General features: G+C 67.4%; 52 protein-coding genes (2 of these 52 cut by a window edge). 26 read left to right on the top strand and 26 right to left on the bottom strand.

Annotated features, from left to right (window positions below; genetic code table 11):
• The 3 genes from dxs to MKW15_RS07795 form a co-directional block, all read right to left on the bottom strand.
• Nucleotides 1–195: the 5' portion of a 1-deoxy-D-xylulose-5-phosphate synthase gene (gene dxs / locus MKW15_RS07805; protein ID WP_240857012.1), read on the bottom strand. Its footprint begins 1845 nt before the window's first position; only the first 195 of its 2040 coding nucleotides appear in the window; its start codon is at nt 193–195; the stop codon falls past the left edge of the window.
• A 187-nt stretch (nt 196–382) separates the two neighbouring features.
• The gene (locus MKW15_RS07800; protein WP_240857011.1) at nt 383–1711 is read right to left on the bottom strand and encodes a class I SAM-dependent RNA methyltransferase; all 1329 of its coding nucleotides are present in this window, start codon (nt 1709–1711) and stop codon (nt 383–385) included.
• Nucleotides 1708–3726 carry an APC family permease gene (locus tag MKW15_RS07795; protein WP_240857010.1) on the bottom strand — a complete coding sequence of 673 codons (2019 nt, stop codon included), beginning with the start codon at nt 3724–3726 and terminating at the stop codon, nt 1708–1710. Before MKW15_RS07795 ends, MKW15_RS07800 begins: the two co-directional genes overlap by 4 nt.
• A 148-nt stretch (nt 3727–3874) precedes the next feature.
• Between MKW15_RS07795 and MKW15_RS07790 the strand changes: the two genes are divergently transcribed.
• Entirely contained in the window at nt 3875–4537 is a 663-nt protein-coding gene (locus tag MKW15_RS07790) for a potassium channel family protein (protein WP_240857009.1), read from the top strand.
• A gap of 61 nt (nt 4538–4598) precedes the next feature.
• Nucleotides 4599–5255 (top strand): potassium channel family protein, encoded by a 657-nt coding sequence (locus MKW15_RS07785; protein WP_240857008.1) that lies wholly within the window; start codon nt 4599–4601, stop codon nt 5253–5255.
• 16 nt (nt 5256–5271) lie between these two features.
• Here MKW15_RS07785 and MKW15_RS07780 read toward each other — a convergent pair whose 3' ends face one another.
• Both MKW15_RS07780 and MKW15_RS07775 read right to left on the bottom strand, forming a co-directional pair.
• Nucleotides 5272–5952, bottom strand: a complete 681-nt coding sequence (locus MKW15_RS07780; protein ID WP_240857007.1) for a DUF3159 domain-containing protein — start codon at nt 5950–5952, stop codon at nt 5272–5274.
• Entirely contained in the window at nt 5936–6310 is a 375-nt protein-coding gene (locus tag MKW15_RS07775) for an OB-fold nucleic acid binding domain-containing protein (protein ID WP_240857006.1), read from the bottom strand. The genes MKW15_RS07780 and MKW15_RS07775 overlap by 17 nt, the downstream gene beginning before the upstream one ends.
• Before the next feature lie 123 nt (nt 6311–6433).
• Between MKW15_RS07775 and MKW15_RS07770 the strand changes: the two genes are divergently transcribed.
• The gene (locus tag MKW15_RS07770; RefSeq protein ID WP_240857005.1) at nt 6434–7162 is read left to right on the top strand and encodes an alpha/beta fold hydrolase; all 729 of its coding nucleotides are present in this window, start codon (nt 6434–6436) and stop codon (nt 7160–7162) included.
• A 3-nt stretch (nt 7163–7165) separates the two neighbouring features.
• Here the strand turns inward: MKW15_RS07770 and MKW15_RS07765 are convergent, their stop codons facing one another.
• Nucleotides 7166–8044: a DUF3710 domain-containing protein gene (locus MKW15_RS07765; RefSeq protein WP_240857004.1), complete on the bottom strand. Its 879-nt coding sequence runs from the start codon at nt 8042–8044 to the stop codon at nt 7166–7168.
• A gap of 141 nt (nt 8045–8185) precedes the next feature.
• Complete coding sequence (gene dut / locus MKW15_RS07760) at nt 8186–8689, bottom strand: dUTP diphosphatase (RefSeq protein WP_240857003.1); 504 nt, start codon at nt 8687–8689, stop codon at nt 8186–8188.
• A 22-nt stretch (nt 8690–8711) separates the two neighbouring features.
• On the opposite strand from dut, the gene MKW15_RS07755 reads away from it, so the two are divergent.
• Nucleotides 8712–9245 (top strand): DUF3093 domain-containing protein, encoded by a 534-nt coding sequence (locus MKW15_RS07755; RefSeq protein WP_374246669.1) that lies wholly within the window; start codon nt 8712–8714, stop codon nt 9243–9245.
• A 71-nt stretch (nt 9246–9316) separates the two neighbouring features.
• Here the strand turns inward: MKW15_RS07755 and MKW15_RS07750 are convergent, their stop codons facing one another.
• Complete coding sequence (locus tag MKW15_RS07750; protein ID WP_240857002.1) at nt 9317–9616, bottom strand: DUF4193 domain-containing protein; 300 nt, start codon at nt 9614–9616, stop codon at nt 9317–9319.
• 444 nt (nt 9617–10060) lie between these two features.
• Between MKW15_RS07750 and cei the strand changes: the two genes are divergently transcribed.
• Nucleotides 10061–10771: an envelope integrity protein Cei gene (gene cei, locus MKW15_RS07745; protein WP_240857001.1), complete on the top strand. Its 711-nt coding sequence runs from the start codon at nt 10061–10063 to the stop codon at nt 10769–10771.
• A 43-nt stretch (nt 10772–10814) separates the two neighbouring features.
• On the opposite strand, the gene MKW15_RS07740 is transcribed toward cei, so the two are convergent.
• Nucleotides 10815–11720 (bottom strand): inositol monophosphatase family protein, encoded by a 906-nt coding sequence (locus tag MKW15_RS07740; RefSeq protein WP_240857000.1) that lies wholly within the window; start codon nt 11718–11720, stop codon nt 10815–10817.
• A gap of 144 nt (nt 11721–11864) precedes the next feature.
• Between MKW15_RS07740 and ppgK the strand changes: the two genes are divergently transcribed.
• The 5 genes from ppgK to MKW15_RS07720 all read left to right on the top strand — a co-directional run bounded on the left by ppgK (nt 11865) and on the right by MKW15_RS07720 (nt 16048).
• Nucleotides 11865–12668, top strand: coding sequence for a polyphosphate--glucose phosphotransferase (gene ppgK, locus MKW15_RS07735; protein ID WP_240856999.1), 804 nt, complete (start codon nt 11865–11867; stop codon nt 12666–12668).
• 190 nt (nt 12669–12858) lie between these two features.
• The gene (locus MKW15_RS07730) at nt 12859–14307 is read left to right on the top strand and encodes an RNA polymerase sigma factor (RefSeq protein ID WP_240856998.1); all 1449 of its coding nucleotides are present in this window, start codon (nt 12859–12861) and stop codon (nt 14305–14307) included.
• Between the two features lie 126 nt (nt 14308–14433).
• Nucleotides 14434–14538 carry a putative leader peptide gene (locus tag MKW15_RS24645; RefSeq protein WP_355277543.1) on the top strand — a complete coding sequence of 35 codons (105 nt, stop codon included), beginning with the start codon at nt 14434–14436 and terminating at the stop codon, nt 14536–14538.
• Between the two features lie 96 nt (nt 14539–14634).
• Nucleotides 14635–15585 (top strand): sulfite exporter TauE/SafE family protein, encoded by a 951-nt coding sequence (locus MKW15_RS07725; protein WP_240856997.1) that lies wholly within the window; start codon nt 14635–14637, stop codon nt 15583–15585.
• 256 nt (nt 15586–15841) lie between these two features.
• Entirely contained in the window at nt 15842–16048 is a 207-nt protein-coding gene (locus MKW15_RS07720; RefSeq protein ID WP_240856996.1) for a DUF7455 domain-containing protein, read from the top strand.
• An 82-nt stretch (nt 16049–16130) separates the two neighbouring features.
• Here the strand turns inward: MKW15_RS07720 and MKW15_RS07715 are convergent, their stop codons facing one another.
• Nucleotides 16131–17894, bottom strand: a complete 1764-nt coding sequence (locus tag MKW15_RS07715; protein WP_374246664.1) for a DEAD/DEAH box helicase — start codon at nt 17892–17894, stop codon at nt 16131–16133.
• Nucleotides 17895–18240: 346 nt separating this feature from the next.
• Here MKW15_RS07715 and MKW15_RS07710 point away from each other — a divergent pair, with 346 nt between their 5' ends.
• The gene (locus MKW15_RS07710) at nt 18241–19338 is read left to right on the top strand and encodes a YihY/virulence factor BrkB family protein (RefSeq protein ID WP_240857042.1); all 1098 of its coding nucleotides are present in this window, start codon (nt 18241–18243) and stop codon (nt 19336–19338) included.
• Between the two features lie 734 nt (nt 19339–20072).
• On the opposite strand, the gene MKW15_RS07705 is transcribed toward MKW15_RS07710, so the two are convergent.
• Nucleotides 20073–20348 carry a DUF3039 domain-containing protein gene (locus MKW15_RS07705; RefSeq protein WP_240856995.1) on the bottom strand — a complete coding sequence of 92 codons (276 nt, stop codon included), beginning with the start codon at nt 20346–20348 and terminating at the stop codon, nt 20073–20075.
• 121 nt (nt 20349–20469) lie between these two features.
• Between MKW15_RS07705 and MKW15_RS07700 the strand changes: the two genes are divergently transcribed.
• On the top strand, nt 20470–20952 hold the full coding sequence (locus tag MKW15_RS07700; protein ID WP_240856994.1) for a DUF3099 domain-containing protein: 483 nt from the start codon (nt 20470–20472) through the stop codon (nt 20950–20952).
• 166 nt (nt 20953–21118) lie between these two features.
• A complete protein-coding gene (locus MKW15_RS07695; protein ID WP_276614708.1) occupies nt 21119–22150 on the top strand; it encodes a sigma-70 family RNA polymerase sigma factor in 1032 nt (343 codons plus the stop codon).
• A 19-nt stretch (nt 22151–22169) separates the two neighbouring features.
• On the opposite strand, the gene MKW15_RS07690 is transcribed toward MKW15_RS07695, so the two are convergent.
• Nucleotides 22170–24995 (bottom strand): bifunctional acetate--CoA ligase family protein/GNAT family N-acetyltransferase, encoded by a 2826-nt coding sequence (locus tag MKW15_RS07690; protein ID WP_240856993.1) that lies wholly within the window; start codon nt 24993–24995, stop codon nt 22170–22172.
• Nucleotides 24988–26232 carry an acetoin utilization protein AcuC gene (locus MKW15_RS07685; RefSeq protein WP_240856992.1) on the bottom strand — a complete coding sequence of 415 codons (1245 nt, stop codon included), beginning with the start codon at nt 26230–26232 and terminating at the stop codon, nt 24988–24990. The genes MKW15_RS07690 and MKW15_RS07685 overlap by 8 nt, the downstream gene beginning before the upstream one ends.
• A gap of 152 nt (nt 26233–26384) precedes the next feature.
• Here MKW15_RS07685 and MKW15_RS07680 point away from each other — a divergent pair, with 152 nt between their 5' ends.
• Nucleotides 26385–27068, top strand: a complete 684-nt coding sequence (locus tag MKW15_RS07680; protein WP_240856991.1) for a metal-dependent transcriptional regulator — start codon at nt 26385–26387, stop codon at nt 27066–27068.
• Between the two features lie 12 nt (nt 27069–27080).
• On the opposite strand, the gene MKW15_RS07675 is transcribed toward MKW15_RS07680, so the two are convergent.
• Nucleotides 27081–28172: a DUF4192 domain-containing protein gene (locus tag MKW15_RS07675; RefSeq protein WP_240856990.1), complete on the bottom strand. Its 1092-nt coding sequence runs from the start codon at nt 28170–28172 to the stop codon at nt 27081–27083.
• Nucleotides 28173–28295: 123 nt separating this feature from the next.
• Nucleotides 28296–28982 (bottom strand): hypothetical protein, encoded by a 687-nt coding sequence (locus MKW15_RS07670; RefSeq protein WP_240856989.1) that lies wholly within the window; start codon nt 28980–28982, stop codon nt 28296–28298.
• A gap of 234 nt (nt 28983–29216) precedes the next feature.
• Here MKW15_RS07670 and MKW15_RS07665 point away from each other — a divergent pair, with 234 nt between their 5' ends.
• Both MKW15_RS07665 and MKW15_RS07660 read left to right on the top strand, forming a co-directional pair.
• Nucleotides 29217–30245: a PAC2 family protein gene (locus tag MKW15_RS07665; RefSeq protein WP_240856988.1), complete on the top strand. Its 1029-nt coding sequence runs from the start codon at nt 29217–29219 to the stop codon at nt 30243–30245.
• Complete coding sequence (locus MKW15_RS07660; protein ID WP_240856987.1) at nt 30242–32371, top strand: DEAD/DEAH box helicase; 2130 nt, start codon at nt 30242–30244, stop codon at nt 32369–32371. The genes MKW15_RS07665 and MKW15_RS07660 overlap by 4 nt, the downstream gene beginning before the upstream one ends.
• Here MKW15_RS07660 and MKW15_RS07655 read toward each other — a convergent pair.
• Complete coding sequence (locus tag MKW15_RS07655; protein ID WP_240856986.1) at nt 32333–33274, bottom strand: hydrogen peroxide-inducible genes activator; 942 nt, start codon at nt 33272–33274, stop codon at nt 32333–32335. The two genes, MKW15_RS07660 and MKW15_RS07655, sit on opposite strands and share 39 nt — an antisense overlap.
• Before the next feature lie 135 nt (nt 33275–33409).
• Here MKW15_RS07655 and MKW15_RS07650 point away from each other — a divergent pair, with 135 nt between their 5' ends.
• The 3 genes from MKW15_RS07650 (at nt 33410) to MKW15_RS07640 (ending at nt 35641) form a co-directional block, all read left to right on the top strand.
• Entirely contained in the window at nt 33410–33997 is a 588-nt protein-coding gene (locus MKW15_RS07650) for a peroxiredoxin (protein WP_240856985.1), read from the top strand.
• 11 nt (nt 33998–34008) lie between these two features.
• Nucleotides 34009–34542: an alkyl hydroperoxide reductase gene (locus MKW15_RS07645; protein ID WP_240856984.1), complete on the top strand. Its 534-nt coding sequence runs from the start codon at nt 34009–34011 to the stop codon at nt 34540–34542.
• A 217-nt stretch (nt 34543–34759) separates the two neighbouring features.
• Entirely contained in the window at nt 34760–35641 is an 882-nt protein-coding gene (locus MKW15_RS07640) for a DUF4190 domain-containing protein (protein WP_240856983.1), read from the top strand.
• Nucleotides 35642–35723: 82 nt separating this feature from the next.
• On the opposite strand, the gene MKW15_RS07635 is transcribed toward MKW15_RS07640, so the two are convergent.
• On the bottom strand, nt 35724–36953 hold the full coding sequence (locus MKW15_RS07635; RefSeq protein WP_240856982.1) for an aminotransferase family protein: 1230 nt from the start codon (nt 36951–36953) through the stop codon (nt 35724–35726).
• A gap of 92 nt (nt 36954–37045) precedes the next feature.
• Between MKW15_RS07635 and hrpA the strand changes: the two genes are divergently transcribed.
• Nucleotides 37046–40981: an ATP-dependent RNA helicase HrpA gene (gene hrpA / locus MKW15_RS07630; protein ID WP_240856981.1), complete on the top strand. Its 3936-nt coding sequence runs from the start codon at nt 37046–37048 to the stop codon at nt 40979–40981.
• Here the strand turns inward: hrpA and nrdR are convergent.
• Together nrdR and MKW15_RS07620 are read right to left on the bottom strand one after the other, a co-directional pair.
• Nucleotides 40955–41455 (bottom strand): transcriptional regulator NrdR, encoded by a 501-nt coding sequence (nrdR, locus tag MKW15_RS07625; protein WP_240856980.1) that lies wholly within the window; start codon nt 41453–41455, stop codon nt 40955–40957. The genes hrpA and nrdR overlap by 27 nt on opposite strands.
• A 100-nt stretch (nt 41456–41555) precedes the next feature.
• Nucleotides 41556–42107 carry a LysM peptidoglycan-binding domain-containing protein gene (locus MKW15_RS07620; RefSeq protein ID WP_240856979.1) on the bottom strand — a complete coding sequence of 184 codons (552 nt, stop codon included), beginning with the start codon at nt 42105–42107 and terminating at the stop codon, nt 41556–41558.
• Between the two features lie 278 nt (nt 42108–42385).
• On the opposite strand from MKW15_RS07620, the gene lexA reads away from it, so the two are divergent.
• Nucleotides 42386–43093 carry a transcriptional repressor LexA gene (gene lexA / locus MKW15_RS07615; RefSeq protein WP_240856978.1) on the top strand — a complete coding sequence of 236 codons (708 nt, stop codon included), beginning with the start codon at nt 42386–42388 and terminating at the stop codon, nt 43091–43093.
• Between the two features lie 571 nt (nt 43094–43664).
• Here the strand turns inward: lexA and MKW15_RS07610 are convergent.
• Nucleotides 43665–45380, bottom strand: a complete 1716-nt coding sequence (locus MKW15_RS07610; protein ID WP_240856977.1) for a phosphoenolpyruvate--protein phosphotransferase — start codon at nt 45378–45380, stop codon at nt 43665–43667.
• A 289-nt stretch (nt 45381–45669) separates the two neighbouring features.
• On the opposite strand from MKW15_RS07610, the gene MKW15_RS07605 reads away from it, so the two are divergent.
• From MKW15_RS07605 to MKW15_RS07590, 4 genes are all read left to right on the top strand, one after another.
• The gene (locus tag MKW15_RS07605) at nt 45670–46440 is read left to right on the top strand and encodes a DeoR/GlpR family DNA-binding transcription regulator (protein WP_240857040.1); all 771 of its coding nucleotides are present in this window, start codon (nt 45670–45672) and stop codon (nt 46438–46440) included.
• Complete coding sequence (locus tag MKW15_RS07600) at nt 46437–47402, top strand: 1-phosphofructokinase family hexose kinase (protein ID WP_240856976.1); 966 nt, start codon at nt 46437–46439, stop codon at nt 47400–47402. The genes MKW15_RS07605 and MKW15_RS07600 overlap by 4 nt, the downstream gene beginning before the upstream one ends.
• Nucleotides 47403–47465: 63 nt before the next feature.
• Nucleotides 47466–49523, top strand: coding sequence for a PTS fructose transporter subunit IIABC (locus tag MKW15_RS07595; protein ID WP_240856975.1), 2058 nt, complete (start codon nt 47466–47468; stop codon nt 49521–49523).
• An 80-nt stretch (nt 49524–49603) separates the two neighbouring features.
• Nucleotides 49604–49864 (top strand): HPr family phosphocarrier protein, encoded by a 261-nt coding sequence (locus tag MKW15_RS07590; protein ID WP_240856974.1) that lies wholly within the window; start codon nt 49604–49606, stop codon nt 49862–49864.
• Nucleotides 49865–49930: 66 nt separating this feature from the next.
• On the opposite strand, the gene hflX is transcribed toward MKW15_RS07590, so the two are convergent.
• From hflX to MKW15_RS07570, 4 genes are read right to left on the bottom strand one after another with little or no spacing between them, the layout of a single operon-like run.
• The gene (gene hflX, locus MKW15_RS07585; protein ID WP_240856973.1) at nt 49931–51394 is read right to left on the bottom strand and encodes a GTPase HflX; all 1464 of its coding nucleotides are present in this window, start codon (nt 51392–51394) and stop codon (nt 49931–49933) included.
• Between the two features lie 44 nt (nt 51395–51438).
• Nucleotides 51439–52344 carry a diaminopimelate epimerase gene (dapF, locus tag MKW15_RS07580; RefSeq protein WP_240856972.1) on the bottom strand — a complete coding sequence of 302 codons (906 nt, stop codon included), beginning with the start codon at nt 52342–52344 and terminating at the stop codon, nt 51439–51441.
• 29 nt (nt 52345–52373) lie between these two features.
• On the bottom strand, nt 52374–53288 hold the full coding sequence (miaA, locus tag MKW15_RS07575) for a tRNA (adenosine(37)-N6)-dimethylallyltransferase MiaA (protein ID WP_240857039.1): 915 nt from the start codon (nt 53286–53288) through the stop codon (nt 52374–52376).
• 11 nt (nt 53289–53299) lie between these two features.
• On the bottom strand, nt 53300–54043 hold the full coding sequence (locus MKW15_RS07570) for a class III extradiol ring-cleavage dioxygenase family protein (RefSeq protein WP_240856971.1): 744 nt from the start codon (nt 54041–54043) through the stop codon (nt 53300–53302).
• 168 nt (nt 54044–54211) lie between these two features.
• Here MKW15_RS07570 and MKW15_RS07565 point away from each other — a divergent pair, with 168 nt between their 5' ends.
• On the top strand, nt 54212–55642 hold the full coding sequence (locus MKW15_RS07565; RefSeq protein WP_240856970.1) for a DUF349 domain-containing protein: 1431 nt from the start codon (nt 54212–54214) through the stop codon (nt 55640–55642).
• A gap of 7 nt (nt 55643–55649) precedes the next feature.
• On the opposite strand, the gene MKW15_RS07560 is transcribed toward MKW15_RS07565, so the two are convergent.
• Nucleotides 55650–56246 (bottom strand): Rv2732c family membrane protein, encoded by a 597-nt coding sequence (locus MKW15_RS07560; RefSeq protein ID WP_240856969.1) that lies wholly within the window; start codon nt 56244–56246, stop codon nt 55650–55652.
• A 64-nt stretch (nt 56247–56310) separates the two neighbouring features.
• Nucleotides 56311–57371, bottom strand: the 3' portion of a protein-coding gene (miaB, locus tag MKW15_RS07555; protein WP_374246651.1) for a tRNA (N6-isopentenyl adenosine(37)-C2)-methylthiotransferase MiaB. It continues 508 nt past the right edge of the window; the window shows 1061 of its 1569 coding nt (coding positions 509–1569); its start codon lies off the right edge, out of view — the gene reads right to left on this strand; the stop codon is at nt 56311–56313.

The following is a 57371-nucleotide window of genomic DNA, read 5'->3' as shown; positions in this document are numbered from 1 at the left end:
ATCGTGGGGCGAGTCGAACACCCGATGCACCGCGATGGTCAGCTCGACCACACCCAGATTCGGACCCAGATGGCCGCCGGTCGCCGACACCTTGGCGATCAGGAACTGCCGGATCTCCGCGGCCAGTGTCTCGAGTTCGGCGGGCGAGCACGCCTGCAGATCGGCCGGTGAATCGATCCGGTCGAGCACGCTCATCGTTTCCTCCATCCGGACCCGGCCATGGTGTCTGGGGCTGCTGTCGGCGACTGTTGTCTGTGACTGTCGTCGGGGGCTGTGTGCGGGGAGGGCGGCAGGCCCGACCCCTGTCTGGAACAGTCTACGGACTTCGCCACCCACACCCGAGCCCCGCGGTTCGGTGAACCCGACGAAAACCCACGCGACGTCACGCGGTTGAACGGTTGCGAACGAGGCAGGCAATCGCCTCGACATGGTGCGTCAGGACAAACGCGTCGAAACCCCGCAGCCCCACCACGGAGTAGCCGTGTCCGGCAAAGAGGCCAAGATCACGCGCGAACCTGGCGGCGTCGCAGCCGACGTGCACCACCACGTCGGGTTCGGCGGCGGCGATCGCGCCGATCACGCGTTCACCGGCACCGGTCCGTGGCGGATCCAGGACCACCAGGTCGGGGTGAGGCAGCGAACCGATCTGTGCCGCAACCTCACCGGCGTGGATGACGACCCGGTCATCGCCGTCGAAGGTCTTCTCCGCCGCCGCCAGTGCCCGGGTGTCGGAATCGACCACATGCACTGCCCCGACTCCCAGATCACCGACCCCCAGATCGCGGTCGAGTAGTGCAGCGGCGAACACCCCGGCACCGCCGTACAGATCCCAGGCCACCCTCGGGGGTGTCGATGCGTGCGCGCGGGCGAACTCGACGATGGTGTTCGCATAGGTTTCCGGAGCATTCCGATGCGCCTGCCAGAAACCGGTGACCGGAATCTGCCACGACCGAGCGCCCACCCGGTGTTCGGCGACATCGGTGCCCTCCAGTAGTCGTTCGGCGCGGGGCGCGCGAAGACGGTGCCGGCGCTGCTGCACCTGCTTCCGTGAGCGGCCGGAACGGCCCGGCCGGGGTGTGGCGACGGGCGCCAGTTCGGTGACGTGGCGTCGGCCCGCATCGTCGAGCACGATCACCAGTTCGGCATGCGGGGTGAATCCACCGTCGATTCCCGCCGGTATCCGGGGGTCTGGCTGGGCGCAGCTCACCCTGGTGATCACCTCGTCGGCGCGGAAGCCGAGTTGTCCGGCGAACCCAGCGTCGTCGACGGCCAGTCGGGTTCGAATCCGCCAGCCGGTGGGGTCATCGGCCAGTGCCCTGACGCCCGAGTCCAGGTCGGTGTCGGCCACCACCGTGTCGGGCAGGTGGCCGACGCGGCGCAGTACGTCCACCAGGACGTCGCGCTTGAGGCCACGAGCGTGGACCGGGTCGATGAACGCCAGATCGCAGCACCCAGCGCCCGCGGCGGCCGCCGCACACACACTTGGCACTCGGTGCGGCGAGGCGTCGAGGATCTCGACCGTCTCGGCCCGCCAGAACGATGGATGCGAGTCATCGGTGATGCGGGCCCGCACCCGCTCGCCCGGCACGGCACCTCGAACGAAGACCACCCGGCCGTCCGTTCGGCCCACGGCCGCCCCGCCGTTGGCGAGCGCGTCCACGGTGATCTCGAGAGTCGTCGAACCGGGGTCCTGCGGGTCCGTCGGACTCACCGACGTTCCGGGTCGCCACCGAGCGCACGCCGGGTCTCCCCCGGTGCCCAGTAGCTCGGGTCGGCCTTGCGGCGGTCCGACGAGGTCAACTGCCACGGCACCGAGGTCACCATCACGCCCGGTTCGAACAGCAGGCGCCCCTTGAGACGCAGCGCCGACTGGTTGTGCAGAATCTGCTCCCACCAATGCCCGACAACGTACTCGGGGATGAACACGGTGATGACATCGCGCGGATTCTCCCGCCGCACGCGACGCACGTAATCGATGACCGGCCGGGTGATCTCACGGTACGGCGACGCGATCACCTTGAGCGGGACCGTGATGTCGCTGGCCTCCCATTGCGACACCAGCTTGCGGGTGTCGCGGTCGTCGACGTTGACGGTGATCGCCTCGAGCACGTCGGGACGGGTGGCACGTGCATAGAGAAGTGCGCGCTTGGTGGCCAGGTGCAGGGTGGAGACCAACACCACCGAGTGCGTGCGACTGGGCAACACCGTTTCCTCGTCGTTCTCCTGCGCGCGTTCGAGTTCGGTCTGTACCGAGGCGTAGTGGTGATGGATCAGCTTCATCAGGATGAAGATCGCGACCATCGCCAGGATCGCGATCCAGGCGCCCGCGGTGAACTTGGTGATGAGGACGACGATGAGAACGGTCGCCGTCATGACGAGGCCGACGCTGTTGATCACGCGCGACTGCATCATGCGTCGGCGTGCCCGAGGGTCGGTCTCGGTGCGCAACAGCCGGGTCCAGTGCCGCACCATGCCGGTCTGGCTGAGGGTGAACGACACGAACACGCCCACGATATAGAGCTGGATCAGGGCCGTCACCTGAGCGCCGAAGGCGACCACGAAGACGATCGCGGCGAGCGCGAGGAACACGATTCCGTTGCTGAATGCGAGCCGGTCACCCCGGGTGTGCAACTGGCGGGGCAGGTAACGATCCTGCGCGAGCACCGATCCCAGCACCGGGAATCCGTTGAACGCCGTGTTGGCCGCCAGCATCAGGATCAGGGCGGTGACGGTGGCGACGAAATAGAAGCCGGGTGTGAAGGTGTCGAAGACCGCGTGCGCCAGCTGCGCGATCATCGCCTTCTGCTGGTAGCCCTCGGGTGCCCCGATCAAGTCTTGCTCGGGGTCCATCACGTATTTCGCGCCGATCTTCTGCGCCAGCATCACGATCCCGAGCAGCAGGATGATCGCGAAGGTTCCCAGCATCAGGAGTGTGGTGGCCGCGTTGCGCGACTTGGGTTTCCGGAAGGCCGGCACACCGTTGCTGATCGCCTCGACACCGGTCAGGGCCGCACAGCCCGACGAGAAGGCCCGGGCGATCAGGAAGACGAAGGCGATTCCGACGAGGTGGTTGTCCTCGGCCTTGATCTCGAAGCCTGCGGTCTCGGACTGGACATTCTCGCCGAGGATGTAGATCTCGAAGAATCCCCAGATCAACATCGCGAGAACGCCGATGATGAAGGCGTAGGTGGGAGTTGCGAGGAACGCGCCGGACTCCTTGATGCCACGCAGGTTCACCGCCGCGAGGAGCACGATCGCGGCGACGCAGAACCACACCTTGTGTTCTTCCACGAACGGGATCGCCGACCCGATGTTCTCCGCCGCCGACGAGATGGACACCGCGACCGTCAGCACGTAGTCGACCAGCAGTGCGCTGCCTACCGTCAGACCCGCATTGGGACCGAGATTGACCGTCGCGACCTCGTAGTCGCCGCCACCGGACGGGTAGGCGTGCACGTTCTGGCGATAGCTGGCCACCACCACCACCATGACGACGGCGACCGCGACGGCCACCCACGGTGTGTAGGCGAGCGCGCTGACACCGGCCACCGACAGGACCAGGAAGATCTCCTGCGGCGCGTACGCCACCGACGACATGGCATCGGACGCGAATACGGGCAGCGCAATCCGCTTCGGCAGGAGCGTGTGACCCAACGTGTCACTGCGGAATGGCCGCCCCAGAAGCAGGCGCTTGGTCGCGACGGACACCTTCGACACGGTGGACACCAGGCAACATTAGAGCCTGTGATATCCATTGGCCACCAAGGGCCGGGTCGGCACCCGAAGGATGGTGTGTGCGGGTAGGTTCAAGGTCGGCCCGGGCCTGGATGCAGCTCGGCCGGACGATGAACGTGTGGTCGACGGAAGGAACGTCGTGCGGGTTGTGATCATGGGTTGCGGACGGGTCGGTTCGGCGCTCGCAATGGCGATGCAGAAACGTGGTCACGAGGTCGCGATCATCGACCGCGATGCGTCGGCCTTCTCGCGTCTGAGCCCCGATTTCACAGGTGTGACCATCGCCGGCGTCGGCTTCGACCGTGACGTCCTCGAACGCGCGGGCATCGAGAACGCCGACGCGTTCGCGGCGGTGTCCTCGGGCGACAACTCGAACATCATCTCGGCCCGCGTCGCGCGGGAGACCTTCGCCGTGGAGCGTGTCGTCGCCCGCATCTACGACGCGAAACGTGCCGAGGTGTACGAGCGTCTGGGCATCCCGACCGTTGCGACCGTGCCGTGGACCACCGAGCGGTTCGTCTCGGCCCTCGGTGAGACGTCCACGACCACGGAGTGGCGCGACCCCTCCGGATCTCTGGCGGTGGCCCAACTCGACATCCACGAGTCGTGGATCGGAACCACTGTCGGCAAGTTCCAGGAACTGACCGGCGCACGTGTGGCATTCCTCAACCGGGTCGGACACCCGGTCCTGCCGGACGTGAAAACCGTGCTGCAGCAAGACGATGTGGTGTTCGCAGCCTGCCTGCTCGACAACCTCGACAATGCCCGGGCGACCGCATCCGGCCCGGCCACACACGACTAGGGCAGGCTCCGCAGATGCTCCGCACTTCCAGTCCCACCACCTCTGACCGAGGAGTTCAGCCATGAGAGTCGCCATCGCCGGTGCCGGTGCGGTCGGTCGGTCCATCGCCCGAGAGCTGCTCACCAATGCCCACGAGGTGACGCTTTTCGAACGTCAGATGGGTCATATCGACGAGAAGGCGGTCCCCGGAGCCACCTGGGTCCTGGCCGACGCCTGCGAGCTGTCGAATCTCGAACAGGCCGATCTGCACACCTTCGACGTCATGATCGCCGCGACCGGCGACGACAAGGCCAACCTGGTGGTCAGCCTCCTCGCCAAGACCGAGTTCGCGGTCAATCGGGTCGTCGCACGGGTGAATGATCCGCGCAACGAATGGCTCTTCGACGAGGACTGGGGCGTGGACGTCGCGGTCTCCACCCCCCGGCTGCTCGCCTCGCTGGTCGAGGAGGCCGTCTCGGTCGGTGATCTGGTGCGGCTGATGACCTTTCGACAGGGTCAGGCCAACCTGGTCGAACTGACGCTCCCGGCCAACACGCCACTGGCCGGTAAACCCGTGCGCAAGCTCACCCTGCCGCGCGATGCGGCGCTGGTCGCGATCCTGCGCGGCGGCCGGGTGATCGTCCCGCAGTCCGACGACCCGATCGAAGGCGGCGACGAGTTGATCTTCATCGCGCCCGACGACGTGGAACCGGCGCTGCGCGACGCCATGCAGGTCTGACCCGCTGCTGCAGCGATCAGTTGCGGGACTGTTCGGGCCCGAGCCGGTCGGTGGAAGACTGCTCGATTTTCTGCTCGGACTCGCCGTGTTCGGACTGGGTGGCCCGTCGCACCAGGTACACGGTCGCGAGTACCGCGATTGCCGTGAGTGGCCAACCCATGGCGATGCGGGCAACCGCGAGCCACCCGGTCTGGTCGTGGTCGTAGAGCTGCGACTGCAGCACGTAGCGCGCCACGAACACGAGTGCCCAGACCGCGGTTGCCAGGTCGTAGGCCCGCAATGTGGCGCGGCTGCGCCGCCACCCGGTGCCCTGTCCGTTCACGAGATGCCAGGCCACTCCCACGAGCGGCCACCGCACGACGATGGAGATGACGAACACCACCGCGTACACGAGCGTCGTCCAGATGCCGAACAAGAAGTAGCCCTTGGCATCTCCGACCCGATGGGCGATGAACACACAGATGGCCACGCCGAGCAGACCCGATACCGCGGGGGTGAGCGCCTCCCGGCGCACCAACCTCAGCACGAAGATGGCGACGGCGGTCGTCAGTGCCGCGATGATCGCAGCGCGTAACCCGAAGAACGAGTTCACCGGCACAAAGACGACGACCGGCACGGTCGAATAGATCAGTCCGGACACACCGCCGAGTTGTTCGAGAACCGACGGGCTTTCGGAGGACTCAGTCCTCTGTGCCATGCAACTCGTAATACGGGTTGTAGATCACCTTGTTGCCCTCGTGCAGTCCCAGACGTCCGCGAACAGTCAGCTTCCGGCCGGGCTCGATACCGGGAATGCGATTGCGTCCCAGCCATTTCAGGGTGACGACATCGCTGCCGTCGAAGAATTCCGCCTTGACGCCCGCCTTCGCGGTACGTGAGCAGGTCTCCACCGATCGCAACTCACCGTGCATCGTCACCTCGTCGCCGCGACAACACTCCGAGGCCCGCTGGGCACCCGTTGCGCGCGACTCCTCGGCGATCTTCTCCGCGTCGGCGTCACCGAGATCCTCGGTCAGCCGGCGCGTCAGTCGCTTCAGGTAACCGGCTGTGGGCATCACAACCTCCAGGCTTTCTCTTCGCTTGTGGAGTCTGGCTGTTTCGGGCTGGCGAACGACTCCATTTCTCGCCAGCGTAGACCTGTCCGTCTACTGGTGACAACGCCGGAGCATGATCATTCCATGCCACTGAATGACCGGCTTGTTTCGCCCTCGCCGAGAGTCCTGGTTGCCATCCCCGGCACCGGATCCGACGGCGACCACATCGGCCGCGCATTCGGCCCCGCGGCCACCTGGCTCGGCGTCGAACTCATCGCGCTGGAACCGGAAAACGACCTGGTGGCAGGCTATCTACGCAGGCTCGATCAGCTGAGCGCCACGGCAGGCAGGCTGCTGGTGGGCGGGGTGTCGATCGGGGCCGCGATCGCGCTCGAGTGGGCTCTGAAAGCGAGCGCCGAGAAGTGTGCCGGGGTGCTTGGTGCGCTGCCCGCGTGGTGTGGGGTGCCGTCGTCGGCACCGGCCGCCCACAGCGCGCTGGCCACTGCCGAATCACTGCGTACCGCGGGCCTGGACGCCACGGTCGCCACCATGGCGGCCTCGAGCCCGACCTGGCTCGCCGAAGAACTGTCCCGATCGTGGCGCGCGCTGTCCGGCGGGCTGGAAGCCCAGTTGCGTGCGGCCGCCGCCTACACGGCGCCCGAGGCGGAGGCGTTGACCACACTCGAGGTCCCGCTGGCGATCACCGCCGCGACCGACGACCCGGTCCATCCCATCGACGTCGCTCGCCGGTGGTGTTCCGCCGCGCCGCGGGCGAGGCTGGTCGAGGTGACCCTCACCGAATGGGGTGAGCATCCCGCAATCCTCGGCAACGGCTGCGCCCGCGCGTACGCGCAGATGCTCACTGCCGATTAGGGATCAGCGCCGGCCGCGCCGCCGGAACCGCTGCATGGCCGAACCCGACGACGGGGCCGGCGGCGGCTCGTCGTCGGCCGGCCCCGCGGCCGTACCCGCGGAGTCATCGTCCTCGGCGACATCCTCGCCGGCGTCGGTCCAGACGGTGGCCGCAGCGAGCTGATCGATCGCGCCACCGGGAACCGGTGCATCCGCATCTGTCGCATCCGACGCGGGGGCAGCCGAACCAGCAGCCGGGCCGGACGGGGCGATGAGCGGGCCAGGCCCTTCTTCTGCGGCAGCCATCTCCTCCATCATCTGCTGCTGCGCTGCCGCAACCTGCTCGGCGAGTACCGGCGGCAGCGTGATGGGCAGTGGATCACGAGGAGGGTATGGCTCGGTACCCCGTCGGACGACGGTTTCGGCGAGCACCGCGCGCGCGAGCTGGGCCATCTCCGACGCCGACGTCGTCGGGCCACTCGCGACGCAGCGCACCATCCAGCGGGGGCCGTCGACGCCGATGAAGCGGTGGGTCGCGCCGTCGAGTTCCCCCACCACTTCGCGGCCCCAATGGCCGTCGGAGATGCTTGCCTGGGCGCCGTCGTCACGCAACGATTCGGCAAGTTCCCGGACCACCTCGCGCCAGAGTCCCGGCGATTTGGGAGCGGCATAGGCCGACACCGTGATTCGGCCGTGCGGGGTCACCAGGTAGACCGACTGCGGTTCATGATCCGCCGACATCTCCACGGTGACCTGGCCGCCTTCGACAACCGGCACGAGCACCGAGCCGAGGTCGAGATGTGAGTTCTCGAGCTCGTGGGGATCGGTCGCGAGATTCTCGATGTCGTAGGGACCGCGTGCCTCGCCGATCCGTGGTGCATCGGTCTGTGATTCATCGGCCATGGATGCTCCTCGTGCCCGCCCCCATGGTGTGCGTCCCGCCCGTCGGCGTTGAATCCCTCAGCGCCCAAAACCTCAGCGGCCCCGTGACCCCCGTCGTGTCGACCATGAACGCACAGTATCCGAACGCGCACCGGATCGGACTCAGGTGCGCGACTCCGGTGTGGCAGGCGGTGGATCCTGCAAGACTGCGTGGCCACCGCTCGAGCCGTATCCGCCGGCACCCCGGCTGGTGTCGTCGAGTTCGGTCACCTCCATGAACTCCGGCAACTCGACCCGCTGCACGACGAGCTGCGCGATCCGATCGCCACGAGAGATCGAGATCGACTGTTCGGGATCGAGATTGATCAGACACACCTTGATCTCGCCGCGATAGCCGGCGTCGATGGTGCCCGGCGAGTTGACGATCGACAGCCCGGCGCGCGCGGCCAGGCCCGAGCGAGGGTGGATCAATCCGACGGTGCCCACCGGAAGCGCGACCGCGATCCCGGTGCCGACGAGTTGTCGTCGGCCCGCAGGCAATTCGAGGTCGATGGTGGAATAGAGGTCCACGCCCGCGTCGCCCGGATGGGCACGCACCGGTAGTGGCAACTCAGGGTCGAGGCGTCGGATCGGAATAGGTGCGAGAGGGGTGGGTTCTGCGCTCACGCAGGCAGACTACGCTGGTCGCGTGATCGAACCCCACTCACCCGACAACGCGACCGGCCCGTCGGAGGGCGGGCTGATGCCGTATGACGAACGTCTCCACGTCCCTTGGTGGTGGTGGCTGGCGGCCCTGGTCGTCGTCGGTGTCGTAGGTCACGAGATCGAGTTGGCGGCGCATGAATCCGCCTGGGGTTTGCTGGCCTACCCGGTGGTGGCGCTGTTGTGCGCGGCCGTGCTGTGGTCGATGGGGCGGGTGCGGATCAGTGTCACCGCCGACGGTGAACTGCACGCCAACCGAGCCCGGCTGCCCCGATCGGTGATCGCTCGCGGCGCGAGCATTCCGGCGACCGCGAAGAGCGCCGCACTCGGGCGGCAGCTCGATCCGGCCGCATATCTGGTGCACCGGTTCTGGGTGAAGACGATGGTGCTTGTCGTGCTCGACGACCCCGACGACCCCACGCCGTATTGGCTGGTGTCGACTCGACATCCCGCCCGGTTGCTCGCCGCGCTGGACATTCCGGACGCCGCGGCCGAGAAGTCGGACGACCGGCAACAATAGGCCGCTGCTGGACCCACTGTGCCGGCGGACTCACCGCGTCGATGCGGTGAGTCGATCTGTTCACCTGCCGGTCAGGCGCAGTCCACGCAGATCATCGTGGTGCCGTTCTCCCGCGCCAGCCGGCTGCGGTGGTAGACGAGAAAGCAGCTAGTACAAGTGAATTCGTCTGCCTGCTTGGGGATCACCCGCACGGACAGTTCCTCACCCGACAGATCTGCACCGGGCAGTTCGAAGGACTCAGCGGTGTCACTCTCGTCGACATCGACGGCAGCGGCTTGCGCCTCGCTGCGCCGAGCCTTCAGTTCCTCGAGCGAGTCCTCGTTCAGGTCCTCGGTCTCCGTGCGTCGTGGCGCGTCGTAATCAGTAGCCATTGTGTGCCTTACGTGGTTGAGAGTCTCAAAGGGCGCTCTCGGCTGCCCGGCTTGTGGCCGAGAAGCCCGTGGATGCGCGCAGCCCCGCCGGGATTGTCTTGCCGGCGGCGTCACTACAACGTCATGACCGGTGCAATTCGTTACCCGTAACCGTTCAGACCGCTGTGAGTTTCATCACATTTGGTCCTTTACTCCCCCTGGGCCGTGGAGAGCAGGCGCCCGAAGAATAGTGGACCGGATTGCTTGGGTCAACAATTACCGCAAACGAGTTTCGCGGCGTGTTTCTTCCCGGCATCGGCAACCGAGGAGGTGGCACACCGTGCCCGTTACGGACTCCACCGCCGTCCACCCTCTACAGTGAGCGAGACCCAGACCGATGGACCGACTCCAACGTCGGCTCCATCACCGGCCTGGGCCCCCGATCGGGAGAGGAGCCCGTCCGCCGTGGTGTCGCAGATTACGACCGGCTACCCGACCGACGAGAACGGTCGGGCCTACCGGCGCCGACGCTACGTGCCGGCGATCGTCACCGTCGTGGTCCTGCTTGTGGTGGGCCTGATCGTCTGGGCCACCGCCTTGGCCGACAGCGACAACCAGAGCGCCCCGACGGACTGCAATCAGCCGACTCCGGCTTCCTCGACGGCCCCGGCCCCGGATGCCGGCAATCCCGCGCCGGCCACCACCACACCCCCGCATCTGAACGCCGTGAGCCGCACCGACATGCTCGAGGTGGCACCGGCACCACTGTCGACCTTCCAGGTGCGCGTATTGAATGCGTCCGCCGAGCGCGGCGCTGCACGTACCGTGTCCGACGACCTGGCCGGTCAAGGATTCAGTCCGGCAACCGACACAGCGTACGGCGACGACGCCCTCTACCCGAACCGCGACCTCAACTGTGTCGCGCAGATCCGGTTCGGTCCGGCCGGACGCGCTGGTGCAGCGTCGGTCTGGCTGGCCTTCCCCTGCGCGCAACTCGTGGACGACGGCCGACGCGGAAGTACGGTCGACGTCGCCCTCGGCGAGTACTACAAGAACACCGAACTCTCGCAGGACACCCAAGCGGCCCTCGAGGTCCTGCGCTCGGCCGACCCGAAGAAGCCCGAGACCGGTGTCGACCCGGCACTGCTCTCTGCGGTCCATTCCGCCGGCTGCTGACCCGAGGTTTTTCGCCCCGCCCGCCACCGCTCCTGTGACCGGCTCACACAACGCGCGCCCGCGCGCCGACGTCGTCGAGGATCTCGGACAGTTCGGTGGCGATCCCGGGCGCCATGGCCACCGTCAGATGCCCTTCCGACGACCGCGATTCCGGCGGTGGAGTCGACACCACCGCACCCGCCTCGGCGGCGATCAGCGATCCGGCGGCCCAATCCCACGGGCTCAAACCGTGCTCGTAGTGGGCGTCGACGGCCCCGCTGGCCACCATGCAGAGATCGAGCGCCGCGGCGCCGATCCTCCTGATGTCACGAACCCTGGGCAGCAGACGCGCGACGATGTCGCCCTGCGCCTGCCTGCGGTGTGCGTCGTAGCCGAAGCCGGTGGCGACGAGCGCGAGTTCGGCCCGGTCGATCGTGTTGCAGGACAGCCGTAACCGACTGCCGTCGGCACCGTGGACATGCGCGCCCCGACCCAGGGCGGCGGTGTAGGTGAGCCCGCGGGCCACGTCGACGACCGCTCCCGCGACCGACTGCCCGTCGATCTGCGCTGCCACCGACACCGCGTACGCAGGAATTCCGTACATGAAGTTGACCGTGCCGTCGATCGGATCCACGACCCACCGGACACCGGAGGGCACGGCGACGGTTCCGCCCGCCTCCTCACCGAGGATCTCGTCGTCCGGGCGTGCCTTGTGCAGCAACGCACGCACCAGTTGCTCGGTCTCGGTGTCGGCCACGGTGACCGGATCGGTTTCGGTCGACTTCGTCGACACGACCGAACTGTCGGCGCCGGAATCGGTCTGGCCGAACAATTCTGGCCTGCGTAGACGGACATGGTCGGCGGCAGCTTGTGCCACCGACCGCGCAATCGTCTCGAGGTCGTGCGCCTCGTCTGGTGGGTATGCGTCCGTGCACCGCGGATCGGTAGGTCCATTCGCCACAGGCTCCATTGAACAGCACGCGAATCGGTCGGCGGTCCGCGGAACCGCACCGGCGGAAACCGCAGGCGGCGCAGCATCGTCGGCAACCAAGCGATCCGCGCCCCGGCTGGATAGCCTGAACTTGTATTCGTCGCCGCCGGAGAGGACGTCGTAATGGCCGAGTCAGCACCGACCGAGTCACCCGAACCTGATATAGCCACCACCTCAACCAATCTCGGGTTCGGAGTGGATGTCGGCGGTTCGGGCATCAAAGGCGGCGTGGTGGATCTCGACACCGGCGAACTCGTCGGCGAACGGTTCAAGGTGCTGACCCCCAAACCCTCGACGCCGAACGCGGTCGCCGGCGGTGTCGCCGAGGTCGTCGAACACTTCGACTGGGACGGACCGGTCGGCATCACCCTGCCGGGCGTGATCACCGAAGGTGTCATGCGCACTGCGGCCAACATCGACAAGGGCTGGATCGGGACCGACGTCTACGCCCTGTTCAGTGAGTACCTCGGCGGCCGGCAGGTGTCGGTACTGAACGACGCCGACGCCGCCGGCATGGCCGAGGACGCATACGGCGCGGGCAAGGGCGTCGACGGTGTGGTGATGCTGCTGACCTTCGGCACCGGCATCGGCTCGGCGATCCTCATCAACGGCACGCTGGTGCCCAACACCGAGCTCGGGCACATGTACGTCGGCAAGAAGGAAGCCGAACATCAGGCGTCGTCGCGGATCAAGGAGGAGAAGGGATGGTCGTATGAGAAATGGACCGAGCATGTCTCCACAGTCCTCGAGGCCTACGAGGCGCTGTTCTGGCCCAAGGTGTTCATCGCCGGCGGCGGTATCAGCCGCAAGTCCGCCAAGTGGATCCCATTGCTCACCAACTCGACCCCGGTGGTGCCGGCCACCCTGCTGAACACCGCAGGCATCGTCGGTGCGGCCATGGCCGTGTCGCAGGGACTCAAGACCTGACCGGGGAACGTAGCGCGACACCGGTTGCGCACGACCTCGGCGATGCCGTGTGACCTGGCCTTTGACACATCCTTGAACCCGATGTCGTTACAATGGTCGTCACCGGTCATGTTGCACCGAGTACCAAGCCCTCACCCGCGGTGGCCCGTGCTGCCGCGACGCGTCAAAAGTCAGTTTCGAAAGGTTGTACGTGGCAGCCACCAAGACCGTTCACTCGGACGCCGAGGTCGACGAGACAACGGATTCGTCCACCGACGGCTCGAGCGAGCAGACACCCGCCAAGCGCCCGGCCAAGAAGGCGGCCAAGAAGGCAGCCCGCAAGGCCCCCGCCAAGAAGGCCGCGCGTAAGGCTCCCGCCAAGAAAGCGGCCAAGAAGGCTGCGGCCGAGCCCGACGCCGGCGGCGACACCGATGCCGAACCCGATGACAGTCCGGATTCCATCGACGACATCGACGGCCCCGACGCCGAACTCGATGAGGACGTCGAGATCGACGACCTCGTCGTCGATGACGAGGACGACGCCACCGACGACGACTCGGACGACGACGAGGAGGAGGGCGACGCCGAAGAGCCGGCGGCCGCCACCTCGAAGCCCACTCCCGCCACCGACAAGGCCAATGCCGCCAAGGACGTGCCGGAGAAGTCGGCAGGTGACTTCGTCTGGGACGAGGAAGAGTCCGAGGCACTGCGTCAGGCCCGCAAGGACGCCGAGCTCACCGCCTCGGCCGACTCCGTGCGCGCCTACCTCAAGCAGATCGGCAAGGTCGCACTCCTCAACGCCGAGGAGGAGGTCGAACTCGCCAAACGCATCGAGGCCGGCCTGTTCGCCACCGAGCGCCTGCGTCGGATCATGGCGTCCGGCGAGAAGATCAGCACCGCCCAGAAGCGCGATCTCAACTGGATCTCGCGAGACGGCAACCGCGCCAAGAACCACCTCCTCGAAGCGAACCTCCGTCTGGTCGTGTCCCTCGCCAAGCGCTACACCGGCCGCGGCATGGCCTTCCTGGATCTCATCCAGGAAGGCAACCTGGGTCTGATCCGCGCCGTCGAGAAGTTCGACTACACCAAGGGCTACAAGTTCTCGACATACGCCACCTGGTGGATTCGGCAGGCGATCACCCGCGCGATGGCCGACCAGGCGCGCACCATCCGCATCCCGGTGCACATGGTCGAGGTCATCAACAAGCTCGGCCGTATCCAGCGCGAACTTCTTCAGGACCTGGGCCGCGAGCCCACTCCGGAGGAACTCGCGAAGGAGATGGACATCACGCCCGAGAAGGTCCTCGAGATCCAGCAGTACGCGCGTGAGCCCATCTCCCTCGACCAGACCATCGGCGACGAGGGCGATAGCCAGCTCGGTGACTTCATCGAGGATTCGGAAGCCGTCGTCGCAGTCGACGCGGTCAGTTTCACCTTGCTGCAGGATCAGCTGCAGTCCGTGCTCGAGACGCTGTCGGAGCGCGAGGCAGGAGTGGTCCGGCTGCGGTTCGGCCTGACCGACGGTCAGCCGCGCACGCTGGATGAGATCGGGCAGGTGTACGGCGTCACGCGCGAACGTATCCGGCAGATCGAGTCCAAGACGATGTCGAAGCTGCGCCATCCGTCGCGTTCGCAGGTGCTGCGCGACTACCTCGACTAGTCGAGCTCCCTCTCACGCCACGTCTGGCAACCCATCTTCGGGTGGTCTTGTCAACCTTGCGTTCACGGCGATTCCGACGGGCGTCTGAATGCGGGGATTGGTGTCGCGCGTTCGTACGATGTCGGAATGTCGGATTCTCTGAGGCAGGCGGTCGTGCTGCCGTCTACCCCGATGCTGGTCACCAGAAGGGCGGTCGACCTGCTCCGGGTTGCCTCGATGCTGTGTAGGTAGCGGCCCGCGCATCAATGCGCAACGAAGCCCCCGATTCGTTTCCCCGCGCCCACCTCGTGATCTCCACGGCGCGCCTGCATCGAAAGCACCCTGCACATGCCAACCATCGTTCTCATTGCCCTGGTCGGATTCGCCGCCCAACTCGTCGACGGCAGCCTCGGCATGGCCTACGGCGTCACGACCACCACACTGCTCTTGGCGATCGGGACCAACCCGGCCGCCGCGTCCGCCACCGTGCACCTCGCGGAGATCGGCACCACCCTGGTCTCGGGTGTCTCGCACTGGAAGTTCGGCAACGTCGACTGGCGCGTGGTCCGCCGGATCGCGATCCCGGGTGCCATCGGCGCTTTCCTCGGCGCGACGATCCTGTCGAAGCTGTCCACCGAGGCGGCCGCTCCCGTGATGGCCGCGATCCTGCTGGCCCTTGGTCTCTACATCCTGCTTCGCTTCACCTTCCAGGGCATTCCGCGCCACAACCTCGGCAAGCCGCTGCGCAAGCGTTTCCTGGGTCCACTCGGCTTTGTCGCCGGCTTCGTCGACGCCACCGGCGGCGGTGGCTGGGGACCGGTCGGCACGCCCGCGATCCTGGCGAGTGGACGTCTGGAGCCCCGGAAGGTCATTGGTTCGATCGACACCAGCGAATTCATCATCGCGCTCGCTGCGAGCCTCGGATTCCTGTTCAGCCTGGGCTCGCAGGGCATCAACTTCGCGTGGGTCGGGGCAATCCTCATCGGTGGTGTTCTGGCCGCCCCGATCGCGGCCTGGCTGGTCCGGCACGTGCCTCCGCGTCTGCTCGGTTCGTCGGTGGGCGGTCTCATCGTGCTCACCAACACCCGCAGCCTGCTCAAGAGCGATCTCATCGACGCATCGGCATCGGTGCGTACGGCGTTCTACCTGGTCATCGCCGTTGCGTGGGCGGCAGCGTTCGCCTACTCGCTGCGCGAGTACCTGCGTGACCGCGAGAACGAATCCTCGGATGCGGTGTCGGAGTTGCGGGAGCAGCGCGAGTCCGAGGAGTCGGTGGGCGCCGCGTCCCCAACCGCATGACGGGCGTTGCGATCCACCTGCGCGCAACGATCACTCCCGAAAATGTGACCCCGGTCGCACCCTGCGTAACGTCGTCTTTTACCGGTGTTGCCGACGATGTTCGCGGTGTTAACGGTGAGTGACGACACACCGACCCGCCCTGCGGAACAATACGAAACCCCCAAGCGTCTGACAGAGTGAGGTTGACGCATCGCCCGGATGTGTCGGCTCACGAAGGGAAGGCGACCGACAGGCGCCGGACCGGGACGGAGGAATCATGAATGACATTGCCACCACAACCCCGATCTCCATGTCGCTCACTGCCGCCGACCGCTGCGATCGCTGCGGCGCCGCGGCAAAGGTACGCGCCGTCCTCCCCAAGGGGGGCGAGCTTCTCTTCTGCCGTCATCACTTCAACGAGCACGAGGCCCGACTCGTCGAGCTGAGCGCGACCGTCGTGGAGTCCGCGGGCGAACTCGTCTGACCCAGCAAACCTCAGACCTGATTCAGGCCCGGCCGGTTCTTCCGGCCGGGCCTGAATCGTGTCGGGTGTCGACGGACTGTGCTCAGCGCCACTCACGCAGCGCGTTGATCCGTTCCCGAAGCTGATCCGCGCTCGCCATCGCTGTCGGCGGACCGCCGAGTTTGGTGCGGAGTTCGTTGTGCACCATGCCGTGCGGCTTCCCCGTCCTGTGGTGGTGCATGGCGACCAGACTGTTCAGTTCTTTTCGGAGCGCATGCAGGTTCTCCCCCGTGCTCCGCGGCGCGCTTGCGGCCGCCCCGACATCCGGCACCGCGGCCGACCGTGCCGTCACCTGTTCGTCCTGCCTGCGCCGCAGTAGTGCGCGGACCTGGTCCGCATCGAGCAGGCCGGGCAATCCGAGGTAGTCCGACTCCTCGTCGGAACCCGCGAAGGTGGCGGTCCCGAACGACGAACCGTCGAAGATCACCTGGTCGAGTTCGGCGTCGGCATGCAGCGACTGAAAGCCCTTCTCCTCCTCGCCGGGCTCGTCCTTCTGCTTGTTCGCATCGGTCAGCAACGCGTCATCGAGGCCGTCGCTGTCGCGGTGCGGTTTGCCGAGCACGTGGTCGCGTTCGGCTTCCATCTGGCTCGCGAGGTCGAGGAGCACCGGCACCGACGGCAGAAACACGCTGGCCGTCTCCCCCGGCCGACGAGACCGGACGAATCGGCCGATCGCCTGCGCGAAATACAGCGGTGTCGACGCACTCGTCGCATAGACCCCGACCGCCAGCCGCGGCACGTCCACACCCTCCGACACCATGCGGACCGCGACCATCCACTCGTCGTCCGACGCGGCGAACTCCGCGATGCGCGACGACGACTTCGGGTCGTCGGACAGCACCACGGTCGGCTTCTTGCCGGTGATGGACGCCAGCAGTTCGGCGTAGTCACGCGCCGAGGTCTGATCGGTGGCGATCACCAGTCCGCCCGCGTCGGGCACACCACCGGCGCGCAGCTGCCCCAGCCTGGTGTGTGCAGCGGTCAGGACCGCCGGAATCCAGTCGCCGTGTGCATCGAGGGCCGTGCGCCACGCGCGCGCCGTGTGCTCGGCGGACAGCGGCTCGCCGAGGCGGGCGGTGAACTCCTCACCCGCACTCGTTCGCCAGCTGGCCTGACCGGAATACGCCAGGAAGACCACCGGACGCACCACGCCGTCGGCGAGCGCGTCGGCGTAGCCGTAGGTGTGATCGGCGCGTGAGCGCTGCACGCCCCCGGGTTCCGGCTCGTAGGTGACGAACGGGATCGGCGAGTCGTCGGACCGGAAGGGTGTCCCGGTCAGCGCCAGCCTGCGGGTCGCGTCGGAGAAGGCCTCCCGGATCGCCTCACCCCACGACTTCGCGTCGCCGCCGTGGTGAATCTCGTCGAGGATCACCAGCGTCCGCCGGTTCTCGGTCCGAACGCGGTGTCGCGCGGGGTGAGCCGCGATCTGCGCGTAGGTCACCACGACACCGTGATAGTCGCTACTCGTCTGTCCGGCGGAGTTGCTGAACCGTGAATCCAGGGCGATGCCGACTCGCGCCGCCGCCTCACTCCACTGGTGCTTGAGGTGCTCGGTGGGTGCGACCACGGTGACCTGATCGACCGTGCGGTCGTCGAGCAGTTCGCGAGCGATGCGCAGGCCGAAGGTGGTCTTGCCCGCGCCCGGGGTCGCGACCGCGAGGAAGTCGCGCGGACGCTTCGTCAGATACTTGGTCAGCGCGCGACGCTGCCAGGCGCGCAGCGGCATCGACGAAGCGGGCACCGCGGACGGTGCCGCGGCGTCCCCGGCCAGTGTGGGGTTCGCGACAGACGGATCGGCAGAGGTCACCGGTGTGCTGCTCCTGACTGCAAGTGAAACGTCACCGTGCCGACCAGCAACGATGACTGGTCATCCCTGGTGGGAGGCACAAAACGACCCCTCAGTGTGGGTGTCACACATGCCAAGGGGACGGGCCAATGCTACCGCTGCGCGGCGTGCCGTCGCGCACCGCGACACGTTCCACGGAGGCGATACCGGTCACCCGGGCGGTCATGATCCGACGCACCGCAGGTCAGCGGAATACCCATTTGCCGCCGCGATCAGGAATGCTGAGGGAATAGCCGGCAGAAATCGAAACCCCGCCCCCCTCGCCGACGACGAACCGTCGCCGGGCGAGTCGGCTTTGCCGGAGTCGATACCGTCGGAGCCGGCCGGCGATCCCACGGCCCCCACAGAACCCATCCGGGCGCCCCGGCGGCCGGGACACGATCACCCCTTCGACGACAACCCCGACTCCGGGCAGCGGCGGCCCGTGTTCCGCAACCTGCATGTGCTGGCGTGGCGCACGACCGTGAACGCCTGGGACCACGGCATCGTCGGATGGTCGGCCCAGGCAGCCTTCTGGCAGGCGCTGTCCTTGCCGCCGTTGCTCCTCGGCTTGCTGGGCAGCGTCGGCTACGTCGCCGGGTGGTTCGGTCCCGACACCGTCGACGTCGTCTACGACCGGATCATCGCTTTCGCCAACCGCACGTTCTCCGACAGCGTCGTCAGCGACCTGATCACCCCGACCGTCGACAACGTCCTCAACCGCGGGCGCGTCGGTGTGGTGTCCCTCGGCTTCATCCTGTCACTGTGGGCGGGGTCGTCGGCCGTGTCGTGTTTCATCGCGTCGATCGTGCACGCCCACGACCAGCACGAAGTCCGAAACCCCGTGTGGCAGCGAATCTTCGCGCTACTGCTCTACGTCGGCTTCCTCTGCGTGGCGGTGTTGCTGCTCCCGCTCGTCGCCCTCGGACCGAACTATCTACACGACATCGTGCCCGACTCGTGGGACCCGATCATCACCACGCTCATCGACTACGGGTACTTCCCGTTCGTCGCCGCTCTGCTGCTGCTGGTGCTGACGACGCTCTACCATCTGGCGTTGCCCCATCCGCTGCCGTGGCACCGGCTCGTCGGCGGAGCGGTCCTCGCCGGCATGGTGTTCTGGATCGCCAGCTTCATCCTGCGCATCTACCTGACTGCGGTCACGCGCGCCGGTTACTCCTACGGCGCACTCGCCACACCCATCGCGTTCCTGCTGTTCACGTTCTTCCTCGGGTTCGCGATCGTGCTAGGCGCAGAGTTCAACGCCGCGGTACAGGCCCTGTGGCCGGCGAAGGCGTCCACCACGACGCAGGTTCGCGAGTGGGTCAATTCGCAGACCTCCGACATCACCGGACAGCTCCGCAATCTGCCGGATCGGTTGTCCTCGGGCCCGATCCGGCGATCACGGCCGCCGTCTGATCGGTGAACGCCAATCCGAACTAGTCGAGTCAGCGACTCACCGTCGGCGTTGCCGACGATCATGGAGGCGGGAAGAGCGCGGCCTCGTCGCAGAAACCGCATTGGTCGCCAGGAACCGCTGATGTGGCCAGAAACCGCTGGTGCGCCTCGGGTTTCTGACCAGACACGCGGTTTCTGAAACCACGACACGCCGACGACGCGCCTCGGGTCGGCGAAGCGGCCGTCACGGACCACCCATCACAGAGACCTCACTTGTGGTCAGGGACCGTCGGCAGTTCCGAAGGTCTCTGACCAGAAACGAGGTCCCTGTCGACGCGCGGTCTTCCCGGCCCCGACGCCACGTAACCCCAGGTCAGAGAGTGGGTCGCCGAACTCTCCGGATCAGCGTTTCCCCGTCGTTGTTGCCGACGATCGTGGAGGCGGGAAGGGTTGGAGGTTGGGCCGGTGGCCAGAATCGGGCCCCTGACGGTGGTCCTCCGGGTATATCCCGGAAGCGGACGCTGACGGGCCCGATCTCAGTCACCGATTGCCGGTCGCCGCGTTCCGCCGACGGCGACGCCAGGAACATGCGCCCACAAAAAGTCGGGGAAGAAACTTCGTCCCCGACCCTTGGTGTCTTCCCCCAGAAATTTGTAGGGGACGACTGTGAACCTCGGGGAAGAAACTTCTTCCCCGAGATTTTGCGGGCACGACAGTATCGTGTTTCCCCAGGTCACGACGCTGGTCACTGAACTCTTCGGATCAGCTCTTACGCATGCGTGCGTAGATCTTCTTGCACTTGGGACACACCGGTGACCCCGGTTTGGCCGACCGGGTGACGGGGAAGGTCTCCCCGCAAAGCGCGACGACGTAGGTGCCCATCACCGCACTCTCGGCGATCTTTTCCTTCTTCACGTAGTGGAAGAACTTCGGCCGGTCGTCGTCGCCGGAATCTGTGGCGTCGGCGTCGGGACGCTCGTCGGTCTTGGCGTCGGACCACTCATCGAGGTCCGGTCGTTCGATGGTTTCGGTTCCCATCCGTCCATTGTGCGCTGTGGCGGTTGTGCACGACGACCCGATGGTGCATTCACGTGCCGAAAGTGGGATGGTGGAAGGGGGGTTCGGCACGTTTCGGTGGCCGGTGGCGCGAAGGGAATTCATGGGTGAGTCGACGGCGCAGGGCGGTCGTGCACCATTTGATGACGGGCGCGGCAGCGGCGTGACCTCCGAGACGTTCCTGATCACCGACGCCGCGGAGTCCTACGAGGCCCAGCACCGGGCCCGGGTCCGGAAGTACCTGACGTTGATGGCATTTCGAGTGCCCGCTCTGGTGATCGCCGGCATCGTCTACAGCGCCACCGGGAACGGTCTGCTGGCGCTCGGCATCGTTGCCCTGTCCATTCCGCTGCCCTGGGTCGCCGTCCTCGTCGCCAACGACCGGCCACCCCGCAAACGCGGCGCCGTGCCGCACTATCTGCACGGTGCCGACCACTCGGTGATCGGACCGGCCGAACTGCATTCATCCGCCGTCGACTCAGATTCGGCGGACACCACGACGACCGCGGCACCGAAACCCGGCCCGGACTCGCGGACCATCGACTCGCGGACCATCGACTCCCACACCGTCGACCCCGACTCCTGATCCCACCCGAGCGCACATCTCAGCAACTTCTCAGACCTGGCGGCGCGACAACACCAGTTTGCCCAGGTCAGATACGCAACGGCCGCCAACGACGCTCGAGTAGCCGGGAACTTTCCCGATGCTCGACGCGTTGCACTCTGTGAACGCACTCAATTCAGGAGGCCGCATGTCACGCTCGACAGTTGCACGTTCAACCACGACCACTGGATTCACCAGCGCTGTCGGCGCAGACCCCGCCGCCACGCGCACCCGCCCGGCTATGACCGAGCAGGATCTCGACGCTCAGTCGCCCGCCGCCGACCTCGTCCGCGTCTACCTCAACGGCATCGGGCGCACTGCGCTGCTCAACGCCGAGCAAGAGGTCGAACTCGCGAAGCAGATCGAGGTGGGCCTGTACGCAAAGCATGTCCTCGCGAATCGCAAGCGGCTGTCGGCGACCAAGAAGCGTGATCTCGCTCAGATCATCCGCGAGGGTGAGGCTGCCCGCGCTCATCTGCTGGAAGCCAACCTCCGCCTGGTGGTATCGCTCGCCAAGCGCTACACCGGCCGTGGCATGCCCCTGCTCGATCTCATCCAGGAAGGCAACCTGGGACTGATCCGCGCAATGGAGAAGTTCGACTACGCAAAGGGATTCAAGTTCTCCACGTATGCGACCTGGTGGATTCGCCAGGCCATCACCCGCGGCATGGCCGACCAGTCACGCACCATCCGGCTCCCCGTCCACCTCGTCGAGCAGGTCAACAAGCTGGCCCGCATCAAGCGTGAGCTCCATCAGCAACTGGGCCGTGAGGCAACCGACGAGGAACTCGCCAACGAGTCCGGTATCCCGGCGGAGAAGATCGCCGATCTCCTCGACCACAGCCGCGACCCGGTGAGCCTCGACATGCCGGTCGGCAGCGACGAAGAAGCCCCACTGGGCGACTTCATCGAGGACGCGGAGGCCACCTCGGCCGAGAGCGCCGTCATCGCCGGGCTCATGCACACCGACGTCCGCGCCGTGCTGGCCACCCTCGACGAGCGTGAGCAGCAGGTCATACGGATGCGCTACGGCCTCGACGACGGTCAGCCGCGCACCCTCGACCAGATCGGCCGCATGTTCGGGCTGTCCCGCGAGCGGGTCCGTCAGATCGAGCGTGAGGTCATGGGCAAGCTCCGCCAGGGCGACCGCGCCGAGCGGTTGCGCGCCTACGCGAGCTGAGATCTGCGCCCAATCTCCCCTAACCCAATCTTCTCGGTCCGGTGTCCGCACGTGTGGGCACCGGACCGATCCGTATCTGCGCGGTGAGCACCGCCGCCCCCTCCGGCGAGGCGAGGATCGGATCGCACAGCACCTCGCGCACCTCGGGAATGTCGTCGACGAGCGTGGAGATCCGCAACAGCGTGTCGATCAACGCGGCTTTGTCCACGGCCGCCTCTCCGCCGTAGCCCGACAGCAACGGTGCCGAACGCGGCTCGTCGATCAGTTCGGCGGCATCGAGTTCTGACAACGGGACGGCACGGTAGCCGTGGTCGCCGAGCAGCTCGAAGGTGCGGCCCGACAGCCCGAACGACACCAGCGATCCGAACGACGGGTCGTCCCGAACCCGGATGACCGTGCCGACCCCCTTGGGTGCCATCTTCTGTACGTGCAGCACGTCGTCGCCGGTGAGACCGCTCAATTCGGCGAACGCCGTCACGACGGCGGTGGCGTCGGGCAGATCCAGACGCGCGCCCTCCCGGTCCAGACGGCCGCGCCACGCCGCCGAGGTTGCCTTCACGGCCACCGGGAAGCCGAGCTCGCGAGCCGCGGCCGACGCCTCGTGCAGGGTGCTCACCTCCCGGAACGGGACAACGGAGATCCCGTACCACCCGAGCACCTGTGCGCTGGCCAGATGATCGAGAACCATGCCCTGGTCGGTGTCGACTGCGACGTCGGCCAATGCCTCGCGCACGAACATCCGGGCGGCCTCGGGGTCGGTGCCGTCGGGACGCGCGACCACCGCTTCCGGACGTTGCCGCCATCGGGCGTACTGCCAGGCCCGCGCGAGGGCCGACGCGGCACGCTCGGGACTGGCGTACGACGGGATCGACCCACGATCGGGTAGCCCGTTGGCGCCGGGCTTCTTGAGTCCCGGCGGGATGCCGTCGACCGCGAGAAAGGTTGTCACGATCGGCTTCTTGCCGTCGGCGTCGGGAGTGTTCGCCGCCGCCATGAGGGCACGGGCATGCCAGTCGGCGTCGACCGCCACCGGCGGGACGAACACGACGAGGATCGCATCGACGCCCGGGTCGGCCATCGCCTCGGCAACCGCCGACTCGAACTGCTCCTCGGACGCGCCGGCCCCGAGATCGATCGCATCGAGAACCTCGAGCCCACCGCCGCGGGCGGTGTCGGCAGCGAGGCTGCCCAGCACCGACGAGTTGCCGATGATGCGCACCCGCGGACCGCGGGGCAACGGCTGAAACGCGAATGTCGTGGCACAGTCGAACAATTCGGGGATCGTGTCGACCTGGATCACACCGGCCTGTTCGAGGACCATCCGCGCGATCTGATCGTCGAGGCTCGCACCCCCCGACCGCGCGGCGCGCACCGGGGTCATCGCCCCTTTGCCCGACTTCACCGCGACGATCGGCTTGGACCGCGACACCCGACGAGCGATCCGGGAGAACTTGCGCGGATTACCGAAACTCTCCAGATACAGCAGCACGACGTCGGTGGCCGTGTCGGTGTCCCAGTACTGCAGCAGGTCGTTGCCGGAGACGTCGGCGCGATTGCCCGCCGAGACAAAGGTCGACAGCCCGATCTGCCTGCGGGCCGCGGTGTCGAGGATCGCGATGCCGAGGGCGCCGGACTGGCAGAAGAACCCGACGCGACCGGCAGCGGGAATGCGTGGGGCGAGAGTCGCATTCAGCGCGACAGCCGGATCGTTGTTGGCCACCCCGAGCGCGTTCGGACCCACCAGACGCATGCCGTGTTCGCGCACCTGTTCCACCAGTCGGTGTTCGCTGAGCAGGCCCTCCTCCCCGCTGTCGCCGAATCCCGACGACACCACCACGAGCGTGCGAACCCCCTTCACAAGGCAGTCGTCGAGCACGTCGGGCACCCGTTCGGCGGGTACCGCCACCACCGCCAGGTCCACCGGATCGGGGATGTCGCGCACCGTCTCGTAGGCCCGGATGCCACGCACCGACGGCGGCCGCTCCCGGGTGCGCCGACCGGGGACCGAGCGACCCGGCGCGGATCGGCCTGGGGCGGTGGCGTCGTCCTCGTGCGCGGTCGGGTCGTCGGGACCGTGTCCGGGCCCGTTGACCGGGAACACCGGGCCGGTGAAACCACCCGCAATGATGTTGGACAGCAGCGCGTTTCCGACTTTCTTGGGGTCGGTCGACGCACCGATCACCGCAACCGAACCCGGACGCAGCAGGTTGGCCACACTGCGTGCCTCCGACGCGCGTTCCCGCGCGTTTCGCACCGACAGCAAAGCCTCGGTGGGGTCGATGAGGAACTCGACGTGCACCGTCGATCCGTCGAAACTGCGCGACAGTTGGTAACCCGCATCGCGGAACACCGCGACCATGTTCGGGTTCTCGCTGAGCACCTCGGCCTCGAAGCGCGTGAAGCCGTTCTCGGCAGCCGCACCCGCGAGATGCTCCAACAAGATCGGGCCGAGACCGCGACCCTGATGCTCGTCGGCGACGACGAAGGCGACCTCCGCCGATTCCGGCTTGCCGTCGAGGGCGAGCCCTTCGTAGAGGCCCACCGCGATGATCTCGCCGCCGAGAACGGCGACCAGCGCGACTCGTTTCTGGTGATCCACCGTCGTCATCCGTGCGACCTCGCGGGGCGGAAGCGTCGGCGTTGGCCCGAAATACCGCATGTAGCGGGTCCGTTCGGACAGTTTGGAGTGGAATTCGACGATGCGGTCGGCGTCGTCGGGGACGATGGGGCGCAGGTGCACGACCCCACCGTCGGACGCCAGCACGTCGGCGATCCAATGCCGCGGATAGTCCCAAGGCCCACGCGGCTCCGGACGATCGGCAACGGTCGTGGGCTGCTCAGTCACGAGGATCCTCCGGGTCGAGTCCGTGGAGCGGATAGACCGCACGGCGGGTGGCGAGGATGGCACGGTCGGCCTGGCGTTGGGCGGACTCGCTGATTCCGTCGAGGGGTGCCTGTCCGGTGTCCCCGTCCCAGGCCGCGAAGGCCACATCACCGCCGTCGCCCATCACCCCCACCGGTGGCTGCGAGTAGTCGCTGTACACCTTGCTCGCCACCTGTTCGGCTGTGGCACGCCACGATTCGTCAATCTCCCGGGTCACGTCGACATCGCGGTCGAGTGCCACCCCGAGCAGGTGGGTCCAGCTGCGTGGAACCACGTTGACCACGCCGTAGCCGCCGCCACCGACCGCCACCCACCGGCCTTCGCAGTACCGGTCCGCGAGTTCACGCATCGCGATCATCGCGGCACGCTGTCCGTCGACCGTCAGCGACAGGTCGGTCAGCGGGTCGGCCCGATGGCTGTCGACGCCGCACTGCGAGATCAGGATCTGCGGCCGGAACTCGGCGATGAGCGACGGCACCACCGCGTGGAACGCGCGCAGCCACAGCCGATCCTGCGTGTCCGGCATGAGTGCGAGGTTGACCGCCGACCCGGCCGCCGCGTCGTTGCCGACCTCGGTGGGCCAGCCCGTACCGGGCCACAGCGTCGCCGGATGCTGATGCACCGAAACCGTCATGACCCGGGGATCGTCGACGAAGGCTGCCTGGACCCCATCACCGTGGTGGGCGTCGATGTCGATGTAGGCGATCCGGTCGAAACCGTTCTCCAGCAACCAGTGGATGGCCACCGCGCAGTCGTTGTAGATGCAGAACCCGGCTGCCCGCGAACGCATCGCATGGTGCATGCCGCCGCCGATGTTGACCGCCCGGTTCACCGAGCCGGACGCCACCGCCTGCGCCGCTGCCAAGGTGCCGCCGACGAGGAGTCGGGCCGCCTCGTGCATGCCGTCGAACACCGGGTTGTCCGCGTCACCCAGGCCGAACAGGCGCTCGAGCAGAGGTCCCGACAGCGACGCCGTTCCCGACCCGACAGCGCGCACCGCATCGATGTAGTCGGAGGTGTGCACCACCTTCAGCACGTCGTCGTCGATGGACAGCGGCGGAGCGGGCTCGACGCCGTCGAGAACACCGAGGCTGCCCGCGAGGGTCATGGTGAGCGCGAGCCGCACCGGATTCATCGGGTGGGTATCTGCCCATCGGTAGGACAAGAAGTCCTCACTCCAGATGACGGTCGCACTCATTGCGCACTCGCTCGATCGGCCACGCCTCAAGGCTAGTGCCATGTCTCGACGCTGCGGTACCAGTCCGGCGGACACGCCTTGCCGAGGTCGGCCGAAGGTGTTCGCGCCGCAGGTCAAGGTACTCTGGAGGGGGACGAAAGGGACTGCGCACAGTGAACGATCTGGTTGACACCACCGAGATGTACTTGCGGACGATCTACGACCTCGAAGAGGAAGGCATCGTGCCACTGCGGGCACGTATCGCCGAGCGTTTGGAACAGAGCGGACCGACCGTGTCCCAGACCGTTGCGCGCATGGAACGCGACGGCCTGCTCCGCGTGGCAGGCGACCGCCACCTCGAACTCACCGACAAGGGCCGCGGACTCGCGATCGCCGTCATGCGCAAGCACCGGCTGGCCGAACGACTGCTGGTCGACGTCATCGGCATGCCGTGGGACGAGGTTCACGAAGAGGCGTGCCGCTGGGAACACGTCATGAGTGAGAACGTCGAGCGCCGTTTGCTCTCCGTACTCAAGAATCCGACGACCTCGCCGTACGGCAACCCGATTCCGGGTCTCGAAGCGCTCGGCGCCGAGCCCGTCGGCAGCGAGGCGCCTGCGACTCGACTGTCCGACCTCCCGCAGGGCGACAAGGTCGCGGTGATCGTGCGACGCCTGTCCGAGCATGCGCAGTCCGACACAGCACTCATCGGCCAGCTGCGTGAGGCCGGAGTGGTGCCGAACGCCCGCGTCACCGTCACCTGCTCGGGGAGCACCGTCACCATCGACACGCCCGGGCACGAAGGCCTGAACCTGTCGAACGAGATGGCGCACTCGGTCTTCGTCGACAAGGTGTGAGGCGACGGGCATTCAACCCACGGCACGCAGAGTCGGATTCGGGATGACCACACCCAACTCCGCTGCGGCACGGTAAGAGTCGTCGATCATCTCCCACAGTGTGTTGGGCCGCATGCCGTTCCGGAGCGCACGATCGAGGAGACCGGCCAACGACCACGAGGGATCGGCGGCCAGCGCCGCGTCGAGGGCAACACCGGCATAGGCACCCTCACCCCCGATGTAGTGCAGATGGGCGAGCATCGTGGCCGCGCTCGCCCGGCCCTGCTTCTGCAGACGCCGGGTCAGTTCGCGCCAGAGCAGCTCGGCACCGTCGCGCAGGTCGGTCACGGCGAGCGCCAACGCCGCATCACGCACCGGCAGTGTGAGGATGGCACGTTCGAGCTCGTTCAGCGTCGAGCAGTCGAGTTTCGGCGGACCGGCCTGCACCCGGTCGACGATCAGAGCGAGCAGTCTCCGATGTTCGGCAGTGTCCTGCGCGCCGACACCGTCGAGCGGCTCGTTCGGTGCGTCGAGGTGGTTGCAGACGGGCTCGGCACACCGAGGCGACGGGACAAGCATCTGCTGCATCTCCGAGCGGCTCGAGAGCAGGCGCCTGCCCGTCGACACGGCCGTGGCTATCGCGGTCGGGCAGGTGCGCGGATCGGCGAGGACGCCGGCACCGGCCTTCGGCACCGCGATCGGGGCCGGCCGGTTCGCTCGTGGCCGCCACGCCACCGACCACGCTGCACCACAGTCGAATTCGTTGAGGACGAAACCGATCGACACTCCTCCCGATGCCGAGAACTCCCGATTGGCGAGGGCCAGTACGCGCCGATGGCACGGATCGTCGAGCGCGAACCTGTCGTCGACGATGGCCACCAACAGATCGCGCGCACCGTACCGCGCGCAGATCGAGCCCAACTCCGCGAACACCCGGAGCAGCGCCGGCTGCGGCGTCCCGTCGTCGTCGACGGCCAGATCGTGGCGCATCGTCGCCCGGACCGTGCGCCCGGGGCCTACGCACAAGATGATGATCGACCGTTCGGGGATGAACCCGAGCAGAGCCGGGATCGCGGTCAGGAGCGATGCCGCGTCGAGGCGCGAGCGTGATTTCGATGAGGACATGCCGTCATCATCACTGCGGCCTACGCCCTCATCGGCCGTTCGCCGCGGTCCGGGATCGGCTGTCCACAAACGAGATTCGGTCCACAGCGCCAATCAACCAAGCGCCAATCAACCAACTGCCGATCAACCAAAGGCCGCGTCGACCGCCTTGGTGAACAGCGCGTCGAGTCCGCTGCCGGCGTCGGGCGGCAACGGTCCGGCCGATGGCCAGCGATACTCGGCGTACACGCGTACATCATCGCGCTGACCGATCAGCGTGACCGTGCTGGTCACCAGGATGTTGGGAATCGCGCCGGTCACCATTGTCCTGCGCACCGCGAGGGTCTCGACTCCGTCCGGCGCCGAAGGAGCGGGCAGCACCTCGGCGGTGACGCGGGTCGACGCGGTCGCGGTTCCGGTCGTCCAGCGCCGACACTCATCGAGCTGGGTGCCCAGTTGCGCGAGATCGGCCGGCGAGTAGACGATCGCGGCGGTGTAGGTGGACCGCTCCTGCGCACCGGGCGCGAGCAGCACCACGGCACCGCTCGAGATGACCGCACCGGGTCGGCACGAGGCAGGAACCACCGACGCCGATCCCGGATGACCGGTGATGTCGGCCAGCACGTCGGGAAGTGCCGGGTCCGGAACGCGACTGGCACCGCCCGCCGGGAAATCGCCCGGATTGACCGCACGGTCAGACAGGTCGGGCATCCCCGCCACCGGCTCACCGCTCACCGCACATGCGCCGAGGAGGAGGCACGCACCCAGCGCTGCGATGGCCGGTAACCGCACTCGCCATCGGAGTGCCGATGCGCCGCGCCGTTTGTTCACAACGCTCTACTGTGCCAAACCACGCGCCCGGCGACGCTCATCGACACTCCGCAGTGTCCGACGCAATGTCGGCGAATTGTCGCCGGCCGGGAATCCGGGACCACACCCACGGGTTGTTGATTCTAAAAGCACATAATGACCAGCACAATTGGCCCTGGCCGAGGCCGGTGGGCGACAATGGGAAGACCACGCGGGGAAGACCACGCGCGGCGAGGTGACGAGAGGAGGGTGACCATGGACGAGCGACAAGAACGCAAGGACCAACACGGCGACGGTGCTCCCGGCCCGGACGACACGGCCAACGCGCTGTACGAGCTGGCGTTTCCGGCCCCTCAACTGGGCACCGGCGACACCGGACCGGTGCTGATCCACGCCCTTGAGGGGTTCGCCGATGCCGGACATGCCGTCGCGCTGGCCGCGACACACCTGCGCGACAGCCTCGAATCCGAACTCGTCGCCACCTTCACCTCCGACGAACTGATGGACTACCGGTCGCGACGGCCGACGATCAGTTTCAGCGGCGAGACCTTCACCGACGTGCAGATGCCCGAGCTGACCATCCACGCCATCCGCGACACCAACGGCAAGGGCTTTCTGCTGCTGTCCGGCTCGGAGCCCGACCTGCGGTGGGAACAGTTCGTCGACGCGGTCCGCCGCCTGTCCGATCATTTCGGAGTCACCGACGTGGTCGGTCTCAACGCGATCCCGATGGCCGTTCCGCACACCCGTCCGCCGTCGATCACCGCGCACGGCAGCGACCCCGACGCGCTGGGCGACCTGCCGCGTTGGGGTTCGGCGATGAAGCTCCCGGCGAGCGCCTCGATGCTGCTGGAACTGCGCATGGGTCAGCACGACTACCGGGCGGCCGGGCTGTCCGTCCATGTCCCCCATTACTTGGCGCAGACGAACTATCCGGCGGCCTCGGCCCGACTGTTGACCGCGGTCACCGAGCTCACCGGCCTCCAGCTGCCGATCGCGGCCCTGCAGAGCGCTGCGGAGAAGGTGCGCGACCAGATCGACAACGAGGTCTCCGGGAACTCCGAGATCGAGTCGGTGGTCGCCGCGCTGGAAACCCAGTACGACTCGTTCACCCAGGCACAGGAGGAACGCGCGTCGCTCCTCGCCGCGGAGGAGTCGCTGCCCAGTGGTGACGAACTCGGCGCCGAACTCGAGCGGTTCCTGGCCGAGCAGGCCGGCACCGATCATGGCAACCTCGACACCGACTCGGATGACGGAAACGAGGGACCGCGATCTCCGATGTGATCGGGGCCCCGGCAACCCCAGCGTTTCTGGAGCCGGTCGCCGACGAGGATGCGGCACTGGAACGATTCATCGGTTGGTGGGCCGAGGGTGGGCTCGACCTCTATGAGCATCAGGAAGAGTCGCTGTTCGAGTTGGCCGCCGGCAGCAACGTCATCCTGGCCACGCCGACCGGATCCGGGAAGTCCCTGGTCGCCGTCGGCGCGATCTACTTCGCGCGGTGCGCAGGTCGGCGCGCCTTCTACACGGCACCGATCAAGGCGCTGGTGAGCGAGAAATTCTTCGACCTGTGCAGCATGTTCGGCGCCGACTCCGTGGGCCTGATGACCGGCGATGCCTCGGTCAACTCCGATGCGCCGATCATCTGCGCGACCGCCGAGATCGTGGCAAATCTTGCGCTGTCCGACGGCGAAGACAGCGACATCGGCACTCTGGTCGCCGACGAATTCCATTACTACGGCGAGTCGGATCGTGGCTGGGCGTGGCAGGTTCCGCTGATCGAGTTGCCGCACACGCAGTTCCTGCTGATGTCGGCGACACTCGGTGACATCTCCTTCTTCGTCGACGACCTCACCCGCCGGACCGGTCGAGAGACCGCCGCCATCACCGGAACCCACCGGCCGGTCCCGCTCGAGTACGCGTATTCGATGACTCCGATCCACGAGACTATCGAGGACCTCGTCTCCCGTGGACGCGCGCCCGTCTACGTCGTGCATTTCACGCAGGCGGCGGCGGTCGAGCGTGCGCAGGCATTGCTGTCGGTCCGCCTGTGCGACAAGGAACAACGTGCGGCCATCGCTGCCGCGATCGGCGATTTCCGGTTCCACACAGGATTCGGCAACACCCTCTCCAAGCTGCTCCGCGCGGGCATCGGCGTCCATCACGCCGGTATGCTGCCGCGCTACCGCAGACTCGTGGAAAGGCTTGCCCAGCAAGGGTTGCTGCAGGTCATCGCCGGGACCGACACCCTGGGCGTCGGGATCAACGTGCCCATCCGCACAGTGCTGTTCGCCGGTCTCAGCAAGTTCGACGGCAATCGTGTGCGTCGGCTGCGCGCCCGCGAGTTCCACCAGATCGCGGGCCGTGCCGGCCGCGCCGGCTTCGACTCGGTCGGATACGTCGTCGCCCAGGCGCCCGAGCACGACGTGGAGAATGCGCGCGCCGTCGCCAAGGCAGGTGACGACCCCAAGAAGCTGCGCAAACTCGTCCGCAAGAAGCCGCCCGAGGGATTCGTGTCCTGGGGCGAGAAGACCTTCACGGCTCTCGTCGACGCGCCCGACGAACCGCTGCGATCACACTTCCGGATGACCATCGCCATGCTGCTGGAGGTCCTCAACCGACCCGGTGACTGTTTCTCCGCGGTGCGCCACCTCCTCGAGGCCAACCACGAACCCCGCGATCGCCAGCTGCGGCACATCCGGCACACCATCGCTCTTTATCGTGGCCTGCGTGACGCGGGCATCGTGGTGCAACTCGACGAGCCCGACGCCACCGGCAGATACGTGGCCTTCAACGTGGACATGCCGAAGAACTTCGCGCTCACCAATCCGCTGTCGGCCTTCGCGCTGGCCGCCTTCGAACTCCTCGACACAGACTCACCTGACCACGCACTCGACGTCGTCTCGGTGCTCGAATCGACCCTGGAGGATCCTCGCCCGGTGCTGATCGCACAGCGAAAGGTCGCGCGCGACAAGGCCATCGCCGAGATGAAGGCCGACGGCGTCGAGTACGAGGAGCGCATGACCCGGCTGGAGGAGATCACCTGGCCGCAACCGCTCGCCGAGGAGATCGGTTATGCCTTCGAGGTGTATCGGGCCGGAGCGCCGTGGGTGGGTTCCACACCACCGTCGCCGAAATCGGTGCTGCGCGAGATGCTCGAACGGTCGATGACCTTCACCGAACTCATCTCGGTGTACGGACTCACCCGCAGCGAGGGCGTCGTGCTGCGCTACCTGTCCGATTGCTATCGCGTGCTGCGCCACGGTGTTCCGACATCGGTGATCACCGATGACGTCGCGTCGATCGTGACCCGACTGGGCACCATGGTCCGCGATGTCGACTCCAGTCTCGTCGACGAGTGGGAGGCCCTGTCAGCCGGCGAACTCCCTGCGGACAGCACCAGCGGCTGACACGACGTCGGCGATGATGCCGGCGAGTTCGCGGTAAGCGTCCTCCCGGTGGGCCGATCGGCGGAAGACGAGGCCGATGCGCCGTCCCGGCCGCGGCGAGGCAAACGTGGCGGTGGCCAGACCGCCCCCGGCCGTCTCCGAGGCCACCGCCGTCTGCGGTATCAAGGTCACACCGAGACCGCCGGTGACGCAATGCACCGCCGTTGCGAGGGAGGCGGCCCGCGTGTGCCCGAGATCGGGCCGCACGCCGGCGATCCGGCACACCTCCAAGGCTTGATCGCGCAGACAGTGACCTTCGTCGAGCAGCAACAAGGGCAGGTCGGCGAGCGCGGCCGGATCCACCCGCTTACGGCCTGCGAGTGCGTGGTCGGCCGGCAGCGCGAGGACGAAATCCTCGTGGTACATCGGAATCTCGGCCATTCCGGGGATCTCGGCGGGCAGCGCGAGAACCGCCGCGTCAAGGCTGCCCTCGCGTAGCTGATCCACCAGTCGTGCCGTCTGGTCTTCGACGACGCGAAGGGTCAGTTCGGGTCGCTGCTGTGCCAACCCCCGGAGAACGGTCGGCAACACGTAGGGCGCAACGGTCGGGATGAATCCGAGTCGCACAGTGCCGCTGAGCGTTTCGCCGACGCCGGACACCTCGACCAAGAAGTCGTCGACGGATTCGATCACCGCGATCGCTTTCGGAAGGAGTCGCTCCCCCTCGGTGGTGACGAACACTCGCCGCGTGGTCCGCTCGATCAGAGTGACCCCGAGACCGGTCTCCAATGCAGCCAGCGCCTGCGACAGTGAGGGCTGGCTCACACCCAGATCGCCTGCGGCCGCGCCGAAGTGGCGGCGCCGGGCCAAAGCCACAAACGCTCGCAGCCCGGCCACTGACGGCTGATAAGTTCGATCGGTCATACCTATTAGTCTAGTGCTACTCATCACGTTTCACTTTCACTGAAATTCCGGCACGATGGTACTCGTCAGTAACACGTAACAACTTCGCTCGTGGGGCCGAGCATGTGCGCCACGACACAGGAGGAGCGAAAGACCATGGCATTGCTCACAATCGGAGATCAATTTCCGGCCTACAATCTGACGGCCGTGATCGGGGGCGATCTCTCGAAGGTGAACGCCTCGGCACCCGACGACTACTTCACCACCGTTTCCAGCGACGATCATCCCGGCAAGTGGCGGATCGTCTTCTTCTGGCCCAAGGACTTCACCTTCGTCTGCCCGACCGAGATCGCCGCGTTCGGAAAGCTGAACGACGAGTTCGCCGACCGTGACGCCCAGGTACTCGGCGCATCGGTGGACAACGAGTTCGTCCACTTCCAGTGGCGTGCCCAGCACGAGGATCTCAAGACGCTGCCGTTCCCGATGCTGTCCGACCTCAAGCGCGAACTCGCCACCGCAGCAGGTGTTCTCAACGCCGACGGTGTCGCCGACCGGGCCACCTTCATCGTCGACCCGAACAACGAGATCCAGTTCGTGTCGGTCACGGCGGGTTCGGTGGGCCGCAACGTCGACGAGGTGCTGCGCGTGCTCGACGCCCTGCAGTCCGACGAACTCTGCGCCTGCAACTGGCGCAAGGGCGATCCCACCATCAACGCCGGCGAGCTGCTCGCCGCAGGCGTCTGACAGGAGACGACATGAGTATCGACAATCTCAAGGAAGCCCTGCCCGAGTACGCGAAGGACCTCAAGCTCAACCTCGGATCGATCAGCCGCACCACTGTGCTGAACGAGGAACAGCTCTGGGGCACCCTGCTGTCAACCGCAGCGGCAACCCGTAATGCCAAGGTGCTCAGCGAGATCGCCGACGAGGCGGCCGATACGCTGTCGGCCGACGCGTACAACGCGGCCCTCGGCGCAGCGTCGATCATGGGCATGACCAACGTCTTCTACCGTGGCCGCGGATTTCTCGACGGTCGCTACGACGATCTGCGCCCCGGACTGCGGATGAACATCATCGGCAACCCCGGCGTCGACAAGGCCCTTTTCGAACTGTGGTCGTTCGCCGTGTCGTCGATCAATGGCTGCGGCCACTGCGTCGCAGCTCACGAGAACACACTGCGTGAAGCCGGTGTCGAGCGTGAGGCGATCCTGGAATCCCTGAAGGTCGCCTCGATCGTCGCCGGTGTCGCGCAGGCACTCACCACCACCGAGGTCCTCGCCGGCGTCTGAATCACCGCACACCGCACGGTCGACAAGTGACAGCGGGCCCCGGTCTCGAATCCACGAGACCGGGGCATCGTTGCGTTGATGTCGACCGTGCAGCGGACACCGATGCGCGGTTGCGCATGACAGACTGATAAGGATTTCTGTGCGACGATCCACGGTGCGAGCGTGATCTCGCCGGCACGGTGAGACGCGCAGGCATGCACAGAGAGGACTGGTACTGGTGACCTACCCGAACGATCCGGGCAATCAGCACTGGAATCAAGGGCGTCCGCCCACCGGTCCCGGCGGTTCACCGCATCCGTACGGCAATCAGCCCCCGTATGCCAATCAGGCACCGTACGGCAATCCACAGCCGCCGGACGATCCGTACGCGCCAACCTCCTCGTACCAGCAACCCGATCCGTACGGCTATGTCGCTCCGGGCTATCCGGGTTACGGGCAGCAGCCTCCCGGGTACGGCGGTCCGCAACCGCAGGGCGGCACCAACGGTCTGGCGATCGCGGCGCTGATCTCGGCATTCATTGTCGCGCCGGTGGGCATCGTCCTCGGGCATTTCTCGCTGTCCGAGATCAAACGCAATCACCAAAAGGGTGGTCCGCTCGCGATCGCCGCGCTCGTGATCGGCTACCTGTTCACGGTCGTCGGTGTCGTCGCGCTGGTACTCGTTCTGACGGGCGCGATCGGATCCGGCAACGACGAGGAGTCGACCACCGCGGCCGGCAAGTCGAGCACGACGACCGAATCCACCACCGAGACAACAGAGACCACAGAAACCAGCACGACCTACTCGTACCCGTCAACCACCTACACATACTCGACGACGGCCGAACCCGGGGTGACGAGTCCCCCCGCGTACACGCCGGACCCGTCGAACACCATCGCCAACGAGATCCGCACCACCGATGTCGGCGCGTGCATCCACCGAGAGGCCAACGGAAGCCAGCTCACCGCGTTCTATCGGACGTCGTGCGGGTCGTCGGCAGCCACGGACCGGGTCTACCTGCGCACCGACAACACCAGCAGCTGCAACGGAAACTGGGTGCAGATCGGTCCGTCGTCGTACTTCCGCTACAACGTCGTCCTGTGCCTCACCCCGCTGTGATCGCCTGATCAGCCCAGTGCGGCACGCATGCGTCAACTCAGTGCGGCACGCATGCGTCAACTCAGTGCGGCGCGCATATGCGTCAACTCAGTGCGGCACGCATGCGGTCGGCGAGTTCGCCGACCTCTTCGGTGGTCATCACGAACGCGGGCGAGATCTGGAGCGCGCCCTGCCCGGCGGCGCGCCCGCTCACTCCGTGCTCGCGCAATTTCGAGATCATTCCGATTGCCTGTGTGGGGTCGGCGAGTTGGACGGCCGAGACCGCCCCGAGCCCCGTCCGCACCTCGGTCACCGAGTCCAGTTCGGCGAGCGGAGCCAGCGCCGCGGCGAGATCCGTCTCGAGGCGGGCCGCCTCGGCGAGCAGCCCCTCCCGTTCGATGATGTCGAGGTTCGCCATCGCCGCCGCCGCCGCGCCCGCGTGACCGCCGTAGGTATAGCCGTGGCGCCACCAGACCCCGCCGGCGAAGAAGGGTTCGGCGACATGCGGCGCGACGAACACCGCGCCCATCGGGACGTAACCGGAGGTGAGTCCCTTCGCCGTGGTCATCATGTCCGGCTCCAGACCGAGTCGCGACGATGCGAACCAGGAGTCGCCGCCGATGCGGCCGAACCCCGTGACCACCTCGTCGGCCACGAAGAGCACGTCATGGTCGCGACAGATCTGACGCACCTCGGTCAGGTAGCCGTCGGGCGGGAGATAGATTCCGCCGGCTCCGATGATGGGCTCGCAGAAGAATGCGGCGATCCGATCGGCGCCGAGCCGCTCGATGAGTCCCAGCAAGCTCTTCGCGTTGTCCCATTCCACGGTTTCCGCGGCCGGCATCAGCTCGCCGTAGCCTTCACGGTTCACCGGAATCCCGGCCAGTGCCGTTCCCGCAACGTGCATTCCGTGGTAGGCCTTGGTCCGGCCGACAATGATCTCCTTCTCCGGCCGCCCGCGCTCGTGCCAGTAGCGCCGGGCCAGCTTGGCGGCGCTGTCCACCGAGTCGCTGCCACCCGAGGTGAAGAAGATCTTGCTGCCCGCGACCGGCGCGATCGCGGCGAGACGTTCGGCCAGCGCCAGCGTCACATCCGACGTGAAATCGCCGAATCCCGAGTAGTGCGCGAGCGTGGAAAGCTGATCCGCCACCGCCGCGCCGATCTCTGCGCGCCCGTGACCGACGTTGGTGAACCACAGTCCCGCTGTCGCGTCGAGATACCTGTTCCCCTCGCGGTCCCAGATCCGGGTGCCCTCGCCACGCACCACAACGAACGGACCGCTCGCCCTCACCGCACCCATGTCGGCGAATCCATGCCACAACGCATCAGCCATGCCGCCAATCATGCCGGATGCCCGGCACGGCGGGACCACAACGCCCACCGACGGGCAACGGCCTGCACCGCGCTCACTATTCTGGACAGACCATGACCGCGACCCCAACCGACGCCGATCGCGCGGCCCTGCGCACCGCGCTGCGCGAACTGACCGTCGTCGACGGTCATCGGCTGCGTCGGCGCGCCGACAAACTCGGGTCGGCACCCACGTCCGACGCCTGGCAGCAGCTCCTCGGTGCGGTGCAGGCCGCACGTCGTCGAATCGACGCCCGACGAGCATCCGTGCCCGACCTCCACTTCCCACCCGAACTGCCCATATCGGCCGCCCGCGACGAGATCCGGGACGCGATCGACGCACATCAGGTCGTGGTGATCGCCGGCGAGACCGGTTCGGGTAAGACCACGCAGCTCCCGAAGATCTGCCTGGAACTCGGACGCGGTGTGCGCGGCATGATCGGGCATACCCAGCCACGCCGCATTGCGGCGAGCTCGGTCGCCCGGCGCATCGCCGACGAAACCAACACCAAACTCGGCGACGCGGTCGGGTACTCCGTGCGATTCACCGACAGATCGGGCGCCGACACCCTGGTACGGGTGATGACCGACGGGATTCTGCTGCGCGAGATCGCGGCCGATCCGCTGTTGCGCCGCTATGACACGCTGATCGTCGACGAGGCGCATGAACGCAGCCTCAACATCGACTTCATTCTCGGATACCTGCTCCGGCTGCTCCCGCGCCGCCCAGACCTCAAGGTGATCATCACCTCGGCCACCATCGAACCCGATCGGTTCGCACGGCATTTCACCACGGCCGACGCTCCGGTGCCGGTGATCGAGGTGTCGGGGCGCACCTACCCGGTCGACGTGCGCTACCGCCCACTCACCCTGCGTGAACGACCCGACAGCGGCGACGAGGGCGGTGGAGGCGAGCACGCCGACCTCGACCTGTTCCAGGGCATCGATGCCGCGATCGACGAGCTGTGGTCGGCCGGCCGTGGCGACGTGCTGGTCTTCCTGCCCACCGAGCGTGATATCCGCGACGCGTCGGATGCTCTGCGGCGCAGAGCTTCTGCGGGTGCAGAGATCGTCCCGCTGTATGCGCGGCTGTCGGTCGCCGATCAACAGCGGGTGTTCGCACCCTCGGACGGACGTCGCATCGTCTTGGCCACCAACGTCGCCGAGACCTCCGTCACCGTCCCCGGCATCCGCTACGTCGTGGACTCCGGCACCGCACGCATCAGCCGATACTCGACCCGCACCAAGGTCAGTCGCCTTCCCGTCGAAGCGATCTCACAGGCCAGCGCCCGTCAACGTGCCGGACGCTGCGGTCGTGTCGCGCCCGGCATCTGCATCCGCCTCTACAGCGAGGACGACTTCGACGCACGACCGGCCTTCACCGATCCCGAGATCTTGCGGACCAACCTCGCCGCGGTCATCCTGCAGATGACGTCGCTGCGCCTTGGCTCCATCGCCGACTTCCCGTTCGTGCAGCCGCCCGACGATCGCGCGATCCGCGACGGTATGGCCGTGCTCACCGAACTCGGGGCGATCGAACAGTCCGACAAGGCAGGCGGGCCCCCGCGACTCACCTCGGTCGGCCGCTCGATGGCGCGGCTCCCGGTCGACCCGCGCATCGCCCGAATGCTGATCGCGGGACACGAACTCGGATGTCTCGACCACCTCGTCGTCCTGGCGGCCGCCCTGTCGCTGCCCGACGTTCGTGAACGGCCCGCCGATCACCGCGAGGCCGCCGACACCGCACATCGCCGCTTCGCGGTGCCCAATTCGGATTTCCTGGCCTACCTGGAGCTGTGGCGCTATCTCCAGGAGAAGCGGAATGAGCTGTCCGGCAACAAGTTTCGCAGGATGTGCGAACGCGAGTACCTCCACTATCTACGCATCCGCGAATGGCGCGATCTGACCCGTCAACTGCGCGAGATCGTCGGCGAACTCGACTGGCCGACCACGCCGACCGAACCCGACGCGGACGCCATCCACCGAGCGGTCCTGTCCGGACTGCTCAGCAACATCGCTGTGCGCAATTCCGAGGGCCGCGAATACACGGGAGCCCGCGGCACCACGCTGATGATCTTCCCGGGTTCGGCCCTTGCGCGGAAACCGCCCGCCTTCCTCATGGCCGCCGAAATCCTGGAGACCTCACGGCTTTTCGCGCACACCGTGGCCGGGATCGACCCGCTGTGGGTGGAACGGGTCGCCGGCAGCCTGGTCAAGCACACCTACAGCGAGCCGCATTGGTCGGCAAAACGGGGCGCGGCGATGGCCTACGACCGGGTCACGCTCTACGGCGTCACCCTGGTTGCTCGACGACGGGTCGTGTACGGGCCGATCGATCCGGTCACGTCCCGCGAGTTGTTCATCCGCCACGCGCTGGTCGAGGGCGACTGGCGCACCGATCACTCCTTCTTCCACCGCAACCGCGAACTGCTCGAGGCGGCCGCCGACGTCGAACACCGAGTCCGCCGACGCGATCTCGTCATCACCGAGGATCAACTCTACGATTTCTACGATCAGCGCATCGGAGCCGAGGTCACCTCGGCCCGCCACTTCGACACCTGGTGGAAGCGCGCACGCCGCGATCGGCCGGATCTGCTCGATCTCACTGCCGCCGACGTCGGCGCCGACACCTCGGTCGCCGACGCGGACTTTCCCGGCGCATGGCAACAGGGCGACGCACGACTCGAATTGCGGTACCGGTTCGATCCGGCGGCCACGGATGACGGCGTGACCGTGGTCATTCCGGAAGCACTGCTGGGCCACATCCGGTCCGCGGGCTTCGACTGGACGGTGCCGGGCCTGCGATCGGAATTGGCCACCGCGCTGGTCAAGACGCTGCCCAAGCATCTGCGCAAGACGATGTCGCCCGCCGGGCGGTTCGCCGAACTCGCTCTGTCCCAACTGAAACCACGGTCCGAACCGATCGTGTCCGGACTGGCCCGGGAGCTGACCACCATCGTCGGAACCACGGTGGCCGCCGACGATTTCGTCCCCGACCGGCTACCGGCACACCTGCGCGTGCATTTTGCGCTCGCCGATGCGACGGGCGCCATCGTCGACACCGACGACTCGCTCACCGATCTCCAACGCCGACATCGTCGGAGCACCACCCCGGAGCCGATCGTCCGGCGCGAGTTCACCGCGTGGACGGCCGACGGGATCGGTTCGCTCCCACACAGCTCGCAGGTGAAGATCGCCGGTCAAGAACTGACCCGCTACCCCGCGATCACGGCGGTGACCGACGCGACCGGCGCCTCGCGTGCCGTCGTCCGTACCGACGCGACGTCCCCGCAGGAGCGTGATCGGCTCGTTTTCGAAGGCGTCGCGGCCCTGCTCGACATCGCCATCCCGCCGCTGTCGAAGAAGGTCGTCGGCTCTCTGGCCGGGGCCGACAGACTCGCCTTGAGCCAGAGCCCCTACCGCAGGATCGAGGACCTCACCGCCGACTGCACGCGACGCGCGATCCGCGACCAGATGGCTGATGCGTCCGCCGCCGTTGCCGCCGTCCGCACTCCCGCCGAGTTCGAGACCGTGCGCGCGCGGATACAGCCGGCAGCCCTGGCCGCCGCACCCGAGTACTTCGCTCTCGCCGTGGCGACCCTTCGGGCCCTCGCCCCGGTGCGCACGCTGATCGACCAACACGCGGGTTCGGTGGCAGCCGACGACGTCGCCGAACAGATCGACGACCTGGTGTTCGACGGATTCGTCCGCGTCACCGGGCGTACTCACCTGTCCGAGTTGCCGCGCTACCTTCTCGCCGCACAGACCAGGTTGGCAGCGCTGCCCGCATCGGCGGCACGCGACCAGGAAGGCGTCGCGGTCATCGACCGCGTGACCCAACGCTGGAATCAGCGTCTCGCGCAGGTGTCGGCGGCCAGGCGGGACGCGGTCAACGAAGAAGCCCACTGGCTCGTCGAGGAACTGCGGGTGGGTGTGTTCGCCCAGCGCATCGGAACCGCGTACCCCGTATCCGAGAAAAGGGCGCTACGAACCCTGGACAGACTCGGCTGACACCTTGGTATCGGCGCCATTCGTTGCGACCGAACGGCCTTGGAGGTCGTCGATCTCACGCTGGAAGTCGTCGAGCGAATCGAACGACCGGTACACCGAGGCGAAGCGCAGGTAGGCCACCTCGTCGAGGTTGCGCAGCGGTCCGAGGATCGCGAGACCGACCTCGTTGCTCGGGATCTCGGCCGAACCGCTGGCGCGGACGGCGTCTTCCACCTGTTGCGCCAACTGTGCGAGGTCGTCGTCGCCGACCTCGCGCCCCTGACATGCGCGACGGACCCCGCGCATCACCTTTTCCCGACTGAACGGTTCGGTCACGCCGTTGCGTTTCACCACGGCGAGCACCGCGCTCTCCACCGTGGAGAAGCGGCGGCCGCACTCAACGCACGCCCGACGCCGCCGGATGGCCTGCCCCTCGTCGGCGACACGCGAGTCGATGACCTTGGTGTCCTCGTTCTTGCAGAAGGGGCAGCGCATGTGATCCTCACGCCTGTCGCGGGACACGGCGGCACATGCGAGTCGTACGCCGGGTCGGTTCCCGACCGGTCCCTGTGACATCGAGGATACCGCCCGCCGATCAGCGGTACGCGGGTGTCAGCAGTGGCTGCCCGACCCGAAGTCCGCTGGACTCCAGGTCATTCAGCTCCAGAATCTCGTCGATGACCACTTGGCGCGGAACGTCCGGCGCCACCCGCGCCGCAATGGTGCTCAGCGAGTCACCCGCCCGCACGTGCGTCACCTGGGTACTCGTCGGCGACGGGGTCTGCGACTCGGCGTAGTTGTTGCCGACGATGCCGATCACCCACACCGACACCGCGAGCGCGAGACCGGCGAGCACCCCGAGCGCGGTGGCACGCCGACGCGCATACACGGCGGATGCGGGCCGTTTGGACCCGCGACGCCCCACCGCCTCGCCGCACCGCGTCGAGGTCGGCGCGACCCCCGGCATCGGCGCGTCGGCGCGACCTGCGGGGCTGGTCTGCCCGATCGGCCGGCCGGTCGGCCGCGTGATGCGGCGCGGCGCGGGCTGTGTCCGCAGCGGCGTGCCGGCCGCCGTACGACTGGTGACAATGGTCGAGTCCACGCTGGTGCGGGCCCGGCCCGAACGGGTGAGTGTCGCGCTGGTCATGCTGGCCTCCGGGGGTGCTCGTGGCGGTTGTGCCGGGTACTCGGGCAGTTCGGCGAACGCGCTGTCGAGGACGTTCGACGGCCTCGATCACGTGTTCGATGAACTGATGTTCGAGTTGTACCACGCCCGACCGACAAAGTCGCGCCACACCTCGAACAAATGTTTGAAGTGATCGTCGCGCTCCGCTAGGCTCGGGCCCACGGACATGTCAACACCCGCCGCCGACAACCAGCCGATTCGCTCTCAAGCGAGGCGGCGACAGAGAGGAATCCGAGCAGATGAGCGACTCACGGCCCAAGCGCACCGGAACTCGGAGCGATGATCGCGACCAGGACGCTCCCATCGATCCTGCCGCCGCCGAGGCGTCGCTGACCGCGCGTCAGCGCGGCGTGCTGGACGTGATCCGGCAATCGGTGCGCGAACGTGGCTATCCCCCGAGCATCCGCGAGATCGGCGACGCGGTCGGACTCACCTCGACATCGTCGGTCGCCCACCAGCTGCGCACGCTGGAGCGCAAGGGACTGCTCAAGCGCGACCACAACCGTCCACGCGCGGTCAACGTGCAGGACGCAGATCCGGCCGCGACCAACGCGGGAGGCGATCCGCTGCCGACGCCGACCTTCGTGCCGGTGCTGGGCAGGATCGCCGCCGGTGGACCGATCCTCGCCGAGGAAGCGGTCGAAGACGTGTTCCCACTCCCCCGCGAACTGGTCGGGGACGGCTCACTGTTCCTGCTGCGGGTGGTCGGCGAATCGATGATCGACGCCGCGATCTGCGACGGCGACTGGGTGGTCGTCCGCCAGCAGAGCGTGGCCGAGAACGGCGACATCGTCGCCGCGATGATCGACGGCGAGGCCACCGTGAAGACCTTCAAGCGCAAGAACGGACACGTCTGGCTCATGCCGCACAACGAGCTGTTCGAGCCGATCCCCGGCGACGACGCCGCCATCCTCGGCAAGGTCGTGACGGTGATGCGCCGCATCTGAGGGCAAGTACACCCCGTCGGATATCTGTACCTTTCAACCCGACCGTGGACCTGGCCAGAAACCTCAGCTGTGGCCAGAAACCGCTGGGGCGCCTCGGGTTTCTGGCCAGACACGCGGTTGCTGCACTCACGCAGCGCCGACGATGCGCCGGGGACACCATCTCGCCCCCGCACAGACCACCCATCCCGAGTGCTCGCATCTGCGCGCGTCTCCCATCCGCGCGCAATGCATTACGAGCAGATGGGAGGAATGCGAGCACCTGTTCCGTCGAGCCCGCTAACGTCGATCGGCGCGTTCCGCGGAACGCGCCGCACGGACGCGGCACCCGCAGAAAGCAGGGGAAGAAACTTCCTCCCCTACCCTCAGAGTCCTCCCCTACAAATTTCTAGGGGACGACTGTGAACCCCGGGGAAGAAACTCTTCCCCTAGATTTTGCGGCACCACACTGACGCATTTGCCCAGGTCAGCGACTTGGGCGCCGCCATCGACAGCGGAAGCACAATCCGTTGAAGTTGTGCCCGGAATCCGGGCACAACTTCATACGGAACCACGGACAGCCGAAGTCTTCGTCTCAGACGGCAGGAGAGAGCGGGGTGGCTGCGGCGTCGAGCACCGACGTCGCGGCCTGACGCGCACCGGCCGGATCCGCGGTTGCCAGTGCTGCAGTGGCGGCTTCGCGGCACGCGTCGAGGGTGACCTCGGCGAGCCGCGCGCCGACGCCGGCCGCGGCGACCGGTGCACTCGAGAGCGAGGTCACCCCGAGCCCGGTCAGCACGCATGCGAGGTTGGGGTCGGCGGCGGCCTCCCCGCACACCCCCACCGGCTTGCCCAACGTCTGACCTGCCGACGCGACCTCGGCGATGAGCTTGAGCACCGCCGGTTGCCACGGGTCGGTCAACGACGCGAGGTCCGCGGACATCCGGTCGGCGGCCATCGTGTACTGCGTCAGATCGTTGGTGCCGATGGATACGAAGTCCACCTCCGCGAGGATGAGCGGCGCCAGAATCGCGACGGCGGGGATCTCGACCATCACTCCGGCGGTCATCCCCCGCGCACGCACCTCCTGCGCGAACGCCGCTGCTTCCCGGGCGCTGGCGATCATCGGTGCCATCACCCACGGTGTCGATCCGGTTTCGGCTGCGGCCCGCGCGATCGCATCGAGTTGGTGCGCTCGAATCTCCGGGTTCTCCACCGCGATTCGGTCGCCACGAACTCCTAGTGCCGGATTTGCCTCGTCTTTGTGGTTGACGAATTTGAGCGGTTTGTCGGAGCCCGCGTCGAGCGTGCGAACCACGACCTTCTGCCCGGGAAATGCCTCGAGCACTTCGCGGTAGATGCCCGCCTGCTCGTCGACCGTCGGCTCGTCGGGGCGGTCGAGGAAGGCCAACTCGGTGCGGAACAGCCCGATCCCTTCGACGGGGTATCCGGTGGCCGTGCGTGCCGACGCCCCGTCCGCGACGTTGGCGAGCACCGAGACCTCGTGTCCGTCGGCGGTGCGCCCGGGCCCGTGCCAGGCGGCGACCGCTTCCGCACGCCGACGACTGGCATCGACCTGTGCTCGCGCCGTCGCCTCGTCGGGGCCGATGGTGATGGTGCCGAGCGTGCCGTCGATCAGCACGGGGGTTCCGGCCGGCACCGTCGTCAGATCCGATACCGCGACCACACAGGGAATCCCGAGTTGCCGGGCGATGATGGCGGTGTGACTCGTCGGGCCGCCGAGCCGGGTGACGAGGGCGACGGTGGTCGCCGGATCGAGTCCGGCGGTGTCCGCGGGCGCGAGATCGTCGGCGAGCAGGACAGACGGTTCGATCGGTTCCGGCACACCTGGTTCGGGCAGGCCGAGAAGTTCGGCGAGGACGCGGTCGCGCACGTCGTTGAGGTCGGTGACTCGCTCGGCCATGAGCCCGCCGAGCTTGGTGAACATGGTGGCGAACTGTTCGGTTGCCGCAGCCGCTGCCGCAGGCGCAGGCGATCCTTTGCGAATCAGTCCCGACGCAGCGCCGATCCACCCGCGATCCTCGGCGAGTCCGGCGGTGGCGGCCAGCACTTCGGCGGCTGCACCCGAGCTGTGCGATGAGCGGTCACGGAGTCGGCCGGCGACCATCCCCGCCGCGGCGACAAATCTTGCCACCTCGGGTTCGCGCTGGTCTTCGGGCAGTTCCGTGTTTGCACCCAGGGCGTCCGGGTCGTGGTCGGGGCGCTCCCCGGGCCAGATCGCCGGCCCGTAGGCCAGCCCGCCGACGACCGGCGTTCCCTCCAAAATGCCTCCCGCTAGCGTCTCGGTCACTGCGACCCCTCTCGTCTTCGAGTTCCGCTCCGCCAATCGGCGGCACGGCCGCACATACACGACTCAGTTCTACGCGATTCGTGTCCGGGCTCACCGTCGAGCTGCATTGCGTGACCGATGACCGGCTTTCGAATCTCTTGTGATCAAAGTTACAAGAAATGCTTGACTTGTCAACGCAAACAGGCGTAAACAAATAGATATCAACACTCAAGGCCACACAGATCAACACAACCACACGGGAATCGCAGACAGATCCACCCGGATGTCCCATCGAGAGATCGGAGCGGTGTTGTACGCCGAAGAACGCCAACAGGCGATCGCCGAACAGGTACGCGCGAACGGACGCGCCTCCGTCGCCGCACTCGCCACCAGATTCGAGGTGACGAGTGAGACCGTCCGCCGTGACCTGGCCGCCCTCGAACGGGCGGGCCATCTGCAGCGGGTGCACGGCGGTGCGGTGCGCGCCGGGGTCATGCGGGTGATCGGCGAGCGCGGAATCGACGAGCGGCAGGTCACCCAGACCGACGAGAAGGCCGCCATCGGCCGTGCCGCAATCCGCTTTCTCCCACCCGACGGCGGGTCCGTCTTCTTCGACGCGGGTACCACCACCTTCCAGGCCGCCTCCGCGCTGCCCACCGACCGTCGTCTCACCCTGATCACCAACAGCCTCCCGATCGCCGGCCTGCTGGCCAACCACAATTCGGCCAACCTGCACGCGATCGGCGGCCGCGTGCGCGGTCTCACCCAGGCGACCGTCGGCGCCGAAACCGTTGCGGCGCTCGAACGTCTACGGGTCTCGACCGCTTTCGTCGGAGCCAACGGCATCAGCGAGGCGCACGGATTGTCGACTCCCGACCCTGACGAAGCCGCGGTCAAAGCGGCAATGGTCCGCGTCGCGCAGCGGGTTGTGGTCCTCGCCGACTCGTCGAAGATGAACCGCGAAGACCTGTCCGGCTTCGCCGATCTCGACGACGTGGACGTCCTCGTCACCGATTCGGGTGTTGATCCAGGCTTCTCCGCGGCGTTGTCGGCCCGGGGCATCGACGTGGTGATCGCATGATCCTCACCGTCACACCCAATCCCAGCCTCGACCGCACACTCGAGTTGCCCGGGCCCCTCGACCGAGGCGAGGTCCAGCGCGCCGTCGCAACCCGAGCCGAGGCCGGCGGCAAGGGCATCAACGTGTCCCGCGTGGTCGCCGAGGCCGCAATCGCGACCCGTGCGATCCTGCCCGCACGCGACGGAGATCCGCTGCTGCGGGCCCTCGACAGCGTCGGGCTGCCGTACGAGACCGTCGCGGTCGACGGAGAAATCCGGTCCAACATCACCATCGCCGAACCCGACGGCACCACGACCAAACTGAACGCACCCGGAACCGAACTCGACGCAGGACAGCTCAGCGCTCTCGGTGATCTCATCCGGACCCACGCGGCCGACGCCGTATGGGTCACCCTCTGCGGCTCCTTGCCGCCGGGAGTTCCGGTCGACTGGTATCGCACCGTTGCCGACGACCTCTCCGACCTCGGATGCCGGATCGCCGTCGACACGTCCGGGCCTCCGCTGCACGCAGCGGCACTCGGGTCCGTCGACCTGCTCAAGCCCAACGAGGACGAGCTCGCAGAGGTGACCGGTGCCGATGGCGAGGTCTTCCGACGCTCTGCGTCGACCGGAGATTTCGGCCCGATCGTCGCCGCCGCGCGCACCATCGTCGACCGCACCGGCGGTGCCGTGCTCTCCACCCTCGGCGCGACGGGCGCCATTCTCACCACGCCGGCCGGTTCGTGGTTCGCGACTCCACCGCCGATCGTCCCCCGCAGCACGGTGGGCGCAGGCGACTCGTCACTGGCCGGTTACCTGGTCGCCGAGACACGCGGTGCGTCCGAACCGGAACGTCTCCGCAGCGCCGTCGCGTACGGCGCCGCGGCAGCCGCCCTCGCCGGCACTCAGGCCCCCACCCCCGATCAGCTCGACCTCGACGGAGTCCGGGTCACCGAACTGACGGGAGCCGCACGAGTCACCTGAACCCCGCCCCAACGATCACAAACCCCACCCCCAACCCAGAAAGCACCTCGAGAAGGAACCCCCATGGCAGAGCAGATCATCACCGAATCAACGGTGAGTCTCGACGTGAACGCCGGCAACGATCCGGCCGCCGTCATCAGTTACCTCGCGGAGTCGCTCGGCGCCGCCGGGCGGACGACCGATCCGGCCGACCTCACCCGCGGAGCCCTTGCACGCGAAGCCAAGTCGGCCACCGGCCTGCCCGGCGGGATCGCGATCCCGCACGCCCGGGCCGCGTCGGTCACCGAGGCGAGCCTCGCGATGGCACGCCTGTCGGAGAAGGTCGACTTCGGGGCACCCGACGGCCCCGCCGATCTGGTGTTCCTCATCGCCGCACCCGAGGGTGGCGCCAGCGAACACATGAAGCTGCTCAGTTCACTTGCCCGCGCCCTCGTCCGGCCGGACTTCGTCGAGGCACTCCGGAGCGCACCCGACGACGCCCAGGTCATCGCCCTGGTCAACGAGGCGATCGATCCGGCCGCGAAGCCCGCATCCACCGTCGCCGTCACCAAACCCGCCGCCGCAACATCGGCGCCGGTGGCCGACGATCAGTCCGGTGACCGGCCGAGCATCGTCGCGATCACCGCCTGCCCGACCGGAATCGCGCACACCTACATGGCGGCCGACGCGCTGAAGTACGCCGCGGAGCGCGCCGGTGTCGACTTCGCCGTCGAGACCCAGGGCTCGTCGGCCACCACACCCTTCGCCTCGGACGTCATCGCGAACGCCGACGCAGTCATCTTCGCCACCGACGTCGGGGTGAAGGGCAAGGAGCGTTTCCACGGCAAGCCCGTCATCGCATCCGGCGTCAAGCGCGCGATCAACGAACCAGACACGATGATCGCCGAAGCCGTTGCGGCAGCGAAGAACCCGAACGCCGCGGTGGTCACCGCCGGGGACGGCGCCGATGCGTCGGACGCCACGCCCGAAGGCGGCGTCGGTCTCGGCAAGCAGCTGCAGCAAGCGTTGATGACCGGCGTCAGCTACATGATCCCGTTCGTGGCGGCCGGCGGCCTGCTGATCGCTCTGGCCTTCCTCCCGTTCCTCGGTGGATATGAGATCGCCAACACGAATCTGGACCCGGACGGCGCCCTGAACGACGGACAGTTCATCGCCCTCAACAACAGCCTGTGGGATCTCCCCGCCGGCGGACTGGGTCAATACATCGGCGCGGTCCTCTTCGCCGTCGGCGGTCTCGCCATGAGCATGCTCGTCCCCGCCTTGGCCGGCTACATATCGTTCGCGATCGCCGACCGGCCCGGCATCGCACCCGGTTTCGTCGCAGGTCTCGTCTCGGTCCAGGTGGGCGCCAGCTTCATCGGTGGCCTGATCGGCGGTCTCATCGCCGGCGTTGTCTGCCTGTGGATCTCGCGATTGCCGCTACCGCAGTGGGCGCGAGGTCTGATGCCTGTGGTCATCATCCCGCTCCTCGGCAGCATGGTCATCGGCGTTCTGTTGTACATGCTGCTCGGAAAGCCCCTGGCCTGGGTCACCGATCAGATGACCGACGGACTCAACAGCATGTCGGGTGGCTCGGCGATCATCCTGGGCATCGTCCTCGGTCTCATGATGTGCTTCGACCTCGGCGGTCCGGTGAACAAGGCCGCGTACCTGTTCGCGACCACGGGCCTCGCAGTCGGCACCACCGCGCAGTTGGAGATCATGGCAGCCGTGATGTGTGCCGGCATGGTTCCGCCGCTGGCGATGGCTCTCGCCACCGTGCTGCGCCCGGGTCTGTTCACCGAGCCGGAACGTGAGAACGGAAAGGCCGCATGGCTGCTCGGAGCGTCGTTTATCTCCGAGGGCGCCATCCCGTTCGCCGCCGTCGATCCGCTGCGGGTGATCCCCTCGATGATGGCCGGTGGTGCACTGTCCGGCGCCTTGATCATGGCCTTCGGCGTCACCCAGCGCGCCCCGCACGGCGGCATCTTCGTCTTCTTCACGATGAACAACTGGCTGCTGTTCCTGGTGTCGCTGGCGGCCGGAACCGTATTGTCGGCAGTCCTGGTGATCGCCGCCAAGCAGTGGCACACCAGCCGCGCCGCCCTGACGGTTCCTGCCTACGAGCCCGTCGCGGCGTGACACGCTCGCCGGATTCGCGCCGCCACGCGGTCGAACTTGGCAGAGTAGAACCCAATACCAACCTCAGCAAAGGAGCGATCATGCCCAGTACCACCGCCGTCGTCGGATCGGCCGTCGGCCTGCACGCACGCCCGGCCACCATCATCGCCGAGGCAGCCGCGGACGCCGGCTCGCCGGTCACCCTCGCGGTCGAGGGCGGTGAACCGGTGGATGCCGGCTCGGCCCTGATGATCATGACGCTTGGCGCGGAGAAGGGCACCAAGGTCGTCGTGACCGCCGACGATCAGAACACCCTCGACGCGATCGTCAAACTCGTCGAGAGCGACCTCGACGCCGAGTAACCCGCCCGACGACGAAACGAGTGGCCGGTCACCTATGAGGTGATCGGCCACTCGTGTCTTGCGGTGTCAGGCGTCGACCGCGAGCGGCGCGAGTTCCCCGGCGAAGGCGGACGGCACCCGCACCCGCATCGTGGTGCCGTCGGCGTGATGGTCGGCCGCGAGTACCTCACCCTCGCTGTGCACGCGCGAGACGATGTCGCCACGCGAGAAGGGCACCGCGATGGTCAGTTCGACGTCGGAGGAGCCCACGAACTCGCGGATGCGCTCGAAGAGTTCGGGCAGTCCCTCGCCGGTGCGCGCCGACACGAAGGCCGCCTCGGTTCCCACCGCGCCGCGGATCTCGGTCAGCCGGGTGGCGTCCACCGCGTCGATCTTGTTGATCACCAACAACTCCGGCGGGGCAGCCACGCCCTCCTCGGCGACGATCTCGTTGATCACCCGGCGCACCGCCGAGATCTGTTCCATCGGAAAGGCATCCGACCCGTCGACCACGTGCAGCACCAGGTCGGCGTCGACCACCTCTTCGAGGGTGGATCGGAATGCCTCGACCAGCTGGGTCGGCAGGTGCCGGACGAATCCGACCGTGTCGGTGAACACCACCGCGCGGCCGTCGTCGAGCGTCGCGCGCCGCGTCGTCGGATCGAGCGTCGCGAACAGTGCGTCCTGCACCAGGACACCGGAACCCGTCATCGCGTTCACCAGGCTCGACTTGCCGGCGTTGGTGTAGCCGGCCACCGTGATGGCCGGGATGGCGTTGCGCCGGCGCGCGGCCCGCTTGGTGGTGCGGGCCTTCTTCATGCCGCGAATCTCGCGGCGCAACTTGGCCATTCGCTCACGGATACGCCGCCGGTCGGTCTCGATCTTCGTTTCACCGGGACCACGCAGGCCCACGCCGCCGTTGCTGCCGGCGCGACCACCGGCCTGCCGTGACATCGACTCACCCCAGCCGCGCAGGCGCGGGAGCATGTATTCCATCTGGGCGAGCGACACCTGCGCCTTGCCCTCTCGGGAGGTCGCGTGCTGGGCGAAGATGTCGAGGATGAGCGCGGTGCGGTCGATCACCTTGACCTTGACGACCTTCTCCAGCGCGGTCAGCTGTGCGGGTGTGAGCTCACCGTCGCAGATCACGGTGTCGGCGCCGGTGGCCAGCACCACCTCGCGCAGTTCGTCGGCCTTGCCAGACCCGATGTAGGTGGCGGGGTCCGGTTTGCTGCGACGCTGGATCAGCGCGTCGAGCACCTGGGAACCCGCGGTCTCGGCAAGCGCCGCGAGCTCGACCATGTTGGCGCGGGCCGCGGCCGCGCTGCCCTCGGTCCACACGCCGACGAGAACGACCCGTTCGAGTCGGAGGCGGCGGTATTCGACCTCGGTGACGTCGGTGAGTTCCGTCGACAAGCCGGCCACACGCTGCAGTGACGCGCGCTCGGAGAGTTGGAGCTCGCCTGTTGTGGGTGTGGATGTCGTGGGAGTGGATTCGGGCGCCTCGAGAAGATCGTCCGGAAAACTGATGTGTGCTGCTGATTCGGTCATACTACGACCATTTTGGCACGTCGCCGGTGTGCTTAGCACATCATTTACTGCGCGCCCGCGTCCCGCCATCCGTCTCGGAGCACCCCGTCGGCGACCAGCATCGACGGGCCACGCAGCCGAGCGCCCGATGCGTCGATCGCGACCCGCACGGTGCCACCGGGTATGTGGATGCGCAGGTCGCCGGTTGTTTCGCCGCGTCCGGCGAAGGCCGCCGCGGCGGCTGCCACGAGACCGGTGCCGCAACTGCGGGTCTCCCCGACCCCACGCTCGAACACCCGCATGTGCGCGGTGAGCACCCCGTCGTCGGCGGGTTCGGGCGGAGTCAACAGTTCGACGTTCGCGCCGTGCGGAAACTCGTCGGGCTCGAGCACGACACCCGTGGTGAAGTCCACCGCGGCGAGCGCATCGGCGGTCAGCTCGCCGACGACGCAGGCCAGATGGGGATTGCCCACGTCGACCTTGGTTCCCACGTAGAGGTCGTCACCGACGCGCACCTTGCCGTCGTCGCCGACCCGCGCAACACCCATCTCGACGGTGACGTCGGCGTGGACGTGGTCGAAGCTGTGCACGGTCACCGGCCGGCCACCCGCGCGGGATCCGACCGTGAAACGGTCGACGTCCACGAGCCCGCTCGCCCGGAGGAAGTGCGCGAACACCCGGACGCCGTTCCCACACATCTCGGCGATCGAGCCGTCGGCGTTGCGGTAGTCCATGAACCAGTCGTCGGGCTCGACGCCGTCGGGCAGTCCGTCGAGCACACCGCCGGACACCAGCGCGCCGGATCGTGCGACACGCAGTAGGCCGTCGGCCCCGATGCCCCGGGGCCGATCGCACAGTGCCGCGACCAGCGCCGCGTCGACGTCGAGTTCGGCCGCCGGGTCGGCGAGGATCACGAAGTCGTTCTGGGTGCCGTGCCCCTTCGCGAAGCGCAAGCCGGTGGTCGCTGTCATCGGTCCAGGATACGTGCGCGCCAGGGCACTCAGCCGTGCACCGTGTCGAGCGCGCGGTCGGCGAGGTCGGGTGCACTCGCGTCGAGCCACACGATGCGGTGGTCGCGCCGAAACCACGACCGCTGGCGGCGCACGTAGCGCCGGGTACCGACAAACGTCAGTTCCTCCGCGGTCTCCAGGTCGTACTCTCCGGCCAGGGCGGCGAGCACCTGGACGTAGCCGATCGCCCGCGACGCGGTACGCCCCTCGACGAGACCGTGCCGCATCAGTTCACGCACCTCGTCGACGAGCCCGTCGGCGAACATCTGCCGCGTTCGCTCCCGAATCCGGTCGTCGAGCTCGGCGGTGTCGCGGTCGAGCGCGATAATTCTTGTGCCCCAGCGTGGTTCACCGATCTGCGGTGCCGAGGCCGCAAACGGGCGGCCGGTGAGCTCGACGACCTCGAGCGCTCGGACGATCCGGCGTCCGTCGGTGGGCAGGATCGACGCCGCTGCCGCCGGGTCGACTGCGCGCAGCCGGCGGTGCATCTCGGCCACCCCGACCGCCGCCAACTCGTCCTCGTAGCGCCGCCGGACGTCCGGGTCGGTCTCCGGGAAGCTCCAGCCGTCGAGCAGACCCTGGATGTACATCATCGAACCGCCGACGATCACCGGTACCCGCCCGGCGGCGAGCAATCGCTCGACGTCGGCCGTCGCGGCGGCCTGGTAGCGGGCCACCGTCGCCACCTCGGTGACGTCGAGGACGTCGATCTGGTGATGCGTGATGCCACGTCGCTGGTCGATCGGCACCTTGGCCGTCCCGATGTCCATGCCGCGGTATTGCTGCATGGCGTCGATGTTCACGATCTCCCCACCCAGCCGTTCGGCCAGGTCGAGGGCCAGCTCAGACTTGCCGCCCGCGGTGGGCCCGACGACGGCGATGGGGCGCGTCGCGCCACCGGTCATCGCCGTACCGGTCACCGGGCACCTTCCGGAATCCATCGCGCCACCGTGTAGCCGACGCCGAACGGCGCGTCGGCGTAGAGCACCTCGGAGCGCACGGCGAGTCCGGTACACAGTGCCGCGGCCACCTGCCAGGCGACCCGACCTGCGACGCCCTCGGCCTCGCACTCCGGCTCGCTCAGCGCGGCAAGCCGTTCGGGTTCCGGGCCTGCCATGGCCTCGTCGATCACCTTCTGCAACACGACCGCCGACTCCCGCAGTCCGCCCCCTGGAGCCTTCGCCGACAGCGCGGTCGCGCCATCGCCGACGACGAGCACGCCGAACCGCTCATCGGACGCCGCGATCTCGGTCGCGAGTCCGCGGCCCACCACGGCGCACCCGGCGGCGGAGGTGTCGGCACCGACGAGCACGGGCCGGCACCGGTCGATTCCGCTTTGGCCGCGCAGCCATGCCGCGACGAGCATCGACAGACTCATCTCCGGATCGACAGCGTGTGGATCGGTTCGGCCGGCGGTCAGGGTCACGGACACATCCACGCCGAACCGCGCGAAGGTGCCGACCTCCGACGGCGTCGGCATCTGTCCCGAGCCGCCACAATCGGTGGCGCCGAGAGCGATCCACTTGTCGCAGCCGGTCGTGGCGCTCGCAAGTGCCGACACCGCGGCGGCACGCACCGCAACGGTGTCGGTCGCTGCCGGACCGGCCACCTCGGGGACCAGGAGCGGAGCGCTGGGTTCGAAGACGACGGCAGCCAACACACCACGACGCTAGCCCAGCTACCGGCTGTCGCCACATGCGCGGCCCTGAACTGCTTGAATGGATCCGTAGTGTCGAAGTTCGTCGCGCGCGTAGGATCGCGACGACCTTCGTCTCCAGCGACCGGCAGCCGTGACGCGCGGCAACCAACCAGCGGTAGGACCCTGCACATGACCAACCCGAACGATCCCGCCCCAGCACCGGAATCGGCAGCCTCGGATTCACCGGCATCGGATGCACCCACCCTCGTTCCGACCCCGGCTCCCCCCGCTCCCAAGCCCAAGCCGGGTCCGCGCCCCAAACCGGGTCCCCGACCCGGTGCGACGGCCCGTCCGGACGTAGTGCAGACCCCGCCGGTGATCGCCCCCACGCTGATCCCGCACGGCGATCCGCACAAGTTCGGCCGGATCGACGAGAACGGCGTGGTGTGGTTGAAGACCGAAGACGGTGAGCGCGAAATCGGGTCGTGGCAGGCGGGCACCGTCGAAGAGGGACTCGACCACTTCGCCCGACGCTTCGACGATCTGGCCACCGAGGTGGAGATCTTGGAGGAGCGTCTTGCCGCGCGGTCGGGCGATCCGCGCAAGTCGCAGGCTGCAGCCCGACATCTGCTCGACGAGCTGCCCAACGCCCATGTGATCGGCGATGTTTCGGCTTTGCACACGCGATTGACCGCAATCGTCGGGAGTGCCGACGAGGTCGCCGACGAGATCCGGGAGAGCAAGGAGAAGGCACGCGCCGACGCCATCGCCCGCAAGGAGGCACTGGCCGCCGAAGCCGAGCAGATCGGTGCGGAGGCGTCGCAGTGGAAGTCGGCCGGCGACCGTCTCCGGCAGATCCTCGACGAATGGAAGACGATCAAGGGTGTCGATCGCAAAACCGACGACGTCCTCTGGAAGCGCTACGCCAAGGCGCGCGACAGCTTCAACCGTCGGCGTGGAGCCCATTTCGCCGAGCTCGACCGCGAGCGCGCAGGCGCCCGGGCCCGCAAGGAAGAACTGATCACCCAGGCTCAGGAGCTGTCGAGTTCGACAAACTGGGGTCCGACGTCGGCGAGATTCCGCGAGTTGCTGACCGAGTGGAAGGCCGCCGGACGGGCACCCCGCGATGCCGACGACGCGCTCTGGCAGCGGTTCAAGGCCGCGCAGGACGTCTTCTTTGCCGCCCGGAACGCGGCGACGTCCGAACGCGACGCCGAGTTCACGGCGAACGCCCAGGCCAAGATCGACTTGCTCGACGCAGCGGAGAAGGCCATCGATCCGGCCACCGACCTCGACGGCGCACGCCGCGAGTTTCGGGTGTTCCGCGACAAGTGGGACGAGATCGGCAAGGTTCCGCGCGATCAGATGTCGTCACTCGAGGCCCGGGCACGTGGCCTCGAGAAGCGGATCCGTGACGCCGAAGACGCCCAGTGGCAGCGCACCGACCCGGAGGCCCAGGCTCGGGCCGCACAGTTCGCCGACCGCGCCGCACAGCTGGAGGATCAGGCACGCAAAGCGGCCGAGCGCGGCAAGGACAAGGACGCCACCGCGCTGCGTGAGCAGGCCGCCCAGTGGCGGGAATGGGCCCAGGCCGCGCAGAGCGCCATCGGCGACCGCTGACCCGCCGTCAGGCCGGGTTGTCGGGCTTGCGCTGCAACGACAGCGCATGCGCGTCGCGTGCGGCGGCTTCCTTGCGTCGTTCTTCTTCGAGGGCGAGATGGTAGGTGCTGCGGGCCCATACCACCCGCGCCCAGTGGAAGGTCAAGACGAAGACCGCGAGCCACCCGAGGACGAGCCCGATCCCGACGCCGCTCGGCGGATGGACGTCGTTGACGCCGGGAGTGTTTCGCGACCACCACGCAAGCATCCCGGCCACGCACGCAATCGCGTTGCCGCACAGAGCAATCCACGCGATGAGCCACCGGCGCGTGAGGAGTGCGAGCATCGACGCGCCGATCCCGAAGATGACGAGCAGGTAGACAAAGACCTTGGAGGTGATGGTGACCAACTCCGCCTTGGAGTCCGGGGCAAAGGTCAGCACCTCGATCCCGGTGGCCGAACCGGTATGCGGCAGGATCAGCGAGACCATCGCCAGCAGCACGGCGACGGCGACGACGAGTGCGCGCGCCCCGGGATCGATTTCTCCGGCGACCTTCTTCTCGGCCTTGCGAAGGTCCCCCGCATATTCCGCGAATCGGTCCGCGGACCCGTCCGGCTGTGTCATGTCATCGCCTCAATCATGTCGTTCTCAGTGTCAATCGTGAACCCGCGTCCATGGTGCACCCGGCTCAACCGCAACCGCCGCCACACCCAACCTCTTGCGCCACCGGCGGAACACCGATGGCCGGGATACCGAGGCCGACGCCGACCGGCGGCGTGGTCGGGGTCCGCTGCTGTTCGTGGGCATCGCCGGCACGGGTCGTCCGGTGCCCGGCCACCCCGGAGTCTGCGATCAGGTGATGCGGCGCGGCCGCCGTCACCGTCGTGTGCACCACGTCGCCCGGCCGGATACGGGCGCGGTCGGCGGCGGCGTCGACCGCGAAGTGCACCAGCCGCCCATCCCGGGCTCGGCCCGTCATCCGCTGTGTCCGGGCCGATTTGCGACCGTCGTCGTCGACCACGAGCAGTTCGACCTCCGAGCCGATCAGCGACTCGTTCTCCGACAGACAGATCTGTTCCTGTAGGGCGATCAGCCGCTGATAACGCTCGCTGACCACCTCAGGTGCCACCTGGTCGGCCATGGTTGCCGCCGGGGTTCCGGGTCGCGGCGAGTACTGGAAGGTGAACGCACTGGAGAAGCGAGCGCGGGCGACCACGTCCAGCGTCTCCTGGAAGTCCTCTTCGGTCTCCCCGGGAAAGCCGACGATGATGTCCGTGGTGATCGCGGCGTGCGGCATCGCGGCGCGCACTTTGTCGAGGATGCCGAGGAACTTGGTCTGCCGGTAGCTGCGTCGCATGGCGCGCAGCACGCGATCGGACCCCGATTGCAGCGGCATGTGCAGCTGCGGGCAGACGTTGGGGGTCGCGGCCATCGCATCGATGACGTCGTCGGTGAACTCGGCGGGGTGCGGCGAGGTGAACCGGACCCGTTCGAGGCCGTCGATGGTTCCGCAGGCACGAAGGAGTTCGGCGAATGCGCCGCGGTTGCGCGGCAGTTCGGGATCGGCGAAGGACATGCCGTAGGCGTTCACGTTCTGCCCCAGCAGGGTCACCTCGAGGACGCCTTGGTCGACGAGGGCCTGCACTTCGGCGAGCACGTCGCCGGGGCGGCGGTCCACTTCTTTGCCGCGCAACGACGGCACGATGCAAAAGGTGCAGGTGTTGTTGCATCCGACGGACACCGACACCC

The sequence above is a fragment of the Gordonia gummivorans genome (assembly GCF_022513585.1).
Lineage (GTDB): Bacteria > Actinomycetota > Actinomycetes > Mycobacteriales > Mycobacteriaceae > Gordonia.
Note: the sequence above shows the minus strand (reverse complement) of the source record. Positions and strands in the feature narration are given on the sequence as shown.

What these genes read in the sequence shown, in the direction of transcription:
- MKW15_RS07785 (WP_240857008.1), top strand. Translation starts at nt 4,599, where the DNA reads ATGAGAGTCGCCATCGCCGGTGCCGGTGCGGTCGGTCGGTCCATCGCC.
- MKW15_RS07780 (WP_240857007.1), bottom strand. Translation starts at nt 5,952, where the DNA reads ATGGCACAGAGGACTGAGTCCTCCGAAAGCCCGTCGGTTCTCGAACAA.
- MKW15_RS07775 (WP_240857006.1), bottom strand. Translation starts at nt 6,310, where the DNA reads ATGCCCACAGCCGGTTACCTGAAGCGACTGACGCGCCGGCTGACCGAG.
- MKW15_RS07770 (WP_240857005.1), top strand. Translation starts at nt 6,434, where the DNA reads ATGCCACTGAATGACCGGCTTGTTTCGCCCTCGCCGAGAGTCCTGGTT.
- MKW15_RS07765 (WP_240857004.1), bottom strand. Translation starts at nt 8,044, where the DNA reads ATGGCCGATGAATCACAGACCGATGCACCACGGATCGGCGAGGCACGC.
- MKW15_RS07750 (WP_240857002.1), bottom strand. Translation starts at nt 9,616, where the DNA reads ATGGCTACTGATTACGACGCGCCACGACGCACGGAGACCGAGGACCTG.
- MKW15_RS07740 (WP_240857000.1), bottom strand. Translation starts at nt 11,720, where the DNA reads ATGGAGCCTGTGGCGAATGGACCTACCGATCCGCGGTGCACGGACGCA.
- ppgK (WP_240856999.1), top strand. Translation starts at nt 11,865, where the DNA reads ATGGCCGAGTCAGCACCGACCGAGTCACCCGAACCTGATATAGCCACC.
- MKW15_RS24645 (WP_355277543.1), top strand. Translation starts at nt 14,434, where the DNA reads ATGTCGGATTCTCTGAGGCAGGCGGTCGTGCTGCCGTCTACCCCGATG.
- MKW15_RS07725 (WP_240856997.1), top strand. Translation starts at nt 14,635, where the DNA reads ATGCCAACCATCGTTCTCATTGCCCTGGTCGGATTCGCCGCCCAACTC.
- MKW15_RS07720 (WP_240856996.1), top strand. Translation starts at nt 15,842, where the DNA reads ATGAATGACATTGCCACCACAACCCCGATCTCCATGTCGCTCACTGCC.
- MKW15_RS07705 (WP_240856995.1), bottom strand. Translation starts at nt 20,348, where the DNA reads ATGGGAACCGAAACCATCGAACGACCGGACCTCGATGAGTGGTCCGAC.
- MKW15_RS07700 (WP_240856994.1), top strand. Translation starts at nt 20,470, where the DNA reads ATGGGTGAGTCGACGGCGCAGGGCGGTCGTGCACCATTTGATGACGGG.
- MKW15_RS07695 (WP_276614708.1), top strand. Translation starts at nt 21,119, where the DNA reads ATGTCACGCTCGACAGTTGCACGTTCAACCACGACCACTGGATTCACC.
- MKW15_RS07685 (WP_240856992.1), bottom strand. Translation starts at nt 26,232, where the DNA reads ATGAGTGCGACCGTCATCTGGAGTGAGGACTTCTTGTCCTACCGATGG.
- MKW15_RS07675 (WP_240856990.1), bottom strand. Translation starts at nt 28,172, where the DNA reads ATGTCCTCATCGAAATCACGCTCGCGCCTCGACGCGGCATCGCTCCTG.
- MKW15_RS07665 (WP_240856988.1), top strand. Translation starts at nt 29,217, where the DNA reads ATGGACGAGCGACAAGAACGCAAGGACCAACACGGCGACGGTGCTCCC.
- MKW15_RS07655 (WP_240856986.1), bottom strand. Translation starts at nt 33,274, where the DNA reads ATGACCGATCGAACTTATCAGCCGTCAGTGGCCGGGCTGCGAGCGTTT.
- MKW15_RS07650 (WP_240856985.1), top strand. Translation starts at nt 33,410, where the DNA reads ATGGCATTGCTCACAATCGGAGATCAATTTCCGGCCTACAATCTGACG.
- MKW15_RS07645 (WP_240856984.1), top strand. Translation starts at nt 34,009, where the DNA reads ATGAGTATCGACAATCTCAAGGAAGCCCTGCCCGAGTACGCGAAGGAC.
- MKW15_RS07635 (WP_240856982.1), bottom strand. Translation starts at nt 36,953, where the DNA reads ATGGCTGATGCGTTGTGGCATGGATTCGCCGACATGGGTGCGGTGAGG.
- hrpA (WP_240856981.1), top strand. Translation starts at nt 37,046, where the DNA reads ATGACCGCGACCCCAACCGACGCCGATCGCGCGGCCCTGCGCACCGCG.
- nrdR (WP_240856980.1), bottom strand. Translation starts at nt 41,455, where the DNA reads ATGCGCTGCCCCTTCTGCAAGAACGAGGACACCAAGGTCATCGACTCG.
- MKW15_RS07620 (WP_240856979.1), bottom strand. Translation starts at nt 42,107, where the DNA reads ATGACCAGCGCGACACTCACCCGTTCGGGCCGGGCCCGCACCAGCGTG.
- lexA (WP_240856978.1), top strand. Translation starts at nt 42,386, where the DNA reads ATGAGCGACTCACGGCCCAAGCGCACCGGAACTCGGAGCGATGATCGC.
- MKW15_RS07600 (WP_240856976.1), top strand. Translation starts at nt 46,437, where the DNA reads ATGATCCTCACCGTCACACCCAATCCCAGCCTCGACCGCACACTCGAG.
- MKW15_RS07595 (WP_240856975.1), top strand. Translation starts at nt 47,466, where the DNA reads ATGGCAGAGCAGATCATCACCGAATCAACGGTGAGTCTCGACGTGAAC.
- MKW15_RS07590 (WP_240856974.1), top strand. Translation starts at nt 49,604, where the DNA reads ATGCCCAGTACCACCGCCGTCGTCGGATCGGCCGTCGGCCTGCACGCA.
- hflX (WP_240856973.1), bottom strand. Translation starts at nt 51,394, where the DNA reads ATGACCGAATCAGCAGCACACATCAGTTTTCCGGACGATCTTCTCGAG.
- dapF (WP_240856972.1), bottom strand. Translation starts at nt 52,344, where the DNA reads ATGACAGCGACCACCGGCTTGCGCTTCGCGAAGGGGCACGGCACCCAG.
- miaA (WP_240857039.1), bottom strand. Translation starts at nt 53,288, where the DNA reads ATGACCGGTGGCGCGACGCGCCCCATCGCCGTCGTCGGGCCCACCGCG.
- MKW15_RS07565 (WP_240856970.1), top strand. Translation starts at nt 54,212, where the DNA reads ATGACCAACCCGAACGATCCCGCCCCAGCACCGGAATCGGCAGCCTCG.
- MKW15_RS07560 (WP_240856969.1), bottom strand. Translation starts at nt 56,246, where the DNA reads ATGACACAGCCGGACGGGTCCGCGGACCGATTCGCGGAATATGCGGGG.